At 45.8% G+C, this 57,155-nt stretch carries 57 protein-coding genes and 1 tRNA gene; 31 read left to right on the top strand and 27 right to left on the bottom strand.

The window, feature by feature from the left end; translation table 11 throughout:
* Positions 1-208: 208 nt before the first annotated feature.
* Positions 209-517 (top strand): DUF4179 domain-containing protein, encoded by a 309-nt coding sequence (locus tag H6F56_RS25085; RefSeq protein ID WP_190674604.1) that lies wholly within the window; start codon positions 209-211, stop codon positions 515-517.
* Between the two features lie 169 nt (positions 518-686).
* Here the strand turns inward: H6F56_RS25085 and H6F56_RS25080 are convergent, their stop codons facing one another.
* The gene (locus H6F56_RS25080; protein WP_190674602.1) at positions 687-1,616 is read right to left on the bottom strand and encodes a TIGR01777 family oxidoreductase; all 930 of its coding nucleotides are present in this window, start codon (positions 1,614-1,616) and stop codon (positions 687-689) included.
* Positions 1,617-1,892: 276 nt separating this feature from the next.
* On the opposite strand from H6F56_RS25080, the gene H6F56_RS25075 reads away from it, so the two are divergent.
* Together H6F56_RS25075 and H6F56_RS25070 are read left to right on the top strand one after the other, a co-directional pair.
* Entirely contained in the window at positions 1,893-2,408 is a 516-nt protein-coding gene (locus tag H6F56_RS25075; protein ID WP_190674597.1) for a hypothetical protein, read from the top strand.
* Positions 2,409-2,559: 151 nt separating this feature from the next.
* Positions 2,560-5,388 carry an NACHT and WD repeat domain-containing protein gene (locus tag H6F56_RS25070; RefSeq protein ID WP_190674594.1) on the top strand — a complete coding sequence of 943 codons (2,829 nt, stop codon included), beginning with the start codon at positions 2,560-2,562 and terminating at the stop codon, positions 5,386-5,388.
* Between the two features lie 3 nt (positions 5,389-5,391).
* Here the strand turns inward: H6F56_RS25070 and H6F56_RS25065 are convergent, their stop codons facing one another.
* Positions 5,392-6,078, bottom strand: a complete 687-nt coding sequence (locus H6F56_RS25065) for a C39 family peptidase (protein ID WP_190674590.1) — start codon at positions 6,076-6,078, stop codon at positions 5,392-5,394.
* 237 nt (positions 6,079-6,315) lie between these two features.
* Here H6F56_RS25065 and H6F56_RS25060 point away from each other — a divergent pair, with 237 nt between their 5' ends.
* The 3 genes from H6F56_RS25060 to clpP all read left to right on the top strand — a co-directional run bounded on the left by H6F56_RS25060 (position 6,316) and on the right by clpP (position 9,509).
* Positions 6,316-7,398, top strand: a complete 1,083-nt coding sequence (locus tag H6F56_RS25060) for a class I fructose-bisphosphate aldolase (protein WP_190674587.1) — start codon at positions 6,316-6,318, stop codon at positions 7,396-7,398.
* Between the two features lie 165 nt (positions 7,399-7,563).
* Positions 7,564-8,730, top strand: a complete 1,167-nt coding sequence (locus H6F56_RS25055; protein ID WP_190675056.1) for a pyridoxal phosphate-dependent aminotransferase — start codon at positions 7,564-7,566, stop codon at positions 8,728-8,730.
* A gap of 152 nt (positions 8,731-8,882) precedes the next feature.
* Positions 8,883-9,509: an ATP-dependent Clp endopeptidase proteolytic subunit ClpP gene (clpP, locus tag H6F56_RS25050; RefSeq protein WP_305076156.1), complete on the top strand. Its 627-nt coding sequence runs from the start codon at positions 8,883-8,885 to the stop codon at positions 9,507-9,509.
* Positions 9,510-9,597: 88 nt separating this feature from the next.
* Here the strand turns inward: clpP and H6F56_RS25045 are convergent, their stop codons facing one another.
* Positions 9,598-10,401 carry a hypothetical protein gene (locus H6F56_RS25045; protein ID WP_190674581.1) on the bottom strand — a complete coding sequence of 268 codons (804 nt, stop codon included), beginning with the start codon at positions 10,399-10,401 and terminating at the stop codon, positions 9,598-9,600.
* 1,048 nt (positions 10,402-11,449) lie between these two features.
* On the opposite strand from H6F56_RS25045, the gene H6F56_RS25040 reads away from it, so the two are divergent.
* The 3 genes from H6F56_RS25040 to H6F56_RS25030 all read left to right on the top strand — a co-directional run bounded on the left by H6F56_RS25040 (position 11,450) and on the right by H6F56_RS25030 (position 15,677).
* Positions 11,450-13,801 carry a ribonuclease R family protein gene (locus H6F56_RS25040; protein ID WP_190674578.1) on the top strand — a complete coding sequence of 784 codons (2,352 nt, stop codon included), beginning with the start codon at positions 11,450-11,452 and terminating at the stop codon, positions 13,799-13,801.
* An 82-nt stretch (positions 13,802-13,883) separates the two neighbouring features.
* The gene (locus tag H6F56_RS25035; protein WP_190674575.1) at positions 13,884-14,507 is read left to right on the top strand and encodes a flavin prenyltransferase UbiX; all 624 of its coding nucleotides are present in this window, start codon (positions 13,884-13,886) and stop codon (positions 14,505-14,507) included.
* 324 nt (positions 14,508-14,831) lie between these two features.
* Positions 14,832-15,677, top strand: a complete 846-nt coding sequence (locus H6F56_RS25030) for a hypothetical protein (protein WP_190674572.1) — start codon at positions 14,832-14,834, stop codon at positions 15,675-15,677.
* Between the two features lie 252 nt (positions 15,678-15,929).
* Here the strand turns inward: H6F56_RS25030 and H6F56_RS25025 are convergent, their stop codons facing one another.
* Genes H6F56_RS25025 through ndhC form a run of 3 tightly spaced genes read right to left on the bottom strand, consistent with a single transcriptional unit; the run spans position 15,930 to position 17,519 of the window.
* Positions 15,930-16,433 (bottom strand): NAD(P)H-quinone oxidoreductase subunit J, encoded by a 504-nt coding sequence (locus tag H6F56_RS25025; protein WP_190674569.1) that lies wholly within the window; start codon positions 16,431-16,433, stop codon positions 15,930-15,932.
* A complete protein-coding gene (nuoB, locus tag H6F56_RS25020) occupies positions 16,426-17,160 on the bottom strand; it encodes an NADH-quinone oxidoreductase subunit NuoB (RefSeq protein ID WP_416361010.1) in 735 nt (244 codons plus the stop codon). The genes H6F56_RS25025 and nuoB overlap by 8 nt, the downstream gene beginning before the upstream one ends.
* On the bottom strand, positions 17,157-17,519 hold the full coding sequence (ndhC, locus tag H6F56_RS25015; RefSeq protein ID WP_190674561.1) for a photosynthetic/respiratory NAD(P)H-quinone oxidoreductase subunit C: 363 nt from the start codon (positions 17,517-17,519) through the stop codon (positions 17,157-17,159). Before ndhC ends, nuoB begins: the two co-directional genes overlap by 4 nt.
* 355 nt (positions 17,520-17,874) lie before the next feature.
* Between ndhC and H6F56_RS25010 the strand changes: the two genes are divergently transcribed.
* The 8 genes from H6F56_RS25010 (at position 17,875) to H6F56_RS24975 (ending at position 21,153) form a co-directional block, all read left to right on the top strand.
* Positions 17,875-18,210 carry a rubredoxin gene (locus tag H6F56_RS25010; protein ID WP_190674558.1) on the top strand — a complete coding sequence of 112 codons (336 nt, stop codon included), beginning with the start codon at positions 17,875-17,877 and terminating at the stop codon, positions 18,208-18,210.
* Between the two features lie 103 nt (positions 18,211-18,313).
* On the top strand, positions 18,314-19,360 hold the full coding sequence (locus H6F56_RS25005; protein ID WP_190674556.1) for a photosynthesis system II assembly factor Ycf48: 1,047 nt from the start codon (positions 18,314-18,316) through the stop codon (positions 19,358-19,360).
* 118 nt (positions 19,361-19,478) lie between these two features.
* Positions 19,479-19,727, top strand: coding sequence for a cytochrome b559 subunit alpha (gene psbE, locus H6F56_RS25000; RefSeq protein ID WP_190674553.1), 249 nt, complete (start codon positions 19,479-19,481; stop codon positions 19,725-19,727).
* Between the two features lie 21 nt (positions 19,728-19,748).
* The gene (gene psbF / locus H6F56_RS24995; protein ID WP_190674550.1) at positions 19,749-19,883 is read left to right on the top strand and encodes a cytochrome b559 subunit beta; all 135 of its coding nucleotides are present in this window, start codon (positions 19,749-19,751) and stop codon (positions 19,881-19,883) included.
* A 12-nt stretch (positions 19,884-19,895) separates the two neighbouring features.
* On the top strand, positions 19,896-20,018 hold the full coding sequence (locus H6F56_RS24990; protein WP_190674547.1) for a photosystem II reaction center protein L: 123 nt from the start codon (positions 19,896-19,898) through the stop codon (positions 20,016-20,018).
* A 76-nt stretch (positions 20,019-20,094) separates the two neighbouring features.
* Positions 20,095-20,214: a photosystem II reaction center protein J gene (locus H6F56_RS24985; RefSeq protein ID WP_190674544.1), complete on the top strand. Its 120-nt coding sequence runs from the start codon at positions 20,095-20,097 to the stop codon at positions 20,212-20,214.
* Between the two features lie 398 nt (positions 20,215-20,612).
* Positions 20,613-20,831: a DUF433 domain-containing protein gene (locus tag H6F56_RS24980; RefSeq protein ID WP_190674541.1), complete on the top strand. Its 219-nt coding sequence runs from the start codon at positions 20,613-20,615 to the stop codon at positions 20,829-20,831.
* A gap of 1 nt (position 20,832) precedes the next feature.
* Positions 20,833-21,153: a DUF5615 family PIN-like protein gene (locus H6F56_RS24975; RefSeq protein WP_190674537.1), complete on the top strand. Its 321-nt coding sequence runs from the start codon at positions 20,833-20,835 to the stop codon at positions 21,151-21,153.
* A gap of 309 nt (positions 21,154-21,462) precedes the next feature.
* On the opposite strand, the gene H6F56_RS24970 is transcribed toward H6F56_RS24975, so the two are convergent.
* The 6 genes from H6F56_RS24970 to H6F56_RS24950 all read right to left on the bottom strand — a co-directional run bounded on the left by H6F56_RS24970 (position 21,463) and on the right by H6F56_RS24950 (position 29,155).
* Positions 21,463-23,073 carry an AAA family ATPase gene (locus H6F56_RS24970; RefSeq protein ID WP_190674534.1) on the bottom strand — a complete coding sequence of 537 codons (1,611 nt, stop codon included), beginning with the start codon at positions 23,071-23,073 and terminating at the stop codon, positions 21,463-21,465.
* 142 nt (positions 23,074-23,215) lie between these two features.
* Positions 23,216-23,356 (bottom strand): DUF6753 family protein, encoded by a 141-nt coding sequence (locus H6F56_RS27145; RefSeq protein ID WP_309236633.1) that lies wholly within the window; start codon positions 23,354-23,356, stop codon positions 23,216-23,218.
* A gap of 179 nt (positions 23,357-23,535) precedes the next feature.
* The gene (locus H6F56_RS24965) at positions 23,536-24,714 is read right to left on the bottom strand and encodes a M20 family metallopeptidase (RefSeq protein ID WP_190674531.1); all 1,179 of its coding nucleotides are present in this window, start codon (positions 24,712-24,714) and stop codon (positions 23,536-23,538) included.
* Positions 24,715-24,936: 222 nt separating this feature from the next.
* On the bottom strand, positions 24,937-26,898 hold the full coding sequence (locus H6F56_RS24960; protein ID WP_190674528.1) for a DUF3352 domain-containing protein: 1,962 nt from the start codon (positions 26,896-26,898) through the stop codon (positions 24,937-24,939).
* Positions 26,899-27,038: 140 nt separating this feature from the next.
* On the bottom strand, positions 27,039-27,707 hold the full coding sequence (locus tag H6F56_RS24955) for a hypothetical protein (RefSeq protein WP_190674524.1): 669 nt from the start codon (positions 27,705-27,707) through the stop codon (positions 27,039-27,041).
* A gap of 161 nt (positions 27,708-27,868) precedes the next feature.
* Entirely contained in the window at positions 27,869-29,155 is a 1,287-nt protein-coding gene (locus tag H6F56_RS24950; RefSeq protein ID WP_190674520.1) for an aminopeptidase P N-terminal domain-containing protein, read from the bottom strand.
* 125 nt (positions 29,156-29,280) lie between these two features.
* Here H6F56_RS24950 and H6F56_RS24945 point away from each other — a divergent pair, with 125 nt between their 5' ends.
* Together H6F56_RS24945 and H6F56_RS24940 are read left to right on the top strand one after the other, a co-directional pair.
* Positions 29,281-30,549: an acyltransferase family protein gene (locus H6F56_RS24945; protein WP_190674516.1), complete on the top strand. Its 1,269-nt coding sequence runs from the start codon at positions 29,281-29,283 to the stop codon at positions 30,547-30,549.
* Between the two features lie 7 nt (positions 30,550-30,556).
* A complete protein-coding gene (locus H6F56_RS24940; RefSeq protein ID WP_309236632.1) occupies positions 30,557-31,762 on the top strand; it encodes an acyltransferase in 1,206 nt (401 codons plus the stop codon).
* Between the two features lie 34 nt (positions 31,763-31,796).
* On the opposite strand, the gene H6F56_RS24935 is transcribed toward H6F56_RS24940, so the two are convergent.
* The 5 genes from H6F56_RS24935 to H6F56_RS24915 all read right to left on the bottom strand — a co-directional run bounded on the left by H6F56_RS24935 (position 31,797) and on the right by H6F56_RS24915 (position 34,631).
* The gene (locus tag H6F56_RS24935) at positions 31,797-32,573 is read right to left on the bottom strand and encodes an MBL fold metallo-hydrolase (protein WP_190675051.1); all 777 of its coding nucleotides are present in this window, start codon (positions 32,571-32,573) and stop codon (positions 31,797-31,799) included.
* Between the two features lie 108 nt (positions 32,574-32,681).
* Positions 32,682-33,272: an anthranilate synthase component II gene (locus H6F56_RS24930; RefSeq protein ID WP_190674513.1), complete on the bottom strand. Its 591-nt coding sequence runs from the start codon at positions 33,270-33,272 to the stop codon at positions 32,682-32,684.
* Positions 33,273-33,292: 20 nt separating this feature from the next.
* Positions 33,293-33,832 (bottom strand): diacylglycerol kinase, encoded by a 540-nt coding sequence (locus H6F56_RS24925; protein ID WP_416361009.1) that lies wholly within the window; start codon positions 33,830-33,832, stop codon positions 33,293-33,295.
* Between the two features lie 62 nt (positions 33,833-33,894).
* Positions 33,895-34,422: an rRNA maturation RNase YbeY gene (ybeY, locus tag H6F56_RS24920; protein ID WP_190674510.1), complete on the bottom strand. Its 528-nt coding sequence runs from the start codon at positions 34,420-34,422 to the stop codon at positions 33,895-33,897.
* 17 nt (positions 34,423-34,439) lie between these two features.
* Entirely contained in the window at positions 34,440-34,631 is a 192-nt protein-coding gene (locus H6F56_RS24915; RefSeq protein WP_190674507.1) for a DUF3285 domain-containing protein, read from the bottom strand.
* A gap of 460 nt (positions 34,632-35,091) precedes the next feature.
* Between H6F56_RS24915 and H6F56_RS24910 the strand changes: the two genes are divergently transcribed.
* A complete protein-coding gene (locus H6F56_RS24910; RefSeq protein ID WP_190674504.1) occupies positions 35,092-35,616 on the top strand; it encodes a universal stress protein in 525 nt (174 codons plus the stop codon).
* A 286-nt stretch (positions 35,617-35,902) separates the two neighbouring features.
* Here the strand turns inward: H6F56_RS24910 and psb30 are convergent, their stop codons facing one another.
* A complete protein-coding gene (psb30, locus tag H6F56_RS24905) occupies positions 35,903-36,034 on the bottom strand; it encodes a photosystem II reaction center protein Ycf12/Psb30 (protein WP_190674501.1) in 132 nt (43 codons plus the stop codon).
* 183 nt (positions 36,035-36,217) lie between these two features.
* Here psb30 and H6F56_RS24900 point away from each other — a divergent pair, with 183 nt between their 5' ends.
* The 3 genes from H6F56_RS24900 to H6F56_RS24890 all read left to right on the top strand — a co-directional run bounded on the left by H6F56_RS24900 (position 36,218) and on the right by H6F56_RS24890 (position 37,688).
* A complete protein-coding gene (locus tag H6F56_RS24900; RefSeq protein ID WP_190674499.1) occupies positions 36,218-36,568 on the top strand; it encodes a YkgJ family cysteine cluster protein in 351 nt (116 codons plus the stop codon).
* 260 nt (positions 36,569-36,828) lie between these two features.
* On the top strand, positions 36,829-37,284 hold the full coding sequence (locus tag H6F56_RS24895; RefSeq protein ID WP_190674497.1) for a TMEM165/GDT1 family protein: 456 nt from the start codon (positions 36,829-36,831) through the stop codon (positions 37,282-37,284).
* Positions 37,285-37,379: 95 nt separating this feature from the next.
* Positions 37,380-37,688, top strand: coding sequence for a TMEM165/GDT1 family protein (locus H6F56_RS24890; protein ID WP_190674494.1), 309 nt, complete (start codon positions 37,380-37,382; stop codon positions 37,686-37,688).
* Between the two features lie 85 nt (positions 37,689-37,773).
* Here the strand turns inward: H6F56_RS24890 and H6F56_RS24885 are convergent, their stop codons facing one another.
* Positions 37,774-38,289, bottom strand: a complete 516-nt coding sequence (locus H6F56_RS24885) for a DUF4149 domain-containing protein (protein WP_190674491.1) — start codon at positions 38,287-38,289, stop codon at positions 37,774-37,776.
* 239 nt (positions 38,290-38,528) lie between these two features.
* Between H6F56_RS24885 and H6F56_RS24880 the strand changes: the two genes are divergently transcribed.
* Together H6F56_RS24880 and queC are read left to right on the top strand one after the other, a co-directional pair.
* Entirely contained in the window at positions 38,529-39,089 is a 561-nt protein-coding gene (locus H6F56_RS24880; RefSeq protein WP_190674488.1) for a DUF2808 domain-containing protein, read from the top strand.
* A 152-nt stretch (positions 39,090-39,241) separates the two neighbouring features.
* Entirely contained in the window at positions 39,242-39,943 is a 702-nt protein-coding gene (gene queC, locus H6F56_RS24875; protein WP_190674486.1) for a 7-cyano-7-deazaguanine synthase QueC, read from the top strand.
* A 12-nt stretch (positions 39,944-39,955) separates the two neighbouring features.
* Here the strand turns inward: queC and H6F56_RS24870 are convergent, their stop codons facing one another.
* Entirely contained in the window at positions 39,956-40,552 is a 597-nt protein-coding gene (locus H6F56_RS24870; protein WP_190674483.1) for a pentapeptide repeat-containing protein, read from the bottom strand.
* A gap of 214 nt (positions 40,553-40,766) precedes the next feature.
* On the bottom strand, positions 40,767-41,459 hold the full coding sequence (locus H6F56_RS24865; protein WP_190674480.1) for a response regulator transcription factor: 693 nt from the start codon (positions 41,457-41,459) through the stop codon (positions 40,767-40,769).
* 87 nt (positions 41,460-41,546) lie between these two features.
* Between H6F56_RS24865 and H6F56_RS24860 the strand changes: the two genes are divergently transcribed.
* Positions 41,547-43,559: a CHASE3 domain-containing protein gene (locus H6F56_RS24860; RefSeq protein ID WP_190674477.1), complete on the top strand. Its 2,013-nt coding sequence runs from the start codon at positions 41,547-41,549 to the stop codon at positions 43,557-43,559.
* A gap of 10 nt (positions 43,560-43,569) precedes the next feature.
* Here H6F56_RS24860 and H6F56_RS24855 read toward each other — a convergent pair whose 3' ends face one another.
* The gene (locus H6F56_RS24855) at positions 43,570-45,108 is read right to left on the bottom strand and encodes a hemolysin family protein (RefSeq protein ID WP_190674475.1); all 1,539 of its coding nucleotides are present in this window, start codon (positions 45,106-45,108) and stop codon (positions 43,570-43,572) included.
* Positions 45,109-45,435: 327 nt separating this feature from the next.
* The gene (locus H6F56_RS24850; protein ID WP_242032157.1) at positions 45,436-45,738 is read right to left on the bottom strand and encodes a hypothetical protein; all 303 of its coding nucleotides are present in this window, start codon (positions 45,736-45,738) and stop codon (positions 45,436-45,438) included.
* 277 nt (positions 45,739-46,015) lie between these two features.
* Between H6F56_RS24850 and H6F56_RS24845 the strand changes: the two genes are divergently transcribed.
* A tRNA-Ile gene (locus H6F56_RS24845) sits at positions 46,016-46,088 on the top strand.
* A 184-nt stretch (positions 46,089-46,272) separates the two neighbouring features.
* Here H6F56_RS24845 and H6F56_RS24840 read toward each other — a convergent pair.
* Positions 46,273-46,680 (bottom strand): hypothetical protein, encoded by a 408-nt coding sequence (locus H6F56_RS24840; protein WP_309236631.1) that lies wholly within the window; start codon positions 46,678-46,680, stop codon positions 46,273-46,275.
* 350 nt (positions 46,681-47,030) lie between these two features.
* Here H6F56_RS24840 and H6F56_RS24835 point away from each other — a divergent pair, with 350 nt between their 5' ends.
* The gene (locus H6F56_RS24835) at positions 47,031-47,498 is read left to right on the top strand and encodes a hypothetical protein (RefSeq protein WP_190674472.1); all 468 of its coding nucleotides are present in this window, start codon (positions 47,031-47,033) and stop codon (positions 47,496-47,498) included.
* A gap of 13 nt (positions 47,499-47,511) precedes the next feature.
* On the opposite strand, the gene H6F56_RS24830 is transcribed toward H6F56_RS24835, so the two are convergent.
* Positions 47,512-47,655, bottom strand: a complete 144-nt coding sequence (locus tag H6F56_RS24830; RefSeq protein ID WP_190674469.1) for a hypothetical protein — start codon at positions 47,653-47,655, stop codon at positions 47,512-47,514.
* A 225-nt stretch (positions 47,656-47,880) separates the two neighbouring features.
* Here H6F56_RS24830 and H6F56_RS24825 point away from each other — a divergent pair, with 225 nt between their 5' ends.
* The 3 genes from H6F56_RS24825 to H6F56_RS24815 all read left to right on the top strand — a co-directional run bounded on the left by H6F56_RS24825 (position 47,881) and on the right by H6F56_RS24815 (position 55,512).
* Positions 47,881-53,259, top strand: a complete 5,379-nt coding sequence (locus H6F56_RS24825) for an AAA family ATPase (RefSeq protein WP_190674466.1) — start codon at positions 47,881-47,883, stop codon at positions 53,257-53,259.
* Positions 53,260-53,434: 175 nt separating this feature from the next.
* Positions 53,435-54,946, top strand: a complete 1,512-nt coding sequence (ilvA, locus tag H6F56_RS24820; protein ID WP_190674464.1) for a threonine ammonia-lyase, biosynthetic — start codon at positions 53,435-53,437, stop codon at positions 54,944-54,946.
* A 68-nt stretch (positions 54,947-55,014) separates the two neighbouring features.
* Positions 55,015-55,512: a DUF29 domain-containing protein gene (locus tag H6F56_RS24815; protein WP_190674462.1), complete on the top strand. Its 498-nt coding sequence runs from the start codon at positions 55,015-55,017 to the stop codon at positions 55,510-55,512.
* 181 nt (positions 55,513-55,693) lie between these two features.
* Here H6F56_RS24815 and H6F56_RS24810 read toward each other — a convergent pair whose 3' ends face one another.
* Both H6F56_RS24810 and H6F56_RS27405 read right to left on the bottom strand, forming a co-directional pair.
* Entirely contained in the window at positions 55,694-56,002 is a 309-nt protein-coding gene (locus tag H6F56_RS24810) for an RNA recognition motif domain-containing protein (RefSeq protein ID WP_190674457.1), read from the bottom strand.
* 401 nt (positions 56,003-56,403) lie between these two features.
* Positions 56,404-57,093: an RluA family pseudouridine synthase gene (locus H6F56_RS27405; RefSeq protein WP_416361011.1), complete on the bottom strand. Its 690-nt coding sequence runs from the start codon at positions 57,091-57,093 to the stop codon at positions 56,404-56,406.
* Between the last annotated feature and the right edge of the window lie 62 nt (positions 57,094-57,155).

Genomic DNA, 57,155 nt, shown 5'->3' with positions numbered 1-57,155 from the left:
ACACAATAAATTCATTAAAAAAAGTTTTCTGAATCAATTTAGCTTAGACCATTTTGAAAAATGACAGCGGCTTGTGAAGGCTCGGAAATTTTCAGTCCTAAGAGTTTAAAACTCTTAAAATCTAAAAGAGCATTAATTAGTTTGTGCTTGATTAAAAGAATTTAAATTTTTGTGCTAAGCTTATAGGCAATTGCATGCCCCAAAAACAGTGAAAGAAAAAACAATGTTCCTTGAAAAAGTAAAAAGAAACCGACTGTGGCTGGGTTTAGTTGCAATTGCGACTGTGTTGCTGTTAGCAGTAAGTGGTAGCATTTTTAACTCGCCGGCTACTGCTAGCAAACCCCCCAGCATCTTGGCTAAGGTTTCACCGGCTGACCCCTCTTTTGTAGCAGTGCAAAATTTAGGAGAACGCTACGGTTGCTATTCTTTGGGCAATGCCAGTTTTAATGGCAGCGAACCTGTGACAAAAGCTGAATTTGTCCAAACTCTGAGTGCTTGCCTAGACAGCATCGCTTAATTGGCTAAATAATAAAAAAATTTCAGGGGCTAAAATTCTACCAAAATGGCTGTACTCATTCGAGACAGCCATATTTTTTTGACTTTAAATTTTTCTGTGACAAATCAGAGAATTCTCTAATCCCGGCATCTCTCAAAAAAATTAAAAAGTGGGATGTTTTGAAACCGTTCTAGGCAGAGGTACTGATCACTTGTTCTAAGGCTTGCTTAACGCCAGAATATTGATAGTTAAAACCGGCATCTAAAGTCCGTTTAGGCAAAACCTTTTGGCCCTCTAAAACCACTTGGGCGGCATCGCCTAAAAGCGCTTCTAAAGCAAAATTGGGCACCGGCAGCCAAGAAGGCCGGTTCATGACTTGGCCCAAAGTGTCGCAAAATTCATTCATGCGAACCGGGTTGGGTGCGGTGGCATTGAGAATCCCTTCAATTTCAGGACGGGTTAGCGCTTGCACGATTAGGTTCACCAAGTCCTCTCGGTGAACCCAAGAAAACCACTGCCGGCCCGATCCAATTGGCCCACCGGCATACAATTTAAATGGAAGTAGCATTTTCGCAACTGCGCCACCCATGCCTAAAACAATGCCGGTGCGGAGAATGACGAGGCGAGTGCCGGCATCCTTCACCTTCTGCGCTTCCGCTTCCCAAGCTTGACAGACTTCTGCCAGAAAATCGTTGCCGGCACCACTATTTTCATCAAAGGTTGCCGTTTCGCTAGTTCCGTAATAGCCAATGGCAGACGAATTCACTAAAACCGAGGGTTTCGGGTTTGCCTTAGCGATCGCTTCCACAATTTTTTGTGTGCCTAGCTGCCGGCTATCCAGTATTTCTTGTTTGCGTGCCGGTGTCCAGCGTTCATCTGCAATCGGTGCGCCGGCAAGGTTGACAACGCCATCGCAACCTGAAATCGACTCTTGCCAGTTTCCAGACTGGGTTGGCGTGTAGGCAACGATTTCAACATTCGGATACGCATCAGATGGAAACACGCGCCGCGCCCGATCTTGGCTGCGCGTCAGTACCAGAATTTGATGTTTGTCTGCATGAAGTTTTTCGACAAGACGACTGCCGACAAAGCCGGTTGCGCCGGTGATGGCTACTTTCATAAGTGGAAACGTTAACTTTTGTATGTTCTCTGCTAACCCCACAGTTTACGTCAGCCGGCAACACTTGCAAAATCGGGTTGGCTGTCTCACCGGCTGCTGATGGTTTCAAGATCAGGGTGCTTGACGGGAGCTGTTAATGTTGTTATTACGGATTGGCAAGGGTGCCGGTAAGTCAAACAATCCGGATTTTGTCAAGTTCTCAATGAAATTCCCCAGATTCGAGGGGAATCAAAGTATTTTTTTGTAACAAACTTCTATTTCTGTGGGGTAATCGCAATGCCAAAGTACACTGTAGACGAAGTTCTCGACATTATTAAAAGCTTGACGGCTGAAGAAAAAACTGCCTTGCAATCTCAGCTATCTGTAATTTTGGGTACAGGAGCAACATCTAATCTTCAAGCGCAGACTCAACAATCTCAATCCTTTGGCAACATTACGATGAGAGATGGCAATGAAGTTAAAGCTGAGCAATTTTCTGCTGAAGGCTCGGTGAATATCTCTGAAACAAATGCCAACATTCAAGGCGGAAAAGCAGACATTAAAGAAGCTTTTGAGTTGTTGAGTTTTATGAAACAAGAACTCAGCCAGACTGACAACCTTAACGCCTTGGAAAAGAAAGACGCGCAAAGCAAAATTGAGTTTGTCGAAGAAGAACTCAAAAAATCGAAACCGGATCAAGATTTAATTACTCAAGCGGTTGAGGCGCTTGAAAAAGGTTTGAAAGGCGTTGAAAAATTAATTGAGCCTACCATTAAAGTGGCTAAATTAGTTGGTTCGGCTATTTTCATTTGAAGCAATTTAGCCCTAACGATTAGAAATTACTTTCAACCTTGGGTTTTAAGGTAGCGTTTCGTTCGTCCTTAAAATTCAAGGTTTATCTACATAAAAAATGTATCTGCGGGTTTAAGTGAAAATTTTAGGGTCATTCAAGGAGGTTAGATAAATGCTAGGCAATCAACAGCAAGTGCAAACCTTCGGTGACATTTCAATGGGGGATGGAAATGTCTTTACGATTAATCAGATTATTCAAGTTACTGCCTCAGAAATTCAAACTCGTCCCCTGAACCGAATCTCACCTTATCGAGGATTAAAAAGATTCGAGTCTTCAGATAAAGACTTGTTTTTCGGTCGAGATCAATTAATTGCGAGTTTGATTAAAGCCATAAGTCAAAGCAATCTGATTTTACTCTTGGGTGCATCTGGAAGTGGGAAATCATCCGTTGTGCGTGCCGGCTTGATTCCGCAACTGGCAGAAAGGCTTGGCTCCAATTTTCAAGATTTTACCCTGACACCCGACAGAGATCCCTTTGAATCACTGCGAATTAGCCTCGTTAGTAAAGGTTACAAACAAGCTGAAGCAGAAATTGCAACAAAAAATGACTCAGAAAGCTTGATACAAGTCATTAAAACTTTGAAAAATGATCAGTGTCAGTTGCTTATTTTTGTTGATCAGTTTGAAGAGATTTTTACCCTGTGTCACGATTTAGAAAAACGTCAAAAATTTATTAATAGAATTGTCCAGTTCGCTGAAAGTGATGATCAATCTGTCAAAGTTGTTTTGGCAATGCGGGCGGATTTTCTTAATCGATTCAGTCCTTATCCAGCACTAGGGAAAATTGCCGAGAAAAATATTCACATCGTTACGGATATGCACACCGATGAGTTGCGCCTAGCCATTGAGCAACCGGCAGCTAATCATGGGGTGGTACTTCAGCAGGGATTAGTTGAAGAAATTATCCAAGACGTTCAAGGACAAGCCGGCTCTTTGCCTTTATTACAATACACGCTCGATTTACTTTGGAAAAATGACGAGATTGAAGACCGAACATTGAACACTCAAACCTACCGAAACTTGGGAGGTGTGAGGGGTGCATTGCAGCGTCATGTGGATGAAATTTACAAGAATTTGACGCCAGAAGAACAGGAGACAACGAAGCAAATTTTTCTGAGATTAGTGAATATTACCGGCACAACTGAACAAATCGATGTGAGTGGGAAAGCCGTAAGCCGGCGGGCGAATCTTTCAGAATTTAGCGAGAATTCCCAACAACTGCTGAATCAGTTCATCGACAATAAGCTCTTAGTCAGTAATCGCCAAGAACAATCGACTGTAGAAATTGCCCATGAAACGCTAATTAATTCCTGGGATACGTTAAAAAAATGGATAGAAGACAGCCAAGAAATTATTCTGATTAGAAATCGCTTGTGTGAAGATGCCAAAAATTGGAAAAAAGCGCTGGCTGACTCCAAGGTGAAGGCTGAGGATGAACTCTGGAGTGGCTCGAAATTAGCCCAGGTAGCCGAACTGCGAGAGAAAAAAGAGTTTGATAGACTCGGTAGGTTAAGTGAAGAAGAAAATCAATTTATTGATGCTAGTGTGGAGCTGCGCGAGCGTGAAAGCAGGCAAGAAGAAGAACGCCGGCTACAAGAAATCAGAAGAACTCAGAAAATTGCAGTGGCGCTGGTAGCTGGTTCCTTGTTAGTGGCAGGTTCAGCACTTTTTGCATTGAAGCAAAGCCAGATTGCCACACGCCGGCAGAAAGAAGCAGAAATTATAGCCCTGGCTAAGGAAGCGCAAGCCCGCTTTGCTGCTGAGCCTGCGATTAAACACTTCATAGAAGGTTTGCAAGTTGGAAAACAATTGCAACAGTTAGGCAGTGTTGATGAGGCAACAAAGAGAGAAGTTGCTGCTAGCTTGCAAAACTTAGTCTATGGAGTTAGAGAGCAAAACCGCTTGGAAAAACACACCGCTCAAGTTAGAAGTGCAAGCTTTAGTCCAGATGGTCAATTAATTGCTTCTGCCGGTCGCGATCAAAACATTAATCTTTGGCGTTCTGACGGCACATTTCTCCAAACTCTTAAGGAACATAAATTGCGCGTCAATAGCCTTAGTTTTAGTCCTGACAGCAAAATCTTTGCATCGGCCAGTTCTGACAGAACTATTAAACTTTGGAACCGCGATGGCAAATTTATTAAAACGCTTCAGGGCCATGCAGGAGAAGTCAATAGTGTCACCTTCAGCCCCGATGGTAAAATCATTGCCTCTGCCAGTTCTGACAGGACTATTAAACTTTGGAACCGCGATGGCAAATTTATTAAAACTTTAGGGCAACATAGTAATGCAGTGAACAGCATTGCTTTTAGCCCAGACAATAAAATAATCGCCTCAGCCAGCGGTGATAGCACAGTTAAACTTTGGCATCTAGACGACAAGTCAATAAATACTTTGATAGAGCATAGCGGGCGAGTTTTGAGTGTTAGTTTTAGTGCGGATGGGACGATTATTGCTTCAGCTAGTGATGATGGGACGATGAAATTGTGGGATCGCAAGGGGGGATTGCTAAATAGTTTTGAAGGCGGCAACCGTGTCACTTTCAGCCCAAACAGAGACAGCTACATTTTTGCCTCAGCTAGTAAAGATGGCGAGATTATACTTTGGAAAATTGAGGCTGACAAAACTGAAATACAGAAGGCCATAGGTCTGCGAAACCCTCAGCTTATTGATACTTTTAGAGGGCATAAAGGTCAGATCACAAACCTCAGTTTTAGCCGTGACGGTCAGATGATTGTATCTGCCGGTGATGACAAAACTATAAGGGTTTGGACTAGCCTCCGACCAATTTTTAAGGGAGATACAACTGATGATAATCAAGAAAAAGACCCCTCTCCTTTAATGGTGATGGGGTGTAACTGGCTGAAAGACTATTTCAGCAGCCATCCTGAAACAAGCCAAGATGACCTCCAACTTTGTGGTAGAAGCCGGACTAATTAAAACCTAAGGAGAGATAAAATATGCCCAAAATTCGCCGTCAGGAAATAAAGCAGCATTCATAAAGTCGAGTCTGTAAAATATCCTTTCTCCGCTTTTTTGAGTATTGTATTCACCAGATAAAGTGTCTCCATAGCTGTCATTAACGATCATGTGCGTGGGTGTATAACCAACTATGGGTACGACATGACCCTCTGACGTAAAGAATCCAGCAACAATAACAGGGTATCCATCCCTGAGCGACGTCTTAACTTCCTCCCAAGTAGTTTTTTCGTTAAACTTTACTTGAAATCCGTATGCCTTGATAAGCTTAACCAATTCATCAGGTGCATATCCGATTAAGCCTCGATTTCGCATCCAGCTAGACAGCTCATCTTCTAATTGCTGTTCCTTCTTCTTTGGCTGAACACCATAGTAGGAAAATACCATTGCCACAGCCGTTACCCCAGCGCTACCCGAAGGATTAATCTTATTATCTGACTGAGGAAAGTAGGGAACGTCTAACTCAACGGAAGAGGGGCTGGAAGGTGGCGGCTCTTTTGCTTTCGATGCTAGCTCTTTTGTTTTAGGGGTCGGTGCTACAGCGACAAGAAACTCTTTTGACTCTCCCTGGTTTTGCAGATTTCCCACTGTCGAAATCTGCAAATGTGCCTCTGCGCCCGTACAAGTTGCTAGGGCAAAAATAATCGACATCCACAGCTTCCATCTGTACCTTAATATGTTTCTAATCTTTAGCATTTTTCTACACCCCAAGGGTTAGCCACTAATTGACTGACAAATTTGATGAATTCCATCACCAGCAAGCTTTTATTAAAATTAACAGCAATAAGGATAAGCCGGCTACCCCCAGCAGTGCCAGATAAAAGATAACTGCCTGTGAATAGCTGTTTCTTGAAAAAATTGCTACCGTGAAGTTTTGAGGGAAAATCTATGACCGCAACTCTAGATGCACCCAAAACCATCGAGTCTTATCTCGGTGCTGAAGCAGAAGACCTTCTCACGCACAAAGCCAAGGTTTCTCAAGATTTACTCCACCTTCCCGGCCCAGATTTTATCGACCGCATCTGGGCACACAGTGATCGCTCTCCCCAAGTGCTCCGGAGTCTCCAGCAGCTTTACTCCACCGGCAGGTTGGCAAACACCGGCTATCTTTCTATTCTGCCCGTCGATCAAGGCATCGAACACTCTGCCGGCGCGTCTTTTGCCCCCAACCCCATCTACTTCGACCCGGAAAACATTATTAAACTGGCAATGGCTGCCGGCTGCAATGCTGTGGCAACCACCTTGGGCGTTTTAGGCAGTGTTTCTCGCAAATACGCCCACAAAATCCCGTTCATTGTCAAACTCAACCACAACGAACTACTCACCTATCCCAACCAATACGATCAGGTGATGTTTGCCTCGGTTGAGCAAGCCTGGAATCTAGGGGCAACAGCCGTGGGGGCAACGATTTACTTCGGTTCCGATCAATCAACTCGCCAAATTCAAGAAGTCAGCGAAGCCTTTGCCTTAGCCCACGAATACGGTATGGCAACGATTCTCTGGTGCTATCTCCGCAACAGCGCTTTCAAGCAAGACAAAGACTATCACATTTCCGCTGACCTCACCGGCCAAGCCAACCATCTCGGCGTCACCATTGAGGCAGACATCATTAAGCAAAAGCTGCCAGAATTCAACCACGGCTATAAAGCTGTCACCGACGCTGCCGGCGAGAAATACGGCATGACGCATGATCGGGTTTACTCAGATTTAACCACCGATCACCCGATTGATTTAACCCGCTATCAGTTACTCAACTGCTACTGCGGGCGTGCCGGCTTGATTAACTCCGGTGGCGCATCCGGTAAAAGCGACTTTGCCGAAGTCGTTCGCACTGCCGTGATTAACAAACGTGCTGGGGGTTCTGGCTTGATTTCTGGCCGCAAAACCTTCCAACGCCCCTTTGAGGAAGGCGTCAAGCTGTTTCACACCATCCAAGATGTCTATCTCTCACCCGATGTCACGATTGCATAATTGAGCGCGATGGGGGCGCACCGGCGTATGCGCCCCTACTAAATGTCAGGCGATCAAAACATTGCAACCGTAAAAAAACATAAACCTCGCACGCAATTTCGAGATAGTCTGAGAAACTAGAAGTCTGATAGTTGTAGTGCTTAAGTTAAATTTTTAGGGGTAATGATGAAGCTGGCAGCACGGGTGGGTCAGGTCGCGCCTTCGCTTACATTGGCAATCGCGGCAAAGGCAAAGGCGATGAAGGCTGAAGGCATCGACATTTGCAGTTTTAGTGCTGGCGAACCAGATTTCGACACGCCGGCACATATCAAAGCCGCTGCGAAACAAGCGCTAGATGCCGGTAAAACTAAATATGGCCCTGCTGCCGGTGAACCCAAGTTGCGGGAAGCAATCGCCCGGAAGCTCAAGAAAGATAACGGACTCGACTATGCCCCAGAGAACGTAGTTGTTACCAATGGCGGCAAGCATTCTCTGTATAACCTGATCATGGCGCTGCTTGATCCGGGAGAAGAGGTAATCATCCCGGCTCCCTATTGGCTGAGTTATCCAGAAATGGTGAAACTTGCCGACGGTGTGCCGGTGATTATTCACGCAACCGCCGAAAGTAACTACAAAATTACGCCGGCTCAACTGCGAGAAGCGATCACCCCAAAAACGCGATTATTTATCCTCAATTCGCCTTCTAATCCCACCGGCATGGTTTACACGCCGGATGAAATTCGCGCATTAGCAGAGGTGGTGGTTGAAAAAGATATCTTAGTCGTTTCTGATGAAATCTACGAGAAGATTATCTATGCCGGTGTCGAACATCTCAGCATTGGATCGATTGGCAAAGAAATTTTTGATCGCACAATCATTAGTAGTGGCTTTGCCAAAGCTTACTCAATGACCGGCTGGCGACTCGGTTATTTAGCCGGCCCATTAGATTTAATTAAAGCAGTAACAACACTTCAAAGTCACAGTACATCGAATGTATGCACATTCGCCCAGTATGGGGCAATTGCAGCATTAGAAGAATCGCAAGATTGTGTAGAAGAAATGCGCCAAGCCTTTGCCGAACGCCGGCAGGTTATGTACGAACTTCTCACCGCAATTCCAGGATTAAAATGTCCGAAACCAGACGGCGCTTTTTACCTGTTACCGAATATCAGCAAAACAGGTCTAAAATCTCTAGAATTTTGTGATGGCTTACTAGAATCTCAGCAAGTCGCCGTTATTCCTGGAATTGCGTTTGGTGCAGATGATTGCATTCGTTTATCTTACGCAACCGATATGGCAACCATTGAAAAGGGAATGAGCCGGCTTGAAGCATTTGTCAGAGCGCAAATCTAGGTGAATGCTTCGCAGCAGGGTAAAGGGTACAGCCAAACACCCCTGATCACCGGCTGGCTTCTAGACGCACTCCTTTTAGGGAGGAACCCCTACCTCCCTCTTGCTGCAACCACCGGCAGATTAAACCTACAATTGGTTATAACTAAGATAAATTGCGTCAACAGGCAGGCTCCATGATTCCTATCGTTATCGAACAGTCAGGTCGTGGCGAACGCGCTTTCGACATCTATTCGCGACTCCTGCGTGAGCGCATCATCTTTCTCGGATCGCAAATTGATTCCGACTTGGCAAACTTGATTGTTGCTCAACTGCTTTTTCTAGAAGCTGAAGATCCGGACAAGGATATTTACCTCTACATCAACTCTCCAGGCGGTTCGGTGACAGCCGGCATGGGTATTTTTGACACCATGAACCACATTCGCTCGGATGTGTCTACGATTTGCGTCGGCCTAGCTGCCAGTATGGGAGCCTTCTTGCTCAGTGCCGGCACAAAGGGTAAGCGGATGAGTCTGCCCCATTCTCGGATTATGATTCACCAACCCCTCGGTGGCGCTCAGGGGCAAGCAACGGATATCGAAATTCAAGCCAAGGAAATATTATACCACAAACGGCGACTGAATGAGCATCTAGCCGCCCACACCGGCCAACCCATAGAGAAAATTGCAGAAGATACCGAACGGGATTTCTTCATGTCCCCCGAAGAATCCAGGCAATATGGTCTCATCGATCAAGTGATTGATCGTCGTCCCTCTGCAACTCGTCCAGTTGCAGTCGGCTAAGAAAATTGAAACCCGATTTAGCGGGAATTGAAGGGTGATAGTTAGCGCATGATATGATTCATGTCCTGACTATCACCGTTCACCTTTTTTACTTAGTCGGTGCCGGCAGAGATTCTAAATAGTGCAAGAAATCAAGCAATTCCTCATCAGTTAGCAGTTTGCTAGATAACTTGCCATAAGTTTGAGTTAAATGATTTTTTCCCTGCTCAGGACTCCAGTGCAAACGCTCTAGTTCAACTTTAATTTTGGCAATCTCATTTGATAAATCCTTCTTCTTATCAACACCGGCACTCCCAGTTTCAGGCGCAGCAGGCACCGGCTTCCCAATACCCTCACGGTGAAACTGTGAACCGCTCAATAGAGGCTCACCGGAAGTCGGCTCAACTTCTGGGAAATTAAACGATGACGTCGGTGCCGGCATAACATCCGGCTCTTCCCCATTGCCATTGAAATCAGATAACCACTCATCCGAAGCCGGCGCAGGGGAACTGGGAGAAACAGAAGGACGAGCCGGCGTTGTTAGCGGGGGAGAGGTTCTGGAAAAAGCTGTATCTGAGTGAGCCGGCACCAAAGGATCTGGCGAAAACCCTTTTTGCGATTGAAAATTCGTTGTCAAAGGTGCCGGTAAAGGTGAAGTTGCAGTCGGTTGAGGCGAAACAGAATTCGTCTGTGCCGGCTGTGGCGTTCCCACTTCAATTCCCAAAACATTCAAAGCACGGGTTTTAGCTCGATCTTCCGCCACTTCCACAGTTTCTGCCGCCGCCAACCCGGAAGACAGCGTCACGCCTTCCACAACAACCAAAGCACGGACAACATATTTGCCGTGATCAATCGTCAGTAACTCAGAAATTAAACCGCCGGCTGGATAACGAGCGAAAAATTGAGAAAACATAGCATTCCCATCAATAACATTAGAAGTCCAGAAGATAGCGCTATTTTAAATTTTAGACTTTACTTATTAAATTGGGTATTCACTTTCAAATCAGGGCATCCCAAAATAAACTCACTGAAGCGTTGAAACCTTTTTGCACAATCTTAAAGGAGCCAGGTTGCAGGCAAAATAAAATAATTCCTAAATTAATAAGCATTTAACTTAGAAATCCTCCCCAAGAACGCTATCTATCCGGATGGAAAACATCCCGATTGAGTCAATCAAAAAAATCAAGGGCAGAAATTTCTTCTTTCCCTCTCGCCCTAGCAATGCTCTCGTGCCTTTCTCTAACACCCGCTGATTAAAAACCTGTATACCCCGCCGGCAAACACGACAGCCCTTCCTAAACACACTTTACGGATGATTTGCCCTCAATCCCTAACTTTAGGATAGTGTGCAAAAAAACCGATGTACCAAAAGCACCCGCTAAAACTAAAATAGTTAAAAGACTACATCTGCGCGGCATTGCGCCGCTCCATCCGACCTGTATATACCCTAAAGCTAGAGCGGGGTCGCTGCAAAGCGGTTGCTAAAACAGAAGCGCCGCAGCGTGTAAGAAAACGAGAGTGCAAGAGTACACGGTATTCAAGCACCTCCGACACTCGCTCAAAGCCGGCTCAAGCTCCTGACCCTTGGTTGCATCACTGTGTTCTAAAACATGGCGGGGGCGAGAAAAATGGGTTTATTCAAAGTCGGAGGTGCCTGACGATGTCACCCTGATGCCCAAACAGCTGCGTTAAGCGCAACTGAGAGGTTCCGCCATCGGATTGCTTGCTTCCAGCGTTCTCGGCGCGAACACTTCCTTAAAAGTCGTTCGCGAGGAAAGGGGGAGTGAAGCTTGGAAAAGGTGCGGACAGACGATAGTAGATTTTAGATTGACGTTCGCGTAGCGCATTGAATCTAAAATCCAAATTTCCAAATCCGGGCATCCAAGGCTAATAGCTACCGCCGCGTGGAGTGATAGTGCCGGGGAGAGAATCGAATAGAGACCACAAGGATTGAGCGCTGCATGGAATTTTCAATCGCTACACTACTGGCAAACTTTACGGATGATAAATTGGTCGCGCCTAAAGTCTTGGAGAAGAAACTGGGTTGCCAGGACAAGACAAGTCTGCGTAAATTCCAAATTGTCCTAGACGCTTTAGAGAAAATAGGCATTTTAGTCAAAGATCGCGGCAAGTATCGCCGGGTAGTTGAAGAAGGTGTCGTAGAAGCCAAACTTCGTTGCTCTAGCAAAGGGTTTTGTTTTGCCATTCAAGATGCGGAAGGGTCAGAAGATATTTATATCCGGGAATGCCATCTCAGTTCCGCTTGGAATGGCGATCGAGTGCTGGTCAAAATCATCAAAGAAGGCAGCCGCCGGCGCAGTCCAGAAGGGGAAGTGCGGTTAGTTCTCGAACGAGCAAACCCCAGCGTCTTAGCGCGATTGAAACAAGCCAAGAACCAAACCGGCCTCGCCGCATACAAAGCCGTTCCCTTAGACGACCGGCTATTGTTTGAACTCGAAGTTAACTCAAATGGCATGGAGCTAGAAGAAGCCATTGATTACCTCGTCCATGTCGAAGTTCTGCGCTATCCTCTCGGTTCCTATCCGCCGGTGGGGCGCGTCGCTCAGATTCTCGGGAGCGATGCCGAAGATGCTAACGACCTAGACATTGTTTGCTGCAAGCACGATCTGCCCCGTTCTTTTAGCGAAACTGTGATGAAGGCGGCTAAAGCCTTGCCCAAACAGCTGCGAAAAGCCGACTTGAAAAACCGGCTGGATTTGCGTAAGCTGCTGACTCTCACTTTTAAGGCTGAATCCCCACAACGTGAGCAAGAAGAACCAGAAACTTCAGAAGAAGGCTTAAGCACCGGCGCGTCTCCTGTAGAACACGCCTTCTCCTTGGAAACACTCGAAGATGGGCAGTGGAGGCTGGGCGTTCATATCGCTGATGTGGGTTATCATGTCCCACCAGACTCGCCCCTCGACCGGGAAGCCCGCAAGCGTGGCATCGCCGTGTTTTTGGGAGAAACGGCAATCCCAATGTTGCCCGAAATTTTGGCAGAAAATCGCTGTTCTCTGTTACCCGAAGAAGAACGGCTTGCCATCTCGGTGCTGATCACCGTGAATGCTCAAGGCGAAGTGCTGGAATTTGAAATTCAACCTAGCGTCATTCAAGTTGACTATCAGCTCAGTCCCCAGCAAGCTCAAGAAATTTTGGATCGCAATGAAGACTCGGCGCTCAGTCCAGTCCTCGACCAAATGTTAGCGCTCTCCCGCGCAGTCAAGCAACAGGGGCAGCAACGGGGCGCGATTGAACTAAATCTGCCGGCAACTCAGTACGGTGTAGGTCAATTTCCCTTTGATGATGAAGGGTTGCTAGGGGTAATTGTTGCCTCACCTCGCCTCAGTGCCGGTGCAATGGTGACAGAATTGATACTTCTGGCGAACCAAATCGTAGCCGGCCATTTACAGGCGCTGATGGTGCCGGGAATTTATCGGGTACAGCCAAAGCCCGATTTCGATGATGTTCAAGAGTTAATTAAACTGGCTGACAATCTGGGGATGAACTTGCAGCTGGAAAATGAGGAAGATGTCCGCCCTCAAGATTATCAAGGCTTTACCCGACAGTTTGCCGGCTCCACTGCCGAACGAGTGCTGACTTACCTCCTGCAGGAAACCTTGAAACCGGCTACTTATAGCACCACGCCAGGGTCGCACTTTGGCCTATCCCTAGACAGCGGATACACCCACTGCACTTCGCCGGTGCAGCGTTATGCAGATTTGCTGGTGCAGCGCATCCTCCACGCTGTGTTTGAACACGGGCGCGATCGCCGCACCACTCGTGTCAAAGAAAGCGTGAATTTGCGTCACAGTAGCGCTAAAGGCCAAATTAATTGGAACGTCTTGCCCCCAGAAGTGCAACACGAACTCGAAGAACAGCTGTCTACCATCGTGGGACATCTGGGTGATCGAGAAAAAGTCTCCCAAGAAGCTGAGGAGGATCTGGCAGGGTTAAAGAAAGCCGGTGCAATGAAAGAGCGCACCGGCGAAACATTTCCCGGACTGATCACCGGCGTTCAGTCTTACGGCTTCTTTGTGGAAATTGAAGAATTGCTGGTGGAAGGATTGGTTCATGTCTCTTCTTTGAAAGATGACTGGTATGAATACCGTTCTCGCCAGCAAACCTTGGTGGGACGCAAGAACCGCAAGCAATACCGGCTCGGCGATCGCGTGGAAGTTCAAGTCAAGAGTGTGGATTACTACCGGCAACAAATAGACTTGGTTGCGGTTGGTGGCGGCAGTGAAGCCACAAATGGAGATGACGAGGAGCCTGAGCGTTCCACTTACAACCCTTATCTGGAGGTTGATCGTTAATGAAGAATGAGAGCCGGGATAAGGGGATAAAGAATTCTTTATACTCTATCCCGGCAGCCAATTCTTTATTAGCAATTAACTGATGACACAAGATAAGAAGACACGCCCCCTGATTTTGGGTATTTCAGGGGCATCTGGACTGATTTATGCAGTGCGAGCGATTAAGTTTTTATTAGAAGCAGACTGGGCAATTGAGCTGGTGGCTTCTAAGTCTACTTATATGGTTTGGCAAGCCGAGCAAAATATTCGGATGCCTGCTGAGCCGGCACAACAGGAGCTATTTTGGCGTGAGCAAGCTGGGGATGTGACGGGTGGCAAGCTGAGATGTCATGCTTGGCAAGATGTGGGCGCGAATATTGCCAGCGGCTCGTTTCGGACTTTGGGGATGATCGTGATGCCGTGCAGTATGAGTACCGTGGCGAAGTTGGCTGCCGGTTTGAGTTCGGATCTTTTAGAGCGGGCTGCTGACGTGCAGCTCAAGGAAGGACGTAAACTGGTGATAGTGCCCCGTGAGACGCCTTTGAGTTTGATTCACTTGCGGAATTTGACGGCTTTGGCGGAAGCGGGGGTAAGAATTGTGCCGGCGATTCCTGCTTGGTATCATAACCCGCAAACGATTGAGGATTTGGTTGATTTTGTGGTGGCTCGCGCTTTCGATCAGTTTGAGATTGATTGCATCCCGATTAGCCGGTGGGAGGGACATTAGAAGCGTGAATCGGGCTGGTGTGTTTGTGTGGGCCGGTACAAACGTAAGGTATGAAGTTAGAAATTTCATCCTTCTTCTTTGTCTCTTAGATGCTTGTTTGTTGTAATGAGTAATTTTCAATACTATATAGGCTTCTTGCAATCATTGTTTTTAGGATTTTTTAAACACAGATGATAGCGCAGCGTGCCGCAGCCATACATAGATGAATAAAGATGAGTCTGACTATTTTGTGGGTCATTTAGATAAGGGGGTACATTTTTGCTAGGGGTTTAATATTTTTGACTAAAAACTCTTCGAGATACTCAACACTGTGGAGGATTCATTATGCGTGAATTTCGCGTTTTACTGCTAATGGTTGTATTCGGAGGGCTAGGGATTTTTGCTTGGCAAAATGCGTCGCCTGTTCTGCCGGTGGTATTTTTAGGCACGCAATCATTGGCGCTACCACTTTCTGTGCTGATGTTGGGTGCTGTGGCGGCAGGTGTACTGACATCCTTTGGGATTGCTGCTTTATATCAGCTGTCAAATTATTTGTTTGAGCGAGAATTGTTAACGAGCCGGCACATCCCTTTACCCCAGATCCCGCGTGACTATATGCCTCAAACGCCACGTGAACCTGTGCCACCACCGCCACGCAGGCAACCGGAACCGGCTCCCCAAGCTAATACAGTTTTGCAGAATAACTGGGGCACATCAACGGCTTCACCGGCTGCCGGCACTTCTGAGGAGGTGGTTGATCGCCGTGCCGGTGTTGAGGAGCGAGATGATTATGACGAGCCGGTTAATCGCCGTGCCGGTGTTGAGGAGCGGGATGATTATAGGGAGCCGGCTGAGGATGACGACGAGTTTTATGAGGATTGGGAGGAGAATGAGCGACAAGCAGATCCTCGTAATGATGAGCGCGATTTGGGCAGAGATCCCACAACTTATGAAGTGCCCCAGGAACCGAAAACGGTTTCCCGCTATGGCTCAACTTATTCGATCGGCTATCGCGAGCCGGCTGAGTCTGGGGTGGGAAAAACGGAATCTGTTTATGATGCGGATTACCGGGTGATTAATGCACCTTCAGGTATGCCGGCACCCAGGCAAGATGAAGGAAGCAAGAAACAAAATCAAGAAGATGATTGGGACTGGGATGATGATAAACGCAAACCTTCAAAAGATTGGTAGTTTAGAACGTTGAATTTGCAGGTATAGCGATTCTCACTGCTGTACCCAACAGAGAATCGCAATATCTCTAACACTAACCCTTAACTTATCTGCGCTTAAAAAATCTCAAATCTGCTTCCTCCCGTTAATTGCTCAGCATTAAACAGCCGGCACTCAGTAGATCAATCATAAAATAAGCACCCCCTTCTCAAAAGAAGAGAGTGCCGGCACTTAAATTCAACACAACTAAGTTGCGAGAAATTACCCTAAACCTTAATAGGCATCCTGCAACTCAAAAAAGTCTGGAGAGACATAATCCTTACGCAGCGGCCAACCTACCCAATCTTCCGGCATCAAAATCCGTTTTAAATTCGGATGTCCTTCATAAATGATGCCATACATATCGTAAGCTTCCCGCTCTTGCCAGTCTACCGTCTTCCAGATCCAAAACAGGGAAGGCACTCTCGGATCTTCCCGTGGTAGGAACACCTTCACCCGCACTTCTTCAGGCCGATCAGCATTATCACTTACTTTAATTAAGTGATAGAAACTAACCAAGTCCTCACCAGGACCGGCATCATAACCGCCTTGACATTGCAGGTAATTAAATCCGTAAGCGTAGAGGGCAGTTGCTAGGGGAATTAAAAACTCCCGTTCAACTTTGATAATCTCCACACCCGAATGATCTACCGGCAGCGATTCATGGGCAAACTCATTTTGTGTCAGCCACGTAGAAACCTTGCCGGCTTCAACGATTTGCGTTCCTTCTTCAGCCACGACTTTCCTCCTTCTTAGCAGATTGAAGGGCTGGCGGCACCGGCATCCCCATCGCTTCTGTCAGTTCCTTCGGCGGTGCTTGGCGAGTGGGGGAGTCGAGATAGCTGCCGGTTAAAATTTCGGGCACCGGCTTCATATTGTGTGCCTTGCTGTAGAAACGGTGGCTTTGCTGTAACCGGCCCCGTTCCTGTAGCGAATCATTAGAAACCTTTTTACGCAACTTAATAATTGCATCCATGATCGCTTCCGGACGCGGCGGACACCCAGGGATATACACATCCACCGGCATCAGCTTATCGATTCCACGCACTGCGGTGGGAGAATCGGCACTAAACATCCCGCCGGTAATCGTACAGGCACCCATTGCAATCACGTATTTTGGTTCCGGCATTTGTTCGTACAAGCGAACCAATGCCGGCGCGTATTTCATCGTGATCGTGCCAGCTGTAATAATCAAATCGGCTTGGCGCGGACTAGCACGCGGCACCAGACCAAAACGGTCAAAGTCAAACCGGCTGCCAATCATGCCGGCAAACTCAATAAAGCAGCAAGCCGTCCCATACATCAGGGGCCACAAGCTAGACAGTCGCGCCCAGTTGTAGAGGTCATCAACCGACGTCAGAATCACATTCTCCGAGAGTTCTTTTGTGATCTCTGGCCGGCCTACCGGGTTAATCAGTTGCCCCGATTCCCCTGAAGTGTTGGGCGATGTAACATTAGTGTTCATGACCATTCTAAGGCTCCTTTGCGCCACGCATACACGAGTGCAATCACCAGAATTGCAATAAAGATCAGGGCTTCAATAAAAGCCAACAGCCCCAGCCGGTGGAACGCCACAGCCCACGGATAGAGGAAAACAGTTTCAACATCAAAGATCACGAAGACCAAAGCAAACATATAGTACCGGATGTTGAACTGAATCCAAGCTCCTCCAATGGGTTCCATGCCGGACTCGTAAGTGGTACGCCGTTCTGGGCCAAGACCTTTGGGCCGCAGCAATGCAGAAGCCGTCAACGCCAATAAGGGTACGAGGCTGCTAATTAGCAGAAAGCCCAGGAAATATTCATAGCCGCTGAGGACAAACACGATAAATAATGACCGCTTCGCTGAAGGTACGTTTGTTTCTACTTCTTTACATTACAGTATATAGGGCTAAGGGTTGCGGTGGCAGGATGCGAATCCCCGCACCACGCCCAGCCAAATGCCTTGTGTCTGAGAAGCTTTATTTCTAACCTTTCAGATAGCGGTCGCCGTAAGGCCCGCTGGCTCAGCAATTCAGCCAAAAGCTTAATTTTTTAGCAGATTCGTTGACAATCTTTAACAAAATTATGCGACATTTTAATATTATTACTATCAACGATCGTTATGCTGCGAGGAGACGTGGCGGGGACTGGAGCCTCGGTCACTCTCTCAACCCCCAACCCTCTATTCTTCCTGAGCCATGAGTCCCGAAGCCATTGATTCCCAAACGTTAGACAGATACGAATGCCGAGCCTGTGGCTACGTTTACGAACCGACCAAGGGAGACGATGGGCGTCAGGTTCCGCCCGGAACGCCGTTTACAGAGTTGCCGACGGATTGGCGCTGCCCGGTGTGTGGGGTGCGAACCTCGCAGTTTTACAATATTGGCGCTGCCGGCACCGCCTCTGGATTTAAGGAAAATCTTGGTTACGGGCTAGGCGTCAACACACTCACTCCAACCCAGAAAAATCTGCTGATTTTTGGCGGACTGGCTCTTGGCTTGCTATTCTTTCTCAGCCTCTATGGCTTACAGTGAGACAGCTTCAAGATTCTACTCGAATGATGAAGTCTTGATGCAATAGAGAAAGAGTTGGATCGCATTCGCGTTTGAGCTGAAACTGAAAGACTGCCGGTTCTAAATGCAACAAAAAACGATTAACAGATATATAGATTGGACTGTGATAGACTCGCTCATCAAACCTTTGAAACCCCTTGTTTTATTACTAGCAGCCGTCCTGCTTTGTGTGGGATGTTCTCAAGTCCCCTCTCTCAGTTCCAGCCCCTGGCAAGTGATCAACCTGCCCAGTGAATCGAATTTACAAGACATTGCCTTTACATCTGACCCCAACCACGGTTGGATTGTCGGCAGCAATGCCACCTTACTAGAAACCACAGATGCCGGCCAAACTTGGCAAGAACAACGTTTGGATCTGGATGAGGAAAAAGCTTTATTGACATCGGTGAGCTTTTCTGGGAGAGAAGGATGGATTGTGGGACAGCCTTCCGTCTTGCTGCATACAGACGACGAGGGGAAGTCTTGGAATCGGATTCTCTTAAGTGAGAAGCTACCAGGTGCCCCTAATACAATTTTGGCACTTGGCCCGAAATCCGCTGAGATGACCACGAATGTGGGAGCAATTTACCGAACTTCAGATGCCGGCCAAAACTGGAAAGCGATGGTGCAGGAAGCCGTCGGTGTCGTGCGGAATATCCAGCGTTCCTCGAATGGGGGATATGTTGCCGTGTCTGCGAAGGGGAACTTCTACTCGACTTGGGAACCGGGTCAGAATGCCTGGATACCGCACAATCGCAACAGTTCCCGACGCGTCCAGAATATGGGATTTTCCCAAGATGGCCGGTTGTGGATGTTAGCCAGAGGTGGTCAGGTACAATTTAGCAGTGCCCAAAACTGGGAAGAGTGGGAGGAACCGCTGCATCCAGAGGTGTCCACTAGCTGGGGACTACTGGATTTAGCCTACAGAACACCCGATGAAGTTTGGGTTGCCGGCGGCAGTGGCAATTTGCTGTGCAGTTTTGATGGGGGTAAAACCTGGCAAAAAGACCGTGAGGTGGAGAATGTCCCCTCTAATTTTTACAAGATTGTCTTTTTGTCGCCCCAGCAAGGATTTATTATTGGTCAACAAGGTATTCTCTTGAAGTATCAAGCTAATGCCGCATCTGCCTGATGCTAATAAAAATCGCCGGTAGTCTTGCCGGTGGTTAAAATTACTTGCTTGTGAGTGTTGTGCAAGTTTCGTATCATAGAGATTGAGTTTTTAACAGTAGTCTACAGGAGGAATCTGAATGTCTGGCTCAACAGGAGAACGTCCGTTTTCGGACATTATTACCAGTGTCCGCTATTGGGTGATTCATAGTATCACCATCCCCATGCTGTTTGTCGCCGGCTGGTTGTTTGTGAGTACAGGTTTGGCTTACGACGTATTCGGTACGCCTCGGCCTAATGAGTATTTCACCCAAACTCGCCAGGAATTGCCAATTGTGCAAGACCGCTTTGAGTCGAAGCAACAAATTGATCAATTTATCAATAAGTAGTTCCTAACGGAGTTCTAAATTATGACGACCAATCGAGCAAACGAGCCTGTTTCTTATCCCATTTTTACGGTTCGCTGGCTGGCAGTGCATACCCTAGGAGTGCCCACGATCTTCTTTTTGGGCGCGATCGCCGCCATGCAATTTATTCAACGATAGGAGTAATTTCTCATGCCGACTCGCTCTCCCAACCCGAATAATCAGCCGGTAGAATTAAACCGGACATCCCTGTACTTGGGCCTGTTACTGATTTTTTGCCTGGGTATCTTGTTTTCCAGTTATTTCTTTAACTAACTGGCGATAAATCTCGATTTTTCGATTTAATGATCTAACGATCTTCAGCTGTGTTTTTAATGGAGAGGTAAAAGCTGTGTCTGAAAGTGGCAGAATTCCTTTGTGGGTTGTCGCAACCGTCGCCGGCCTGGGTGTGATTACGATTGTAGGTATTTTCTTCTATGGTGCCTACGCCGGATTAGGTTCCTCTTTGTAGTATTTCGCTTTTGTTTAGTGAATAAGGGCGGGTGTGATCGAGAGAGTTGGTCTGTCTGCGAGGAAAGATTAACCGCTCTCACCGGCCTTAAAATAGTTAGTTTTTTCTGCTACTAATCACTGAGCGATTGTAAAAGAACCGCCTACCTAACTTTAGATAGGCGGCTTTTTCATCCTTAGGCAAATTTAATAGGTGCTGAGGCGTTGCTGAGTCAATGTATTTCTAGCCGGCAAGATGCTGGCATCTTGCCGGCTAGAACAATTACAACCTATTTAGGATTACTATGTACATCCTCACGTCAGGATACTAATAGAGGTAGACCTTTTCGATCTCTAAAGAATTCTATACTTATAGAAATTGATAATCTGTGAAGTACGGAACCCGGAGGTCAAAGACTGATGCTTAAAGACTCCTCAATTATTAGCGCATCTCCTGAAATTATGGGCGGTACCCCAGTTTTTGCTGGTACTAGGGTTCCCATACAGACGCTTTTAGACTATCTTAAAGCCGGAGAATCAATTGACGATTTTTTAGATGGATTTCCAACTGTAACCAGAGAGCAGGTCATTGCTTTGTTGGAAGAAGCAGGGAAACAGCTTGTGGGCATGGGGGCATAGCATGAGGCTCCTTTTGGATGAGTGTATTGACCGCAAACTTGCGAGAGAGTTTGTTGGGTATGAGGTGAAAACGGTTCCACAGATGGGATGGGGCGGAGTCAAAAATGGTCAACTTCTGGCCCTTGCTGAAGCAGAGTTTGATGTTTTCATAACAGTTGATCGCAACTTGTCGTTTCAACAGAATCTGCCACAGTTCAATATTGCGGTAATTGTTCTGCAAGCATCATCCAATCGTTTAGGGGATCTGAAATCTTTAGCACCAAAAGTTTTAGCTATTTTACCTACGGCAGCTAAAGGACAAGCTACGACAGTAAGTGCCTAAACATAAAGGCCGGCACTCAATTGCCTACAGTACACTACGCGAACGGATTCCTGATAAGGTGCGGATAGGTTAAGGTCGTGTGTATGGGAGTGATTTACACATACTGGAGCCGAACAAATGGCTAATGCTTGAGCATAAAAGGTTTTTGAGTCTTTACGCCAATTGTTCACCAATTAAGCTCATAGTCTAACGGCTAGTATCATCGGCGGTGACAAGACTGAAACGAAGCTATGAGTCACTAATCCGTCCGGTGCCTACGTTTGTTAGGCACTACTGTCAGAGTAAGAATACGGTAATGACTGCACGCAATCATACTGCCTCAATATCAGACGCCAGTGTACCGAAGAGAGATTTCACAAACGTTAGAGCCTCTTTGTTGTCCAATAATAGTTTCCGTACAGCCTCCTCATACTGTTCACGGTTTTGGAATCTAAGCTCCTTTGCAATCTTGTCTAGAGCAGGTGTTTCACGAACTGGATATTGTGAAATGATTACTGCCAGATTGGCATCATTAAGTAAATTTTCTAATCGGTCACGTTCTCTTGTGACATACTCAGGCACATTGATGGAAACATTGATGGGTGTCCCAGCACTAATGTCTGTTTTTTTAGGCAGTTGCCGAAAAAACTCCTCACGAATTGCCTTTTCAGCAGTTTGCTCACTCAGGCGTTGAATATGTGGATTGATTGCCTGAATTGCAGCAGTTTTAGCATTATCAAGGTATGTGGAAGAAGCACCTCCGATAACACTTGCATGGCGCTGTGCAATAAGGTCTTGAATATGTGGATGGTAATATATCGACTCAACTGAGAAGACTGAAAGGGCGTATATGCCCTTCTCCTTAAGCCGATTAATGTCAGTTTCTGGCCGCCGATCATTATCAACAATACCAAAAGCATGAACCCAGTGAAGATTAGCAGAGTCCCGGATGCTAGAAACAGTATGTTCAACATCTCGACAGTTTGATTTGGCAACAATGGATACATTTGGAAACACTAGACTGTAAAGCGGCTTATCAAGACTTCGCTCAGTGCCTTCAATAAACAGAATCTTTCTACGCGCACCAAGGATATCCTTCTTGATGTCATCATCAATCTCAGTTTCGGGAAGAACAAGATCTGCGTCCCAACCACTTACAGAAGACCCAGTGTAGGTGCAGCCCCGAATCAGCAATGTACGTGAGCTAGGATTGTCGAGGGGCAGCATCACATCATGTGTAGATACGATGAATGCACAATCATCTCGCTTAAAGAGCAAAAGTGTCAGAAGTGGTGAAATGATGGAGCGTTGAAGGTGACGCTCTGGCTCATCAATTAGCACTAAAGTACCACTTTTAACAGTCAGTACGTTCGCCGCGATTAATAAAGCATTACGTTCACCATCCGAAAGTTCCGCAATGCTGTAAGGAGAACTTCCAGATTTAGTTGCAACTATCTGATTGTTTTCACCTATAGATATCGTAATAGTAATATTTGAAAGACGTAAAACCTCGTTGATAATCTGTATAGGAGTATCTTTGTTTGAAAGAGTTTTTGCCAGTTTAATATCGCTACGGACTGCATCAGCAATTGAGCGAGCACGTACATTTTCAGCATCAATGATATCATAAATTGCAATAGTTGCACGGTGTTCCGAGTAATGATCTTTCCAGCGCGACTCTGGAGTGGTATCTATGCTTCGGATATTGGATTCAAAGCTTCGCTTTTGCTGGGGCGATAAATCTATTTCACTAGAAGAAAACCAAGTTTGGCGATGTGCCGATATTCGTCGCGCATTGGCATGATGAGGGTTATATAACTGTTGCATTATGCTGGACTTACCAGTACCGTTGGCACCCAGAACGAACAGGGTTTCCCCCATGTTGATAGTGAGATTGAGTAGCTCACCAGTAGAGCGAGGTATAGCCAAATTGAAGGACATGATTGCTTGACCGTTTAGAGTTTTGTCATTTTAGACCAAATAAAGTCGAAAGAGGATGGCAGTGCTTTACTAACTACCTAACTATTAGTTGTGTCGCCATTGCAACAGAACATCCCATTACAGCCTATAAAATAACAAACATTTAATCTGTAAACTTACGCTTTTCCATCGGCTCCACCCAAAATGTACAAAAACCTGATAAAGCTGACCTTCCGGCTACTTCCAGAGTTACTCTCAAACGCTTGACATCCTTTTTACATTTTTTTCGGGGAAACTTCCCCAAAAGCGCTATTCGCCCTTTGCAAAGCGTGTGCCGGCACCTGAATCAAATCTGCTGCAACCCAAAGTCAGCAACAGAATACCCCCAGCTAAACTCTGTCTGACTAAGGGGCTTTTTATCTAAAACTATTAAAATTCAACACTTTTGTACCAAAACTAATGCCCAATGCCCCATGCCCAATTTTAATGCTGCTGCCAATATTTATAAACAGCATAGGCTAAAGTAACAACGCCGGTAACAATTGCCGATTCATCTACTTCAAATAGGGGATGATGTAAAGGGTAATTATGTTTATCTGGATAACCAACACCTAACCGAAACATCGTGCCTGGGGCGTGTTCCAAATACATCGAAAAATCTTCGGCACCGAGGGAAGGTTCGGGTAGAATTTGGACGTGAGTGCAACCCCAGGCTTCTAGGGCGGCTGACTCTACGATTTGAGTGAGAATCGGATCGTTTTGCACCGAAGGCACTCCCCGCCTATAGTTGAGCTGGTAGCGTGCCCCAAAAGCGCTACAAACATTGGCGACAATCCGCTCGATCCAAGCCGGCAAATCAGCGCGAGTTTCTGGATGAAGCGAGCGCACGGTTCCCAGCAATTTCACCTGATCGGCAATGACATTCGGTGCTCTGCCGCCGGAAATTTGGCCAATGGTTAACACGAGGGGGCGCAAAGGATTTTGGGTGCGGCTAATGGCTTGTTGCAAGGTGGTAATCACTTGGGAGGCAATCCAAATCGCGTCAACCGCCTCATGGGGACGCGCCCCGTGCCCAGATTCGCCGATAATGATTAGCTCAATATCATCGGCGGCGGCTGTCAATGCACCATGCCGAATTCCTACTGAACCGGCAGGAATTGAGGGAAAAACGTGCAGGCTGAAAATACTGGTGACGTTTTCCATCACCCCATCTTTCACCATCCACTCGGCACCTTGGGCGATTTCTTCCGCCGGCTGAAATAAAAAGCGCACGGTTCCTGGCAGATGAATTCCGAGTTGAGATAGCACCATTGCGGTTCCTAAACCAACGGTTGTATGCACATCGTGACCACAGGCGTGCATAATTCCCGACTGGCGAGAGGCATAATCTAAGCCGGTGCGTTCGATAATCGGCAATGCGTCCATATCTGTCCGAATCGCTAGCAGCCGGTTATCTGTGCCCTCACCTTGCAGTTCCCCAACCACGCCGGTTTTTCCGACGGCTTCTCGCACATGGATGCCGCAGGAGGAGAGCACGCCGGCAACATAAGCCGCTGTTTGGTATTCTTGACCACTTAGTTCTGGATGAGAGTGGATGTGCCGCCGAATTTCAATGAGGCGAGGTGCTAAGGTTTTTGCTAAGTCTTTAATTTGTGAGAGCATTTTTATTTAACTGTGGAGTTTTGAGTTATGAGTTTAACGGTTTAACTCATAATTCGGCTACCAATCGGGCTTGCCGGATGGGATCAAGCCGCAGAAATTTGGCCGGCATTTATAAGTGTGGCAGGATGCCGGTTCTACTGATGAATAGATTTATATTGATTTATTAACCGCAGATAAACGCAGATTCAGCACTATTTCCCTCTCCCACTGAGCACTAAGCACTTACTGCGCCGGCGCTATGACGAATAAAATATCTGACTGTTCTTTTTCTGGAGTGGCGGAATTGCTACCACTGAAGCTGCGGATCATTCCTAAACCTTGTTTGATAAAACGGGATGACTCGCTGTCGTCGAGCGGAAAGAACGTGTAAATAAATGAAAGTGTAGCGCCCCAGTTGAGATAAAAGTAGCCTTCATTCGGGCGTGGGAAAGATTCTGTAGCAGTTTGGAAGATGTAGGAGTTGGCGAGAGGCTGACTCGGTTCGGGGGTTAGCAAGCTCATCGGGCCGCTGCCGCTGGTGAGGATGAGGGTGTTGTCATCTGCCCAGCGGTAAGCAAAAAAGCTTTGAGGCGCTTTTCCTGGCATGGGAGCTTCCCAACTGGTAAGGGGGGACGATCCCTCCCGACGGGTAATGCTGACGGTGCTACCCGATGATGTTGTTACAGATTCTTCCAGCTGGTTTAACATTCTCTCGGCGGCGGGGCGATCACTGGTTTGGATCATCAATCCCATTCCGAGCTTGAACGCTGGAGCGGCTTGGGGAAATAATCCTTGAGCGCTAGGGAAGAAAAATAAGGAGAATTCGCCATCCATCCAAGAGATAATATCTTCTTCGAGATCCAGCCCAGTCACGCTGCGGATGCCGTCTCTGAATATATCTAGAAATGATTGTCCTTCTTCACCATATAGCTTTACCATTCTGCTCCACTGCTTTTGGAAATTGCGGCTGCTGCTTGACATATAAGTGGAGGCGGGTAATTTTGCCAGAATTCCATCGCCATTGGGTGTGAGTTCTGTGGCGTTTTCTGGGTTGGGAGTGGTGTAATAAGCAGCAGATTGAGCGCGAATTCCTTCGGGTTGCACCCAAACAAAGCCTTCTAAAGTGTCGTAAGTTTCTGCTAGGTTTTTTAGCAAAGCTGTGTAGAATTCGCCTGAAGGTAGAGGCAAAGGGAGGCTTCCCTCTGGGGGTGTGGGAAGGCTGACGGTGGGGACAATCTGGGCGGCGGAAGCAATATTGCTATATCCCACCATTAATGAGGTTGAAAACTGCGGGTGCTTGAGGGTGCGCTGAAACTTTGCGGCTTCGGCGAGGGGTTTGATACCGGCTTGAGAATCGATAAATTGTTCGATGGCTTTGCCGGTGGTGGATGTTGCGAAATATCCGGGTAAGACGGCTATTGCTAAACCGGCTCTCCCAAGGGGTACGGGTTCTGGGACTTCCTCCGGTTCACTCGGCTCACTTCCGACTGCGATTTGCTGGCTTTGCGCCGGCAGAAATCGCGCTAAAGGCAGGGGTAAAGTACTGCTGGGTAAAAATCGACTGAAGAACGATAAGGATTGGGGTGGATTCGTTGCCGGTGGCGACTGTTCTCCCTCCGGCGATGGGGTTGGTGCCGGCAACTCTTCTTCCGGAAGTGTTTCCGGTGATTCTGTCGGGAGAGGTGCTTCTACCGGCTCCTCTAAAACCGGGGGTTCTTGTGCCGGCCACTCTAAAATTGTAACCCCATTGTACTCACGCTCAATCGGGGGTTCCGCCTGAGTTTCTCTAACTTTGGCGACATAGGCATTAACACCTTCCACATCTGTCACCGACGCAACCGTTAGAGTGCTGTCGGCAAAATTGGGCAATTCTCCCTCTGTCGGTGGTTGGGGGATCATCAGTGCGACGGCGGCCCATTCGCCCACCCAAGGTTGGACATCTGCGGAAAAGTTAGTCCCTGCCGGCAATAGAGGTAGAAAACCTGGCCCAGAAAGCTCGAAGGGCAGGGGATTAAATCGATTTAAGGTGCCCCAGTTGTCTTTGGTGGTATTGAGTAGCAGTACACCGACGATATCCGCCGGCAAGACTTTTGTTACGGCAGGCGCAGGGATGGCGGGTTCTTCGAGGGCTGCCGGTTGAGCGAGGGCTGCGGTTGGGCCAATTACCAGAACTGAAAGCAGAGGTAATGCAATGCGCTGTAACAAAGTCTGTACTCTCCCGATGAATGACAACTAGGGATGGGTTTTAGGGGGAAGCATTCGGGGAATCATGAGCCGGTTAAGCCTAAAAAGTGATCACCGAATGCTTTATTAAACCAAAAGTATAGATTTTGTGTCTACGACAATTAATCGCAAACGCTGGTTCTTTCTAGTTTGCCATTCACAAAATAAAAAAGATCCGAACAATACGCAAGGGTGCTGACTTCTAAATTTGTTGGCAACCCGTTTTCAGCGGTGTCTAGCGCCCGCCACAATTCTATTGCTGGTTGCGCTTCAAAGTTTTTTCGTTCGGGTGTTCCAGCTTTAAGGGGAAAGCTATCTCGCTGGGCTGGGCCACTTTCTCCTGCCGGCTTGAAGTTCATGGAGGTGTAAACAAGGCCATCTTCTGATTTGGTTGTCGGTTGGAAGGTTTTGACGACTGCGGTGCCTAACTTGCCGGTGCCGCGATTTACTAGCAGCTCAAACCGAAAGTTTGATGTTTTGGGATCGACTAGCAACAGGGCGTATTCCTTAGCTCCATCGTTGTTAAAGTCAGCTGTGAAGATGCTACAAGTGAAATTCCCTTCAGTTTGCCCGTCATACTCGCGAATAGACGTGACAAAGTCGGCTTCTTGCGCCAGTCGGTAATTTTCTAGCTTCTCTTTGAGGGCTTCGGGGAGTTGTCCTTGACACTGGATATCAGGCAGTTGGGGTGGCGCTGCTGCCGGTCCAACGTCTTTAGTGCGGTAAGGGGGTTGGCGACAAGCTACTAGCAGCAGCAACATCAGTGCCGACAGGGAAATCTTTTTGAGCATCTTTGCAGGGTGAAATCAACCAAAAATAAACTATCAAACTGGCATGAAGCCCAGACGCAAAGAAAATGGCGGCTGTGGCAGGACAGGCACCCATCAAACTTAACTTTAGCTCAACAAGTGAGGTGGGCAATACCCAACGACTCTCTGAGAAAATCGGATTTCTACTTTGGCACGCCGGCAGTCAAAATTTCCTGCCCATTTGATGTTACTAAAACATCATCTTCTATGCGAATGCCAATACCACGCCACCGGCTCTCAACTTCAGGTTGTCCTTCTGCCGGTTTAATATTGGGGTTAATATAAATTCCCGGTTCAACTGTTAGCACTTGTCCGGGTTGCAATGTTTGCGCTTGCTCCCCATGTTGATAAACACCGGCATCATGGACATCTAACCCTAACCAGTGTCCTGTGCGGTGCATATAGAATGGTTTGTATTTCTCCTCTTTGATAATTTCCTCTATATCACCATCTAGCAATCCTAATTCCAGCAATCCTTCTACGATCACTCGCACGGCTGCATCGTGCATTTGATTCCAAGGATTTCCTGGTTTAACTTGTTCCATCGCTTGCGATTGTGCTTCTAATACAATCTCATAAATTGCCCGTTGTTCGGAGGTAAATTTGCCGCTAACTGGAAATGTGCGGGTAATATCGGCGTTGTAGTAACCGTAAGCGCAGCCGGCATCTATGAGGAGTAAATCATTCTCTTGTAGCTGCCGGTTATTTTCGATATAATGCAGAACACACGCATTTTCGCCTGAGGCAACAATTGAGGGATAAGCCGGCCCGTTGCCACCCCGCAAACGAAAAATGTGTTCCATTTCTGCCTGAATTTCGTATTCATAGCGTCCTGGTTTCGCAATTTCTCGTGCATAGTTATGCGCTTCAATCGAAATCACCGCAGCTTTTCGCATCAAATCTAATTCGGCAGGGCTTTTAATCTGCCGCATTGCGTGTAAAATAGGGCTTGGATCTTCAATCGCAATTGGCCCTTTTCCGCGCTTGGGATACATCCCCATGAAGCGCTGCCAGTGTTTAAGAATTGTTTCATTAAAACCGCGATCTCGCCCTAAACGATAATAAATTCTGTCTGAATCTTGTATATACTTAGGCAGTTTTTCTTCTAATTCGGCGATGGGATATGCCTCATCCGCGCCATAAAGTTCTTTTGCGCCTTCGACGCCGGCACGATATCCCGTCCATATTTCTTTCTCCGGATCTTTCGCTTGTACGAATAACACAAACTTGTGTTCTTCGTGATGGGGGGCTAAAACTAGAACGGCTTCCGGTTCATTAAACCCTGTTAAATAGAAAAAATCACTTTCCTGCCGGTAAACATATTCCACATCATTGTGCATCACGGCTGTTGGTGCACTGCGAAAGATTGCAGTGCCGGTGCCTATCTTCGCCATCAACTGCTCACGACGCTGCCGGTATTCTGCTTGCATAACGACTCATATTTTTCAACTTCTTGTGATATCTTAACCTTTGTATCGCCCTAAATAAGACAGGCAATTAAAAAATTGCCAAGGCTTGATAAAATTTTCTTTTCCCTTTCTTTACCAATTTCCTAATGGCTCAACCCGTAGCAGCACCCTCTACTGCACAATTCCAAAATAACTCTAATCACTTAGATGCACTTCAAGCGCTTCGAGGATTTGCTTGTTTAGCGATTGTGATTTTTCATTGTGCTGCGCCTAGAAATGCGATCATTTATAAAAATTATGATTTTAGTTGGCTGTTATTCAGCCACGGAATTGTAGCTGTTTGGATTTTTTTTGGGATTTCTGGGTACTTGATGGGGAAAGTTTTTTATACAGAGCGTTACACCACAGATGTTTCTGGGGTGCTGAGTTTTTGGCGCAATCGACTGTTAAGAATTTGTCCGCTTTATTATTTTGCCCTTTTAATTTCATGTATATTTGTTTACCCAGTCATTCTCAAGTTAGAAAATTGGGGTTCTTTGGTAAGAATTCTAACATTTACTTACAACCAAGTTTTACCGCCGGCAGACTTTAATATTACTTTTTGGGCAATTTCATCAGAAGTGCAGTTTTACGTAATTGTGCCGTTTATTTATAATTTATTTAGATACCGCTTGTTAAACAAAAAGCAAATTTTACTGGCTGCTGGCGCAATTATTGCTTTATCCTTCTTTTTGAGGCTGGGAGTTTGGATTGCGTTAAAAGATTCCTTGCAAACAAAAAGTTTTTATTATTATAAGTATACTTACAACCCGCTTTTCACAAATTTAGATATTTTTTTGTTAGGGTTTTTAGTCAATCCCTGGATTCACTGTCAAAAACAAGCCAGTTCCAATTTATTAATTTTACCTAAATTAAGAAAAAAACTGAGATTGCATCGATTACCTTTAAAAACGATAGCCATTGGGTTAATAATTTTCCTGTATTTATTTACCGCTCATCATATTTACTTTCAAGAACTTTGGAGACTGCCAGGGCGAGGTGGCGGGATCAGAACTTCTACCTTCTTTTTTGTGTTGCCGGTTTTAACGGCTGTTATCACCTCTTTTTTCATTTATGCCTTTGAGTATGGGAATTCTTACTGGACATTTCAAAATAACGAAAAACTTTCATTTTATGCTTGCTTGAAAAATCCTTTAAGAATTTTAGAAATTTTCGGTCATTTATCCTATGGTGTTTATATCTGGCACACACCCATTAATAAAAATATCGCCCCAATTTTTACCTCAGAGATTCCCATTGAAGCATTTTATTCAAGATTAACGGCAACGCTGATTTTATCCACCGTACTTGCAGCAGTTACCTACTCTCTCGTAGAAATTCCTGCCGGCAGACTGAAAACTTATAAAAAACCCTAAAAAAATAGTGAGTTTCTCTGATCAGAACAAAAAAACATCCAACCGCTTAGATGCACTGCTTTCGCTGCGAGGGTTTGCCTGCTTAATGGTTGTCATCGCCCACTGCGATCCACCCAGAGCCTCAATATATTATCAAAATTATGATTTTAGTTGGTTACTTTTCAGCGCCGGCGGCGTCGCAGTTCGGATTTTCTTTTGTCTATCTGGCTATTTGATGGGGAAAGCTTTTTACACGGATCGTTACTCAACAGATGTGCCGGGATTAATTAAATTTTGCCGTAACAGAGCGCTGAGAATTTTTCCACTTTACTATTTTATCGTATTCATTTTAATTTTATTTGTTTACCCTGAACTTTTAAAACATGAAAATTGGGGTTATTTAGTTAGAATTTGCACCTTTACTTACAATCAAGCTTTACCCGTAACCTTTAACGGTGCGTTTTGGTCGTTGTCAACAGAAGTTCAATTTTATTTACTTATCCCGTTTATATTTACTTATTTCAAGCCTCGCTTAATCAGTCAAAATAAAATCTTAGGGAGTATTTTTATAACGCTCATTTTCTCTTTTGCTTTAAGATATACAATCTGGATCATTATCGTTGCTCAATCTCAAGCGCCAGAAGCTCAATCTGCTGATTTTGTTAGATATATTTACACACCATTAGTAACGAACTTAGATTCGTTCTTGTGTGGATTTTTCATTAATGCTTTAATTTATAGTGAAAAAAATGCTCAAAATTTTTCAGAAAAAGTGGATTTCAGAAGTTATTTAAAAACCATCAAAATCCCAATCGCAGTTATTTTGATGATTCTCTTGTATTTATTAACTGCTTATTGCAAATATTATAATCAAAAACTTTTATTATTTATTGCGCCGGCTCTAAGTGCATCACTCACATCTTTTTTTATCTTTACCTTTGAATCTGGCAGAAATTATCAAGAATTTTATATCAATGAAAAGCTTTCATTCAAAGCTTGCTTAAGAAATCCCTTGAGAGTATTTGAAGTTTTTGGAAACTTATCTTATGGGGTTTATCTGTGGCATCTTCCCATTATTGCCAATTTCAACCCGATTTTTACGTCTGAAATTCCCCTAGAAGCCTATTTTAAAAGATTGGGAGCAACCCTAATCGCTTCAGGATTGCTCGCCACCGTCACTTATTACTTTGTGGAAACACCGGCAGTTAAATTTAAAACTTATAAAAAGTCTTAAATCTCACAGATGCCGGCGATTCTTTTAGACTTGCCTAAAAGTTATAACTTAAAACTGAAATAACTGAACCCGTTGCCGGTAAATCTGCCGAACTGATTGTCATCGTATCGCTGCTAATCCTGCGAATTGAAGCTTCAGTCATCAAGCCTAAAAATTCTTCTATGGCCACAAGATCGCAACTATTCGCATCAGCCGCTTGGGTGCGATAATGGGTCGGAATTACCATTTTGGGATTAAGCGCGAGCATCGCCTGCTTGGCTTCTTGAGGCGTGTAAGCTTTAGGCCCACCCCCCACCGGCAGCAACAGTAAATCGGGGCGTGCTAAGAGGATTTTTTGCTCTACACTGATGGGTGATGCTGCACCTCCCAAGTGTAAAATATTAATTCCTCCTTGAGTCCAGCGCCAAGCTGTATTCGTACCAAATCGCCGGCCACCCTCACGATCATGAGGGGTTTGAATGCCTTGAACTTGGTTGCCATTGAGCTGATAAACCCCCGATTCATACAGCAAGCGAGGGTCGCCGGGTAATTGCTCGGTTGCTCCTTCATCTAATAGCTGAGAGCTAATTAATACTAGATCAGAGCCAACATTAGGCGGACGATATCCTGCCGTGCAACCTTGAGTGCGGAAGGGATTTACTAAAACCTTTTGACCGGCACTCGTAAACAAAAAGCAAGTATGACCTAGCCATTGGACAGAAAGCGTGTCGTTGGTTTGAGCCTGATAGGTTTGCAATCCAGACGCTAAACCAGTTGCTAACGTCGCCAAAAAAACTGTCCGCGCATAGCGCATTAACTGTCGCCGCTTCATCATTAATTGCTAATTGTCGTGGGTGAGTTTGTAGTTTCTTAATTTGTCGTTGTCGTTTGTCAGTTGAAAATCATAGATAACAAATGACCAATGACAAATCATCGATGATTATGACAGCTGTTCGAGGAAATTTCGCAACAACTGTTTACCGGCATTCGTGAGAATACTTTCTGGATGAAATTGGACACCTTCGATGTGCGGATAGTTCCGGTGTCGCACACCCATAATCGTGCCATCATCGACCCAGGCGGTAATTTCCAGCACATCTGGACAACTCTGCCGGTCAATCACCAAACTATGATACCGGGTTGCGGTCATGGGTGTTTCCAATCCCCGGAAAACTCCGACGCCGGTGTGTGTCACCTGGGAAGTTTTGCCGTGCATTAACTCTGGGGCAGAGACAATGTTGCCCCCAAACACTTGACCGATGCTTTGATGGCCCAGACAAACGCCCAAAATTGGCATTGTCGGGCCAAGCTGTTCGATGGTTTCTACAGAAATACCGGCATCTTCCGGGCGACCTGGGCCAGGGGAAATCACGACTCCAGCCGCACCAGAGTTGCGAATTTCCTCTACAGAAATTTGGTCGTTGCGATAAACCTGAATTTCCGCAGCCACCGGCAATTCTATGCCGATTTCTCCAAGATACTGCACCAGGTTGTAGGTAAAGCTATCGTAGTTATCAATGACAATAATCAAAACTTGCACTCCTCTCGCAATTAGCTCATTGCTAATTCTTGAACCAAGGCTATGAGTGGCGGCAGCAAAATTGAGCCGGCCACGAGTATAGCGGCAAATGCTGCAACCAGCACTGCCCCAGCCGCACAGTCTTTGGCTATTTTAGCGAGGTCGTGGTAAGCCTGCTGAACCGTTAAGTCAACGACCGATTCAATTGCAGTATTTAACAATTCCATTGCCAATACTGCCCCAACTGTTAGACCGATAACGGCCATTTCCACTGCATTTCGATCTAAAAAAATACCCAAAGCAATGGCCAAACTGCCAATAATCACATGGATGCGAAAGTTGCGTTGAGTGCGGAAGGCGTAGTAAAGGCCGGCCCAAGCGTATTTAAAACTAATGAGTAAGTTTGGCGCAACCCGCCAGGCAAATTCCCGCTTGATTTTTCCCACCTGATTCGATTTGTTGACAGGCGGAGTGGAAATATCTTGGGGCATAGGCAGGGGAGTTGGAGGTAAAGGTTGGTCGCAAATAGAGTGGGCCGTTGCGGATGAGATGGGCCGTTCATTTAATTGCATAACGATTAAGCTTAACGCGCCTCCGACGGATTACTCATTGAAAGTTTGGTACGCCTGCACTCTTAGGACTGAACGTCTTTTGCGCTTTCAGTGATAAGACCTATTTTCTGCAGTAAAGTTGCTTGCTGGTTTAACATTTCAGTTAAACTTTCTTCGTCTGGGTGATCCCAGCCCAAAAGATGCAGAAGACCGTGGGCAGCCAGCCATGCAAGCTCGGTTTTTAAGCTGTGCCCCTGCTGTTGGGCTTGCCGGCTTGCGGTATCGACAGAAATGACGATATCACCCAAATATAAGGGCAGCTCCTCGATTACCATAGCTGCTGGAGGACATTCTACCTCTAAAGCCGCAAACGCCAAAACATCTGTCGCTTGATCTCGATGCCGGTACTGAGCGTTGAGGCTTTGGATTTCAGCATCGTCACTCAGACGCAAGCTCAGTTCATAAGTCGGTGCCGTCGGCATATCCGGGTGCAAGATTTCTAGCCAATCACAGAACCAATCCTGCCAGGTTTCCTCGCTAATTGGGCTGGCTGACGGGTCATCACCATAGAAATAATCCTGCACACTGACTTCAAATTCTACGCTTCCCATGCCGCCTCGCTTTGTTATTAACGAGTCAGATAAGCCAAACCAACCAGGACAGCCAACAGGCCGGCACTGGTCATCACAAAATGCTTCACAGAGGTGCCACGCTTACGCACCATGTTTCGCATCGCCAGCTTGACATAACTATCTTTTTTTGATTCTGAGCCTGGGGCCGGCTGCTCAGAAGTTGGGGACGGTGAAGAGGGTTGGCTCATAGGGATGGGTCGTTAGGGTTTAAATTCAGCTGATCTAGCTGAAAATCGCTTTAATTGTAAAGATAAACTGACAAAACTACCTTATTAATCTAACAAGTTATCTGGCAAAGAGTTGCCAATTTGCTCAATTCTCAAGGGGGGTGCCGGCAACACTTGCGGTCCCTCCTCGAATACTACAGGTCGGCGGCTTGATGCTGCCGGTTGGGATCGTTCTCTTAAGCCTTGTTGCAGTGCTCGCCCGACTCAAACTCGCCTTCAATCGCATAGTTGAGCAACTGATCTAGCGGAGCAACAACCGTGCTGTTTTAATTTGGGATATTTATAAAAATCTATTAAAAGCAACAAAGTTAATACAGCTCAATATAACAACAGTGTAAAGTTTTATAAAAACAGGCGTTAAACTTCTAGCGAACGCAACGCCTTTACTAAACTTAAGCCTAACTCTAAGGACAAACAAACCATGAGCTTTAAAAAAATGCTGGTTGCCATTGATCGCTTAACCCTAAGTGAAACAGTGTTTGAGGAAGCCCTAGAGCTTGCCCAAAAACAAGGTGCTAGCCTGATGGTGTTTCACTGCATCAACTGGCAAAACGAGGGACAGATCACGCCGCTAACGGGGTCTTCTATCGGGTTTGATGTTGGGAGTGGTATGGGTCTCGATCCAACCGGCGGAGTCATGGAACAAACGTTGCAGCAGGAGCGTTTGCAACAGGAACTCCAGCAAGTGCAAGGATGGATAGACACCTATGGACAAAGAGCGGCAAAGTTGGGAATTGCCACCGAATCTTATTACAAAGTCGGCGATGCCGGTCAGAGCATTTGTGAAGTCGCTCGAAACTGGGGTGCAGACTTAATTGTGCTCGGGCGTCAAGGCCATACAGTGTTGACGGAGATGTTGATGGGAAGTGTGAGCAATCATGTTTTGCATCACGCTCCCTGTTCCGTTCTCGTGGTGCAAGGAACGAAGCTGGCAGCACAGGCGTAAAGGCGAAAGCATTGGTGTCAACTGTAAGCATCTGGGCGAAGCGCAATATTCTCTTCGCTACGCGACCGGGGAGACGATGCCCACGCCGGCTGACGCCCCTACAGCCAGAAGATCACACATCGCTCGCGCAACTTGGCAGGAGAAAGCATCAAGGGTTTTTCACCCTACGCTGCGAGGGTTTGGGCTGTATGAGTGCGGTTGAAACCGCCAAGCTTAAATTGACACCAATGCCAGAATTCGCCCCTACAGCCGGTAAATCTCGTATTTGCTGGTGCTGGGTAGCTACCTACATATCGCCGCCGCGAGCAGCCAGCAAAAAGATGACGATCGGCCCAGAAAGCATGATCAGAGCAACAAACGTTAGCTGAAAAATTGCTTCCCAATTGACGTTGCTGACAAAACTCGTTAAAAAGTCCATTCTTCCTCCCGACTTGACCCAACAGATTTGGATGGCTAAGCTTAAAAATCCGCTTTTGATTTTACCTGTTGGGTGCTCATTTTTTTTAATTAAGTTTACAAAAATCAATAAAATGCAAAATATGGAAGTCCGCAGTCCCACCTGCTAAGCTCAAATGACAAGGCGTAAAAGTGAGTTTTGACAATGGCCACTTGGCGATGTGTGAAGCAATGTGGGGCGTGCTGCTACCTCGAACCCTCAGAGCGTCCCGATTTGGATGAGTATTTATCGCCAGAAGAGCTAGAGCGTTACCTCAGCATGGTGGGCGTGGATGGGTGGTGCGTTAATTTTGATCGCGCGACGCGAGAATGTCGCATTTACGAAGAGCGGCCTCGCTTCTGCCGCGTGCAAGTTAATGTTTTTCAAGATTTATACGGCATTGAGGCAGAAGAATTAAACGAGTTTGCGATTGATTGCTGCCGGGAGCATATTGAAGATATGTACGGCGAGCGCAGCTTGGAAATGCACCGATTTGACGAGGCAGTGGGGATTTAAAGCGATTTTCTGGCGTTGCCGGCTTTTTTACTCTTACCGTCAAATGCTTACTACCCTATACCTGACGAGGGTAAGTTTTTCGTTTGGTCTATCGGCAAGACAGAAGTGCCTGAATAAAACTCCGATATTTTCACTCTCTATGCCCTATGCCCCATCCCCCATCCCTCACACCAGCAATCTCTGCCGGCAGGCTTGATATTTGATCCCCTTTTCTGAGAAAATGAAAGGAATATGAAAAATAGCGGTGAGCAAAATTGTTTGTGAAACCTTTGTCTGCGCCTTCAACCTTGCCGGCACCTGAGTTCCCGGTTTCTGGAGTAGATAGCCCCCAACACTTAAGCAAGCGAAAATTGAACGATAGTGGTGAGGCATTGTCGGCTGAACGTAGCGAAATTAAAAGTTTTCAGACAGCAGAACGGGCGGCAAAACCGAAGACGCGCAAGGGATTATCCGTTTTTTGGTCTACGTTTATAACTATTTTCCTAGCTGAACTCGGGGACAAAACCCAAGTGACAACACTGCTAATGAGTGCAGAATCTCACTCGCCTTGGCTAGTTTTTGCGGGTGCCGGTACAGCACTGGTTGCTACCAGCTTAGTCGGCGTTCTATTAGGTCAATGGCTAGCAAAGCGGCTTTCTCCGAAAACTTTGGAAACCTCAGCCGGTGTAAGTATGCTGCTGATTTCCGTACTGCTGCTTTGGGATGTATTGCGTTAAAAAGCTCAATCCATTAATACTTTATAACTCAGCACTGATTAGTTACTACTTTCTACCACTCAACACCAAGCACTAAGCACTCAGGACTGGCAATTATGGACTGGCAACTGATCGGATTAAGTTTTATAACGGTATTTTTGTCTGAATTAGGAGACAAAAGCCAATTAGCAGCGATCGCACTCAGTGGCAGTTCTAAATCGCCTTGGACAGTATTTTGGGGAAGCGTTGCCGCCTTGTTATTAGCTAGTTTTCTGGGTGTGATTGTTGGAGAAGGCGCAGCTCAACTTTTACCGGCTCGTTTGGTTAAGACAGTTGCCGCAGTTGGCTTTGCACTTATGGCTTTGCGTCTACTTTGGCCCAAGGAAGATTCGCCTGAAAATTTGGAAGAAGGCGTTGGGGATTAGGCAAGAGTGCGTGATTCCTCTTTGACCCCACAAAAAGCAAAAGCCCCTGCGATCACAGGAGCTTTAAAAATTATCAAAAACACAATTAACTGATGGCTTCAGCCGGTGATTGCCGGTAGCACAAGCTCAAAAGCATCGCTGCAGATGCTATTTTGAGCGCTTCTAAGGCCCAATAACTGCCGTGCATCTGATTCATTGCGGTGGGAACTTCGGATGCCGGCTCAAACAAATTTAGCTGCATTCCCAAAGCACTCATGTGAGGGGTTAGGCCATAAGTATCCACCAAAGCAACCGCCAACAGGAGCAGAGATAAAATAATTGCTGTGCGCCCCCGTGAGATCGGTAGATAGTGGGTGTTGAGAAGAACTAATGACCCCGTCAGCGCTAAAGCTGCACCGACTAACTCTAGGCGATTAAACACCCAGAAAATAGAATAGCCTGCCGAAGCAAACCCCGGTTGAGTGAGCATCCCTGCCGTGTAAAGACCGGGCATCATTACGAAATCAACAAGCAAGCTGGCACCGAGCCAGAATGCTAGCGTAAAAATGACAACGGTTTGCCAGGAGGGTCGCTTGAATTCATCTTGAGAAATAGCCGCCATAGAACTTCCTCTTGCTGCCTTATCTTTAGCTTAGCCAAGATTCGACCGAACAAATATGAAGTATTTTTACGAATAAAGCTGCAATCAATTTAGAAAAAATTGTGTTAATTTCTGCTGATTTATTCTAGGAATTCTTAAGACATTTTTGCAGCACCGGCTTGCCGAAAACTATAATTGATAAAAATCCGGTTTAACCCTATCAGAGCGGATCGCATTGAAACCCAATGGGGAATTGAAATATGCGTGTTGCATCGGTATTTGGAGCAAGCTTAGCAATTTCCGCAGCAAGTTGGGCAATAATCGGCCCACCAGCACCGGCAGTGCAGCTGGCAGATGGCACCGTCTATTTTGTTCAGCCACCCCGCTTGGTTGAAGCAACCACAACCCAAAAAGATACCTATGTTTGGGGCGCAACCTACTATTTCACCCTGAGTGTCCCAGAAAATGCCGGCGAACCGCTTCAGCAGGTAACATTCAACCAAGCTGAAGGCACAGACAGGGTGCGATTTGAGCTGGAAGACACCCGCTCATTTGAAGGAACGCGCTGGGACAAAGGCACAAAATTAGCCCTAGGGCCGGTTGCGAAAGATCCGCAAACGGAAAGTATTTCAGTCAGGTTTGACCCGCCCATACCTCCTGGCAAAACCGTCACAATTGGCCTGCGTCCGTACCAAAACCCACGTTATAGCGGCATCTATCTTTTTGGCGTCACCGCTTTTCCTGCCGGCGAAAAAGCTCATGCTCAATTTCTTGGATATGGCCGGCTTCATTTCTACAGCAGCAGTGATGGAGGATTTTGAAATTGCCGAGAAGGGCGGGATTAGGAAACTCTGGGATTTGAGGATTTGGGTGTCTGTGAGGCTTAGCCAGGAAAAATTTACTCGATAAAATAACTCTAAATTGGCCGGCACTCGGTATACTCAGAAGTCAAAACTCAAAAGCTCAGAACTGAATGAAAGCAGTTATTTTATTATCTGGAGGATTGGATTCCTCCACCGTTTTGTATCAAGCCAAAGCGGATCGTTGTGAGTGTTATGCCCTTTCTTTTGATTACCGACAGCGACACTGGCGAGAGTTAGAATCCGCTGCAGAAATCGCCCACTCTGCCGGTGTTGTAGAACATCAAATTGTCAGCTTTGACTTGCGTCAGTGGGGCGGTTCTGCCTTGACGGATGACCGGCTAGATTTGCCTTCTGAACGCAGTTTGGCAGAAATGGCTGTAAATATCCCCATCACTTATGTCCCCGCCCGCAATACAATCTTTTTAAGTTTTGCCGTCGCCTATGCTGAGGCAATCGGTGCGGAGCGGGTTTATATTGGCGTGAATGCTTTAGACTATTCCGGCTATCCGGACTGCCGGCCTGACTATATCCAAGCTATGCAGGAAGTGTACCGCTTGGGAACTAAACAGGGGCGAGAAGGACAGGCAATTACCATTGTCACACCCCTACTAGACCTTAAGAAAACTGAAATTATCCAACTGGGCAATCGATTGGGAGTTCCTTGGCAGCAAACTTGGTCTTGCTACGCCGGCACAGAAGAAGCTTGTGGCGTGTGTGACTCGTGTCGGTTGCGTCTGGCAGCCTTTGCAGAATTAGGCTTAACAGATCCCTTGCCCTATACACCACCAGAGGGAACCGACCGTTTTGTTTGAGACAGTGCCAAGTTAGTGATAAATACTGCCATTCGGCATCACCAACCCCTTCAGTTTTGCCACAGTTAAATCTGTATCTGTCAAATCGACCTCTAGCAAATTTGCGCCTCTGAGATCCGCTTCTGTCAGGTTAACCCTCACTAGGATCGATGCCACCAGAATTGCCTCAACCAAAATTGCCCCTATCAGGATCGCTTTGGTCAAGTTTGCCCCAGCTAGTATTGCTTCAGTCAAATTTGCCATAAACAAATCTGCCTCAAACAGCAGTGCCGCACTCAAGTTTGCCTGAACCATGTTGGTTTCAACCAACTTTGCGCTAGATAAATCTGCATTTGTCAAGTCTGCCCCAGCCAAGTTGGCCCTCGTTAAAGTTGCCCCTCTCAGGTTGGCCCCCCGCAGATCTGCCCGCCCTAAATCTGCCCCAGTCAAATTGGCCTTTCGCAAATCCGCCCCAGCTAGGTTGGCCCGTCGCATATCCGCCTCAACTAGCTTCGCCCCGCGCAAGTCCGCTTTCTCTAGCTTTAGGTTGTAAAAACTTCTTTCTCCTGCTTCATACCGCTTCAGAAGTTCTTCAGCCTTCATGTTATCTAGCTTAGCCTTCATCATCATTTAATTTTCTATCTTGTTTGTGCATGGCGTTAGTCAACTGATTGAAAAAGGCATCTCAACAGTTAAGCATTTAGGAACTTTCAATTCAGTTCGCCCGCCATATTTCAAAGATAGAAGGTGCAGGTAAAAAAATCGGCAGGAAATCGGGAAGATATCAGGTAAAAAATCGGGAAGATATCGGGAAGATTCTCAGCCGCTAAAAATCAAGTTTTCCTCAAATAGAAGGGCCAGATTCAGGAACTTGTTTGAGCCGATAGCCCACGCTGTGAACGGTTTCTATCAAATCATTCGGCGCTCCTACAGCCTTGAGTTTCTGTCGTAGGCTTTTAATATGGGCTTTGACCGTTTCTTCCTCAGGAAAATCGCGATCATCCCAAACCTGTTCCAGCAGCACCCGCCGGCTCAGTACCCGCCGGCCATTACGAATAAAAGTTTCTAGGAGAGAATATTCTTTAGGGGTCAAGTGCAGAGGTTGGCCGGCGTAGGTGACTTCATAGGTACTTGGCTCGAGCCGCAAGTCGCCCCATATCAAAATTGCTGGGATTGAAGGCCCCCGGCGCAGCAAAGCGCGTATCCGCGCTAGCAACTCTGCCAGATCGATTGGTTTAACGACATAATCATCGGCACCGGCATCCAAGCCTCTAACTTTATCAGTGCTGGTGTCGCGAGCCGTAATCAGGAGGATAGGGAGGTCATATCCATGAGAGCGCAGGCGCTGGCAAAGAGCGATTCCATCTAACTTAGGAAGCATGACATCTAGCAAAATCAAGTCATAATCCACCCCTGTGACTTGCTGCCAACCGGCTTCCCCATCCGTTACAACATCCACTGTATACCGCTGATCTCCGATGGCTTCAGCTAAAGCCTCAGCAAGACGCACATCATCTTCTACCAGAAGAATTTTCATCGTTAAATTTGTGTTGAAATTTGAAAGCGCTCATACTTTCTCCTGCTACAGGATGGAAGAATATTAGTTTTAAAGAGGATAACTTTCATGAAAAAGTTGATTTCAAAAAACATTATTCCAAGCGGGTTTAGTTTAGCGTTGCTCATTTTGAGTGGCGTTAGTGCGATTTCATATCAAAGTATGGCTCGACTGATTGACACTTTTAAATGGGTGCAGCACACCTACGAGGTTCAGGTAACCCTAGAAGGTTTGCTTTCTACTATCAAAGATGCAGAGACGGGGCGGCGGGGCTACATTATCACAAGTGATAAGAATCTGCTCAAACCCTACAATGCAGCAATTGAAACAATTAACCCACGAATCCAAAATCTGCGAGAGTTAACTGCGGATAACCCCAACCAGCAGCGCCGGCTCGATATCCTTGAACCCTTAATTGCCGAGAAAGTGGCTGGTTTGAAGGAGTCGATCGCCTTGTCGCAAAGCCAACGCAATAGCGCTTCGTTGCAGATTGCCCTAACAGAAGAGGGTACAAGGATCATGGATGAGATCCGCCAGAAGATCCGGCAGATGCAAAACGAGGAGCAACAGTTGTTAAAACAACGCTCAGCCGCCGCTGCGGCTAGCCTCAGACAGGCAATGCTCACCGACTCCATTGGCACCGGCCTTAGTTTTGCGCTGCTGTTATTAGTTTACTCTCTCCTCTATAGCGAGAACAAAAAACGCCGGCAGGCAGAAGAGGCGCTTCGCATAGCGAATGAAAAATTAGAAATTAGAGTGGAACAACGAACCGCAGAGTTAGCGACAACCAATCAATCACTCCAAGCTGAAATTATCGAGCGCCAACGAGCCGAGGCGGCTGTGCGAGAGAGCGAAGAACGCTTTCGTTCCTTGATCGAAAATGCCTTGGATATTATTACTGTTTTGGATGAGCGCGGCACTGTGCGCTATGAAAGTCCATCGGTTGAAAAAGTTTTAGGATACAAACCAGAAAACTTGCTAAATCAAGACTTTTTTGGCTATATTCACCCGGATGATGCGGCAACTGCCCTTGAGACTTTCACTCATGCCATCAAAAATTCAGGGAGTGCTTTATCTATCGAGTTTCGCTTTCAGCATCAAGACGGTTCCTGGCTTATTTTTGAAGCCATCGGTCAGAAGTTTTTGGATGTTTCGGGAGCGATTAATTTTGTTATCAATTCTCGCGATATCACAGGACGTAAGCGAGCTGAAGAAGTTCGCATGGCGTTAGAAAAAGAACAAGAACTTAGTGAACTCAAACTACGCTTTTTTTCGATGACTTCTCACGAGTTTCGCACGCCTCTGAGCACAATTCTAATTTCAGCTCAAATTCTTGAAGGTTGTAATGACCAATGGCTGGATGAGAAAAAACTTAGAAACATTCTGCGAATTCAATCAGCCGCCAAAAGTTTAACGCAACTTTTAGCTGATATTATGACAATTACTAGGGCAGAAGCTGGAAAACTTGAGTTCAACCCTAGGCCGCTAAATTTAGAAAATTTTTGTACTAATTTAGTGGAAGAAATGCAGTTAGCGGATAACAATCAGCACCGGCTCGTTTTTGTGAGTCATGGTAGAGAGACTTTGAAGGCTGGGGATGTTTCTTTGCCACGTACCCTCGCCCCCTCAACCGTGCAAGACAAATCACGTCTTGAAGGGGACAAAGGATTTGGAATGCCTCGCATGGATGAAAAGTTACTGCATTCTATTTTGACAAATTTGCTGTCAAATGCGATTAAGTATTCTCCTGCCGGCAGTACCGTTTGGTTTACACTGTCTTATCAACTGCCAGAAACAAAAAGAGATTTTGAGGAAAATCTAGAAGCTGCCGGTGAAGATTACCCACCTTCAGACCTTGCTGTTTTTCGCATTCAAGATGAAGGCATCGGCATTCCTTTAAAAGACCAGCAACGGCTATTTGAGTTGTTTCATCGAGGAGAAAATGTTGGCAAAGTTTCAGGTTCAGGCTTGGGACTAGCGGTTATGAAAAAGTGTGTGGAATTACACGGCGGCAACATCACAATAAGTAGTGAAGTGGGAGCCGGCACTACATTCACAGTGACGATTCCTTTAAATTATTGAAACAAAATTTTTAAGGATTGGGTGGATCGTCAAATTCTGAGTGTTCCGGCTGCACTTCTACAATGTCTTCGATTGCATATTGATTGAGCTGTTCGCTGTCTGGTGAAGACTCCAGACGATGAATTTGAATTTTATTCAAGCGCGGGCCTTCGGCTGAGATGACCGTGAGTTCCAAATATTCATATTTTAATATCTCGCCAACCGTGGGAATTTTCTGCATTTCGTAAAGCAGGAAACCTCCCAAAGTTTGGTACTCATCGGTCAAGGGCAAATTTAAATTGAGCAGATCGTTGACTTCTTCTAAGTCTAGTTGGGCCTGTACGATGAATGTCTGCTCGTCTAAAATTTCCACGTTCAACTCTTCTGTGTCTGCCGGCTCAACGCTATCACCAATAATTTCAGCAATCACATCTTTAATCGTGACTAAACCGGCAGTCCCGCCAAATTCATCGACGATCATCACCATATAAGTGTTGGATCGCTGCATCAGTTGTAGTAGTTCGCGCAGAGGGGTGTATTCTGGCACAAATCGAGCCGGTCGCACCCAAGGCTGCACCTGCGTTTCTGGGGTGAGAATGCCTTGAGATAAAGGCTCAGCCAGCTCCTTGAAGTCAATAATGCCGCGAATATCGTCTAAGGATTCCTCCATGACGGGATAGCGGGAATAGTCGGTGGCTACCACTTCAGCAAGTAGCATTTGGAAGGTGGCTGTCGTGGGAAGAGCGGTAATGCTGGTGCGGGGAACCATGATTTCTCCGGCTGATACGTCCCCAAACTCAAAGACATTGTTGAGCAGTTCTCGCTCCTCTGCTTGCAAGCCGGTGGACTCGCTGGAGGTGGCGATAATTAGCTGTAACTCTTCTGGGGTGACTTGATGATACCAACCTTGGCCGGTGTAGCGAATTCCCACGAGCCGCAGCAGCCAGCGAGTCGATTGATTGAGAATCCAGATAAAGGGGTTGAAAATACGGGCGATAGCCAAACTGGGCGAACCTAAGAACCGGGCGAGCTGCTCTGAGTACAGCAAGGCAACAGATTTGGGACACAACTCGCCTAAAACAATTTGCAGGTAAGCAACCAGGAAAAAGGCGATGGGGATGGAGAAAGAATGGGCCATCACCTGCTTCATGGCCATTGGCAGGGGCAGGTGAACAATGGTGCCGGCAACAAGTCCAGACATTGTATTCTCACCGATCCAGCCCAAGGCGAGACTAGAGAGGGTGATTCCTAACTGGGTGGTGGACAGCAGCCGGTCTATACTGCGCTGTAAGTCTTGAACGGTTTTTGCTTGGATATCGCCGGCATCGACTAACTGGTTAATTCGTGATCGCCGAACCGACACCATCGAAAACTCAGCGGTTACAAAAAAAGCATTGATTGCAATCAGCAGAAACACTGCTAGCAATCGCAGCGTGACATCTGACGGCGTTAAGTCAGAAGCGATAGAGGCTCGATTCACTAAACTGCTGTTAGCTGCCTCCAAGACAGCGACAGCGGAAGTGTTCGTCCACCAAACAGAGAAAGGGTTTAAAGCAGGCACCGGCGTCATTAATGATTGGGGACTGAAACGTGAAAAGAGAAAATTAAAAAACGAGAAGCTGCACGGGAGTTTCCCCAGGATAATTCTCGCTTCTCCCTAGTCTATTCCGCTTCATTCCTATTGCTTAGCTCACCCCTAGGATGCCAGACATTTGCAAATGCCAGGGTCGATGAAAACCGACTGTCAGCTTGAGTCAAAGCTGTGATGCCTGGTTTACTAGGGCTGTTGGAATCTTCAACTTACCAGAAAAGCACTCACCATTTGGAGCGATTGTTCTGGCAAACCCTGGAGGTTGACGCTCAGCAGTCGCCCCTGGGCATCTGTCGGTTTAGCAGGCTACTGAGTTTTTTCATCTTCGCTTTCAGCCTGATTTTTTTGTGTGTTCGCCCCTTTGCCTTCCATGTGGGCTTTGACGTTTTTCAAGATATCTGGCTCTTTGAGAATGAGCATCTGATCCCGATTGGCCGGAGTTCCCTTGCGGTTTCCGACATTACTATTATTAGGGCGGACATCCGGCTGCGTAATTCCTTTGAGTGCTTCACGACCTAAGGCAAACCCCCAGGTTCCGCTCACCATGCCGGCTGTAAACATCAGGGCTAGGAGAGTGAACGTGAGCGCCACAGTTGGATTCAATTTCATGGTGTTGGTGAGGAAGTAACCAAATGGCTATGCTAAGGGCAACAATAAACTTTATTGTAGTTTCAAAGTTTTAGCACGACCTTCGGGAAATTTAAACGGTAGGACGCGCAGTCAACGATTGCGGTCTGCCCAAATAAGTGGACACCGGCAGCCGATTTAGGTTATAATTTTTTTTACGTTTGGTAAGATTAGAGGATTGGACTAGGAAAGTCGGCAAAAAACTGCCTACTCATCCTGAAGTCCGATAGCAATCCGCTATAGTAATACCAATACTTTCCGGCAGTTGGCCGAGCGGTTCAGGCAGCGAACTCATAATTCGCCCTAGGCAGGTTCAACTCCTGCACTGCCGATTTACTTTATGTTGAGATGTGCGGCATTGTCCCTATCAGGCCGATTCTGGATCTGTGAAGAATGCCAGATACGGCATGATAAAGATGTAAATCCAGCCATGCAAATCCGAAATTTTAGCGCCAGCCGAGTTGATTTTATCCGGTGGCGGTGCAAGTGTGGCGCGAGAACAAATCAGTGATAGTGCTAGGGGTTCTGGATTGGCCCATTGTAGTCTACGGTTGCTTGAAACGTGTTTTGATCAACAGTAACGACACTTTCCACTGTTGGAGTCATCGATCCAGGACTGCCGCCTTTAAATGTGAACGTCCAAGTGCCATCGCCGTTATCAACGAAGGGAGAGTCGATGGAGGGGCCATGCATGGAACTTTCGGCACGATACTCGTTTAATCCGCCGTTTGCCATCTCAGCCGCTTGACGAGCGATGTTTTTAGCGCGATTTAGTTGAATCGGATTAATCGCCGGCACAGAAGTGTTGTCTATTGCTTGAGCGAAAGAAGCGTTAAGGGGAATGGCCATTTCAGCTAAAGTTCGGGTTGCCGGTGCGATAGCGGCCACAGCTACAGCAGAGAGAACGAGGATGACTGTTTTCACGTTTGATACACTCCTGAGATAGGACAGTTTTTTTCTCAGCCAACTCATTTTAAAAGGATCTAAACCAGAGTCGGTAAAGAAAGTCGTAGAATTAATTAATACATCAACCCAGAAAATCTCTTGACTATCAGACTCATCCAGGAAGTATTTTATAATCATATATCAGACGCTGAGGCACTTCACTTTTGAGCTGCCGCTTCTTAAATTTATTCATCGATTGCTTGCACGCTCTTTTCTCTCGTCTAGGCCGGCAGTTAGCAAACCCAGCATCTGTACTGGCGTGAGATGTGAGATGTTTGTTGTCTCCAATTTACCCCTTATTCAGCCCCCGCACATGGAGGGAAGGCATTATGACTGAACCGTTAAATGAAATGCTTTCGAGAGAAATTGCAAAGCGTATTAAGAGCAAAGCTAAAACCTGCTTTGACAATGCTTGCAAGGCAGCACTAGGAACTGAGGGAGCCATCTATGTTCAAGGCTTTTTAGCGATATCTGGAGGGCCGTACAAACCGATTGAATATAGCTGGATAGAGATAGACGGGCAGATTGTCGATCCCACCTTTCCTCACCTTGGCCAAAGTGCTGAAAATGTCTATTACTTTCCCGCGCAGCGTTTGAAAGTCAAGCAACTCAAAGCAATTTTAGAAGAATCAAAAGAAGATTATCCAGAGGACGATCCACTGCCGATTCATGGAGATCCCCCTTACGAATATTATGGCGATGTCATGCTAGGGGGAAATGACTACCAAACTGCTTATAATTTAGCAGCCGCGAAGTGCACAGAATTAAATAAACCAAGAAAGCCGGAAGCGAACTGATTCAGCCGTTTAATTACAGTTCACCGTGTACTTCCCCCTCAACTTTTTGTGAATCAGCCGGTTGGGGTGGGAGTGGGGGACTGGGAAGGCTTACAACAAGAATAGGCTTTTTATAAAGGCTGCCGGCAGCGCCGAAGCAACACGCTAAAACTTTCATATTTTTGTTCTCTGTTTCCTTCTCCTTCTATCCCCCTCACCCTCTAAATTTTAATAACCGACCCTTATAACCTCATCTCCCGCTTAATCTCGATAGAAAAATTAAATAGATAGCAGATGAGAGGGTGCCGCCTTACGGAGACGTTATGCTAAAAGTAAAAGTTTTAGGGTAATTGCATCTATCTTGAGATAGCTTTGTGATTCTTGACGGCAAAAAATTATTAATATGCTGACTACCCCTGGCATTTTTGTTAAAGAGCAAATCTATGAAAGCGCCAACTCCCTTCTATATCGAGGAATTCGAGAGTCAGATAATCAACGCCTGATCCTCAAAGTTCTTAAACAAGATTACCCGACGCCGGCTCAACTCAGTCGCTATCGCACAGAGTATCACATTACTCAATCTCTGGATCTGGCCGGGGTGGTTAAGGTTTATGACTTACGGAAATATCAAAATACCCTTGTGATGTTGCTCGAAGATTTTGGCGGAAAATCTTTGAAGCATTGGCTGCAGAAATGCCGATTTCCTTTAGCAGAATTTCTCAAAGTTGCGATTACTACAGCAGACGCATTAGGTCATATTCATGCAGCGAATATTATTCATAAAGATATTAACCCTTCTAATATCGTTTTTAACAAAGAAACCAATCAATTAAAAATTATAGATTTTGGGATTTCCACCCAGTTAACGCGGGAAACACCGGCTTTAAAAAATCCTAACGTTTTAGAAGGCACTCTGGCTTATATGTCGCCGGAACAAACCGGCAGGATGAACCGCGCTTTAGATTACCGCACGGATTTTTACTCGCTCGGCATGACCTTTTACGAATTGCTGACGAATCAATTGCCTTTTGAAACGGATGATGCGATGGAATTAGTTCACTGTCATATTGCTAAAGTGCCGATGTCTCTGTCTGAGTTAAATCCAGAAATTCCCCCCATCCTCTCAGAGATCGTCATGAAACTTTTAGCAAAAACTGCTGAGGAAAGATATCAAAGTGCTTGGGGACTTAAAGCGGATTTAGAAGAATGTTTAAATCAGTTAAATTTAACGGGTAAAATAGCAAATTTTGACTTAGCCAGTGAAGACATTTCTGATAAATTTCAACTCCCGCAAAAACTTTATGGCAGAGAACGAGAAATTGCCAGCTTATTAACCGCTTTTGAGCGTGTCAGTTTAAAGCAGAGCGAACTAATGTTAATTGCCGGCTATTCTGGAATCGGTAAATCAGCCTTAGTGCAGGAACTTTATAAACCCATTACTCAAAAACGCGGCTATTTTATTTCCGGTAAATTCGATCAATATCAGCAAAATATTCCCTATAGCGCCCTTGTCAGCGCTTTCCAAGAATTAATCAAACATCTGTTAACTGAAAGTGAAGCGCAACTGAATCAATGGCGAGAGAAGTTATTAAAAAATTTGGGGATCAATGGTCAAGTTATTGCTGATGTAATCCCAGAAATAGAATTAATTATTGGAAAGCAACCTTCTGTTCCAGAACTCGGCCCTAATGAATCTCTAAATCGTTTTAATTTAGTGTTTCAAAATTTTATAAAAACTTTTACACAATCGGCGCATCCTCTAGTATTATTTATTGATGATTTGCAGTGGGCAGATGGCGCTTCATTAAAATTAATGCAGCTTTTAATGAGTGCCGGCACCCCGGGACTATTTTTAATTGGTGCCTATCGGGATAACGAAGTTTCCGCCGCACATCCCTTAATGCTCACCATCGATAAAATTGCCAAAACTGGGGCAATTGTCAATCGAATTTCCCTATCACCCTTGGACTTACCCACTATCATTCAACTAATTGCTGATCCACTCAATTGTGAAGCAAAAAGGGTCAAGCCTCTGGCTGAATTAGTGCGACTTAAAACAGGCGGCAATCCCTTCTTTATGAATGAGTTTTTGAAATCACTCTATACAGAAGGGCTGTTAGAGTTTGATGTTCAGGCACGTCAATGGCAGTGGAATTTAGAGCAAATTCAATCGCGGGGCTTTACAGATAACGTCGTCGAACTCATGTCTGACAAGATTCAAAAGCTGTCAGAGAGTACGCAAGAAATGTTAAAGCTAGCTGCCTGTATTGGTAATCAGTTTAGCTTAAAAACTCTTGCCTTGATTGGCACTAAGTCTTTGCGAGAAACTGTTGATAATTTATACCCTGCTGTTGCTGAGAATTTAGTCGTTCCTATTAGCAATATGGGAGAAATAGACTTATTCATTGATTCAACTGAATTAACCACTGAGTCATTAGCAACACTCCCATTCCACTCTCTCGAGTATAAATTTGTACACGATAGAATTCAGCAAGCTGCTTATTCGTTAATTGCCGAGCAAGATAAGCCGATTACTCATCGTCAAATCGGAGAAATTTTGCTGCAAAAAACTCCTAAAAGTCAACAAGAAGAAAAAATATTTGACATTGTTAATCAATTAAATCTTGGCGTTAAATTAATAATTCATAAGACCAAAAGAGAGGAGCTGGCAAAATTAAACTTGATTGCCGGCAAGAAAGCGAAACTATCAGCAGCGTATCAGCCGGCTTTAAATTATCTAGAAATGGGCATAAAACTATTAGCAACCAATAGCTGGCAAAAACAGTACACACTCACCCTCGCACTCCACGAAGAAGCTGCTGAAATTTACTATTTAAATTCAGACTTTTGTTTAATGGAAGAATTTGTTGAATTGGTGTTATCACAAGCCAAAACAGTGTTAGATAAAGTGAAAGTGTATGAAGTAAAAATTCTAGCAGAGACTGCTCAGAGCAAGTTTAATGAAGCTATCAATAGTGGATTAGAAGTCTTAAATTTACTGAAATTCAGGTTGCCCAAACAGCCCAAAAAGGTTGATGTTTTAAGGGGACTGCTACAGACAAAGTTAAGGATCGGGTTTAAATCGATTGCCGGCTTAGTTGACTTGCCGGTGATGACTGCTCCTTATCCAAAAGCAGCAATGCGTATCCTAACAAGAATGGCTCCCCCTAGCTTCTTTGCTGCACCGCTTTTATTTCCGATCATTATCTTTCAACAAATAAACTTATCTATCAACTGGGGAAACACGACTGATTCGGCTGTTGCTTATAGTGGCTATGGGTTAATTCTCTGTGGAGTTGTTGGAGATATTGAGTTGGGTTCTCAATTTGGTAAACTCGCCCTTAACCTGCTCTCCCGACTCGATGCAAGAGCTTTTCAACCTATGACAGAGTGTATAGTATATACCTTCATCAGACACTGGGTAGAACCGGCAAAGGAAGTATTAAATCCACTGCGAGAAGTTTACGCTCTTGCACTGCAAACAGGAGATTTACAATACGCTAGCTATACAGCTTACATCTACTGCTACTTTGGCTTTCTGAGTGGCTCGGAATTAGTGAAATTAAAGTCAGAGATGGAGATATATGCTCAGATCATCCGTCAAATCGGACAAGAAAAAAGCATTAATATGCAAGAGCTATACCATCAGGTAGTTTTAAATTTGCTAGGCGAAGCCAAAAATCCCTGTAATTTGATTGGTAAAGTATTCGACGAGCAGGTGATGCTGCCAAGACTACAAAACAGAAATGATCGTGATACAACTTGCATTTTATATTTCAGTAAATTGATGCTTTGCTTCCTGTTTGGCGAGGTAGAGCAGGCGGTAGAAAATGCTGAATTAGCTGAACAGTATCTTGATGGAATTACAGCTCTTGTCACAGTTCCTCACTTTTATTTTTATGATTCTCTGGCGCGTCTGACACTCGCAAGAAATTCTCAGCAACCAGAGCGAAATCGTCAAAGACAGAAGGTCGTTAGCAACCAGAAAAAGATGAAAAAATGGGCGCATCATGCCCCCGCTAATAACTTACACAAATATTATCTGGTAGAGGCTGAACTTTGCCGGCTTCTAGGCAAAGATGCAGTGGCTATGGATTATTACTCTCGTGCCATTGCGGGGGCAAAAAAGAATGAATATATCCATGAAGCTGCTATCGGTTACGAACTTGCTGCCAAATTTTATCTTTCCAGGGAGAAAGAATTAACTGCTAGGGCTTATATGGAGGAGGCTCGTTATTCCTACCAGCTATGGGGGGCAACCGCTAAAGTTAAGGATTTAGAAGTGCGATATGGCAAGTTCTTCACGGCAACTCAAGGGAGAAGTCAAAATACTAAAACGAACACAAAAGTAACCACAACTGGATCGAGATATAACCTAGATATCGCCACGATGATGAAAGCTTCTCAGGCAATTTCTGGAGAAATTGTCCTAGATAAGCTCCTGTCTAGTTTGATGAAAGTTTTGATAGAAAATGCGGGGGCGCAACAAGGCTATCTTATTTTAGAGGAGCAGGGAGAGCTACTGATTGAAGCAGAAGGGGCAATCGATTCTGAGCAGGTGACTGTACTTCAGTCAATGCCGATTGAGAACTTTCAGAGCGCTTCTAAAGCAATTATTAATTATGTCTGTCGGACTCAAGAAAGTGTGGTTTTGAACAATGCGGCTCGTGAGGGACAATTTACCAATGAGCCGTATATCCAGAAAAATCAGCCTAAATCGGTTTTGTGCGTGCCGCTGATTAATCAAGGAAAACTAATTAGTATTGTTTACTTAGAAAATAATCTCATAGCCGGTGCATTTACTGCCGAACGAGTAGAAGTGATAAAATTATTATCTTCTCAAGCTGCGGTTTCTCTAGAAAATGCCAAACTTTATACGAAAGTTAGGAAAAATGAGAGCCGGCTTGCTCAACTTAACTTTGATTTAGAGCAAGCTTTAGAAGCAGAATTAGAACTGTCTAGAGCAGCGAGTCGCTTTGTTCCCAATCAATTCTTATCTTTTCTTGGTTATCAAAAGTTGACGGAAGCAAAGTTAGGAGATTGTGTCCAATTAGAAATGTCGATCTTGTTTTCCGATATCCGCGATTTTACAACGATTTCGGAAGGAATCACTCCGGAGCAGAATTTTAAGTTTATTAATTCTTATCTATCTCGGATGGAACCTGCAATTGTTGAAAATAATGGGTTTATCGATAAATATATCGGGGATGCAATTATGGCATTATTTAGCGGCGAGGCAGATAATGCGGTAAAAGCCGGCATTTCGATGCTCCACCGGCTGGCTGAATACAACCAACATCGCACCAATTCTGGCTATCATCCCATTCAAATTGGCATCGGCATCAACACCGGCACCTTAATGTTAGGAACCGTTGGTGGAGAAAATCGCATGGATGGCACCGTGATTAGCGATGCGGTAAATTTAGCCTCTCGTGTAGAAGGTTTAACCAAAAATTATGGCCTGCCATTATTAATAACCCAACAAACTTATGAGCGATTGACGAAGCCGGCAGATTATGCACTTCGCACCATTGACACCGTAAATGTTAAAGGCAAATCCCAAGCCATCACAGTTTATGAAATCTTTGAAGCTGACCCACCGGCACTTAAAGCTGGTAAATTAAATACCCTACGATTATTTACAGAAGCCCTATCGCTCTACAATCTAAAACAGTTCAACAAAGCGGCGCAACTATTTGAACAGTGTCTGCGGCTCAATCCAGGCGATAAAGTCGTCTGGATTTATCGGCAACGCTGCTATGAAAATCACCGCGACAGATAGCGGTAGTTGGTAACAAATATCTTTTAGGGATTGTAAATGGTTGCTACCAACATAATTAACCAGTTGATTGTAACGTACAACGATTAGGCGATAGAAACTGTCGTAGTGAACGGAATGGGAACGCAAGTAAAGTAGAATTTTCTTTACATCCGCCCTTCGCTCACCTATTGACCCCATGTATTGCGACTACCTGGTACAAATCCTCACTGCCCGTGTCTATGATGTTGCCCAGGAATCGCCCCTGGAGTATGCCCCAAATTTATCTACACGGCTGAATAACAAACTCCTGCTGAAGCGGGAGGATATGCAGTCTGTGTTTTCCTTCAAGTTGCGGGGGGCGTATAACAAAATGGTGAATTTGTCACCGGCACAACTCGCACAGGGAGTCATTGCCGCATCCGCCGGCAACCATGCCCAAGGTGTTGCCCTCGGTGCAAACCGGCTGGGAACCCGCGCGATCATCGTCATGCCCGTAACCACACCCCAGGTGAAAGTAGATGCGGTTAAAGCCCGTGGGGGAGAGGTGGTATTGCATGGGGATACTTACGATGATGCTTACACGTTTGCACGTCAACTGGAAGCCGAAAAAGGCTTAACTTTTATTCATCCCTTTGACGATCCCCACGTTATTGCCGGCCAGGGTACAATCGGCATGGAAATTTTGCGGCAATGTCAGCAGCCGGTTCATGCGATTTTTGTGGCGATTGGCGGGGGCGGATTAATTTCTGGGATTGCAGCCTACGTCAAGCGAATCCGCCCCGACATCAAAATTATTGGCGTGGAACCTGTCGATGCCGATGCCATGTATCGATCCCTCAAAGCCGGCAAACGAGTGAGATTACCCCAGGTTGGCTTATTTGCCGATGGAGTAGCGGTACGGGAAGTTGGAGAAGAAACCTTTTGGCTGTGTCAACAGTATGTTGATGAAATCATTTTGGTCGATACGGATGCCACCTGCGCCGCGATCAAAGACGTATTTGAAGATACGCGCTCAATTTTAGAGCCGGCAGGTGCTTTAGCGATCGCCGGTGCCAAAGCATACGTTGAACGGGAGCAAATTGAAGGGCAAACTTTAATTGCTATTGCCTGCGGTGCCAACATGAACTTTGATCGCCTCCGCTTCGTAGCAGAAAGAGCAGAATTTGGCGAACGCCGCGAAGCCATTTATGCCGTCACAATTCCCGAAGAACCGGGCAGTCTTCGCAAGTTTTGTGAATGTCTTGGCAGACGCAATTTAACTGAATTTAGCTATCGCATTGCGGATGAAACAGAAGCTCATATTTTTGTCGGCGTGCAAATTCAAAACCGTGCCGATGCTGCAAAAATGGCAGAAAGTTTTGAAGCTTGCGGATTCAAAACGCTTGACTTAACGGATGACGAACTAACGAAATTGCACCTGCGTCACATGGTTGGCGGACGTTCTCGCCTTGCTCATCATGAATTACTCTACCGTTTCGAGTTCCCCGAACGTCCCGGTGCATTAATGAAATTTGTTAGTTCCATGAGTCCCGATTGGAATATTAGTATGTTCCACTATCGCAACAACGGTGCAGACTACGGGCGAATTGTTGTTGGGATGCAAGTTCCTCCTCATGAGATGCAAGAGTGGCAGGCATTTCTTGACACCCTCGGCTATCGTTATTGGGATGAAAGTCAAAATCCTGCTTACAAATTGTTTTTGGGCTAGAGTGATTTTACCGACAGCGAATCTAATTTTTTAGAATTAAGGAAGGAAAGCTAGGTTTTCACCTTTTTATGCAAACACCCCAAACCGAACAAACAGCGAAAACCTCAATGCAAAGTCTCTATGAAACTGACTTTTATGCCTGGACGCAGGAACAAGCAAAACTCCTTAAAGATCAGCAATGGAGCCGGCTCGATCTGTCTAATTTAATCGAGGAAATTGAGTCGTTGGGAAAACAACAACGCGCGGAATTGAGAAATCGCTTGAGTATTTTGATTGGGCATTTGCTTAAATGGGAATACCAAATCTCAAAACGAAGCCGCAGCTGGTTGAATACAATTCGCATCCAGCGTATGGACGTATTAGAGCTGCTTAAAGAAAATCCAAGGCTTAAACCTTATCTACAAGAAGCTCTCCAAACAGCTTACGTCAAAGGACTGGCATTAGCTTCGGGAGAAACAAACCTGCCTCTAAAAACCTTCCCGACAAATTGCCCTTATCCGTTAGAAGAAATTTTGAGTGATTGCTTTTATCCAGGCGAACCGGCGACGGATGACGTGATGGAATAATCGCTAATCCGGCTTTATGAGATTATTTCTGGCAACTGTAAGAATATAGAAAAGGCCCAAGCATCGCTGCTTGAGCCTTTCTAGATAACTATTCAGTGAATAAGATTAACAAAGCTCACACAGCGACAAGTGATTTATGATCAGCTAGGACTGAGGAGCTAAATGTGATTAATCTTAGAGCTTAGTACCGGCGAGAAAAGCTGTCGTTACGACGACCACCGCCGCCGCCACCACCTGAACCGCGATCTTCACGGGGCTTAGCCTTGTTCACTTTCATGTCACGGCCCATCCACTCAGCACCGTCAAGTGCTTCAATAGCTGCCGTTTCTTCAGCATCGCTACTCATTTCTACAAAACCAAAGCCACGGAGTCTGCCAGTTTCCCGGTCAGTAGGTAGCTGAACGCGCTTCACAGAACCGTATTCTGCAAAAACGGCGCTCAAGTCTTCTTGAGTAACTTCGTATGAAAGATTGCCTACATAAATAGACATATGTTGTCTCCAAAATCTAAGAGGTGTAGAGGGTGAGATTTCGGAGAGGAGCCTGCCAATACCAAAAGGAAAATGCCTGTCAATACTAAAAACAAACGCTGCCACCGAATTTCATTCCTATCCATTACTTTAACACAGGCTTTGAATTTTAGGAAAACACGGAGATAATCATCATATAACTTAACATGGGAGCAAGACGCTCTCAGCAATTGTTGCTGTGGCTGGTGAATATCGCAAAGCGGTTTGTGAGTTTCGTTATTTTCTCCGCAAAAAATAATTAGGGAGTTTTGAGAGCGAAAGGCAGAATGACCCTATCTAGGTTGAGGAGGGTTGCCCCAGTTTTGGGAGATTTCCAGATGTGGGGAATCTGTAGGCTTATTGGGGACTCCTTTTAATGGTTGTCAAAACGGCGTATCGGCTTGTAGATGCAGAGTTTGCCCAGATTGGGGATGTCCAAAGTTGATTTCTCTGGCGTGCAAATGTAGCCGGCTGGCAACCGCATCGCATCCATAGAGACGATCACCCAAGATAGGCATTCCCAGTCCTCGCGCATCAACCGCGTGAACCCTTAGCTGATGGGTGCGTCCCGTCACCGGCACAAACTCTACACGAGTGTAGCCACCTTCCCTCGCCATCACCTGAAACCGAGTCAGGCTAGGTTTACCATGCTCTTGATCCACTTTCTGATAGGGGCGATTTTCAGGATCTCCCCACAGTGGCAAATCAATTAAACCTTGTTCAACCGGCACCACACCCGAAAGGATTGCTTCATAAACTTTATCAACCTGCCAGTGTTGAAACTGCCGGCTTAGTTGACGATAAGTTTCTAGATCGCGTGCTAACAGAAGAATTCCAGAGGTTTCTTGATCTAGACGATGTACAGCCGCCAGTGTCATGCCATCCGGCAACAGATGACGCAGCCGACTGAGGACACTATCTTGGTTATCACGATAACGCCCAGGCACCGATAGTAATCCTGCCGGCTTGTTTACCGCAATCAGCCATTCATCTTCATAAATAATCGGGATCTCAGCAGAGGAAGCCGTGAGCCGATGAGCCGGTGATAGAGTGAATTTCTCCCTCTCTCCCACTTTCCCTAATCCCGACAACAAAAACCCCATCAATGGCTGACAGCGTTCCGCACAGGCGCCAT

Origin of the sequence: Microcoleus sp. FACHB-672, assembly GCF_014695725.1 — a bacterium.
Classification (GTDB): Bacteria; Cyanobacteriota; Cyanobacteriia; order Cyanobacteriales; family Oscillatoriaceae; genus FACHB-68.
The sequence above is the reverse complement of the archived record's forward strand: the minus strand, read 5'-3'. Positions and strand labels throughout refer to the sequence as shown.

Bases quoted from the DNA above. Each gene is read 5' to 3' on its own strand.
- H6F56_RS25080 (WP_190674602.1), bottom strand. From the start codon at position 1,616: ATGAAAGTAGCCATCACCGGCGCAACCGGCTTTGTCGGCAGTCGTCTT.
- H6F56_RS25075 (WP_190674597.1), top strand. From the start codon at position 1,893: ATGCCAAAGTACACTGTAGACGAAGTTCTCGACATTATTAAAAGCTTG.
- H6F56_RS25070 (WP_190674594.1), top strand. From the start codon at position 2,560: ATGCTAGGCAATCAACAGCAAGTGCAAACCTTCGGTGACATTTCAATG.
- H6F56_RS25065 (WP_190674590.1), bottom strand. From the start codon at position 6,078: ATGTCGATTATTTTTGCCCTAGCAACTTGTACGGGCGCAGAGGCACAT.
- H6F56_RS25060 (WP_190674587.1), top strand. From the start codon at position 6,316: ATGACCGCAACTCTAGATGCACCCAAAACCATCGAGTCTTATCTCGGT.
- H6F56_RS25055 (WP_190675056.1), top strand. From the start codon at position 7,564: ATGAAGCTGGCAGCACGGGTGGGTCAGGTCGCGCCTTCGCTTACATTG.
- H6F56_RS25045 (WP_190674581.1), bottom strand. From the start codon at position 10,401: ATGTTTTCTCAATTTTTCGCTCGTTATCCAGCCGGCGGTTTAATTTCT.
- H6F56_RS25040 (WP_190674578.1), top strand. From the start codon at position 11,450: ATGGAATTTTCAATCGCTACACTACTGGCAAACTTTACGGATGATAAA.
- H6F56_RS25035 (WP_190674575.1), top strand. From the start codon at position 13,884: ATGACACAAGATAAGAAGACACGCCCCCTGATTTTGGGTATTTCAGGG.
- H6F56_RS25030 (WP_190674572.1), top strand. From the start codon at position 14,832: ATGCGTGAATTTCGCGTTTTACTGCTAATGGTTGTATTCGGAGGGCTA.
- nuoB (WP_416361010.1), bottom strand. From the start codon at position 17,160: ATGAACACTAATGTTACATCGCCCAACACTTCAGGGGAATCGGGGCAA.
- H6F56_RS25010 (WP_190674558.1), top strand. From the start codon at position 17,875: ATGAGTCCCGAAGCCATTGATTCCCAAACGTTAGACAGATACGAATGC.
- H6F56_RS25005 (WP_190674556.1), top strand. From the start codon at position 18,314: ATGCAACAAAAAACGATTAACAGATATATAGATTGGACTGTGATAGAC.
- psbE (WP_190674553.1), top strand. From the start codon at position 19,479: ATGTCTGGCTCAACAGGAGAACGTCCGTTTTCGGACATTATTACCAGT.
- psbF (WP_190674550.1), top strand. From the start codon at position 19,749: ATGACGACCAATCGAGCAAACGAGCCTGTTTCTTATCCCATTTTTACG.
- H6F56_RS24990 (WP_190674547.1), top strand. From the start codon at position 19,896: ATGCCGACTCGCTCTCCCAACCCGAATAATCAGCCGGTAGAATTAAAC.
- H6F56_RS24980 (WP_190674541.1), top strand. From the start codon at position 20,613: ATGCTTAAAGACTCCTCAATTATTAGCGCATCTCCTGAAATTATGGGC.
- H6F56_RS24975 (WP_190674537.1), top strand. From the start codon at position 20,833: ATGAGGCTCCTTTTGGATGAGTGTATTGACCGCAAACTTGCGAGAGAG.
- H6F56_RS24970 (WP_190674534.1), bottom strand. From the start codon at position 23,073: ATGTCCTTCAATTTGGCTATACCTCGCTCTACTGGTGAGCTACTCAAT.
- H6F56_RS24965 (WP_190674531.1), bottom strand. From the start codon at position 24,714: ATGCTCTCACAAATTAAAGACTTAGCAAAAACCTTAGCACCTCGCCTC.
- H6F56_RS24955 (WP_190674524.1), bottom strand. From the start codon at position 27,707: ATGCTCAAAAAGATTTCCCTGTCGGCACTGATGTTGCTGCTGCTAGTA.
- H6F56_RS24950 (WP_190674520.1), bottom strand. From the start codon at position 29,155: ATGCAAGCAGAATACCGGCAGCGTCGTGAGCAGTTGATGGCGAAGATA.
- H6F56_RS24945 (WP_190674516.1), top strand. From the start codon at position 29,281: ATGGCTCAACCCGTAGCAGCACCCTCTACTGCACAATTCCAAAATAAC.
- H6F56_RS24935 (WP_190675051.1), bottom strand. From the start codon at position 32,573: ATGAAGCGGCGACAGTTAATGCGCTATGCGCGGACAGTTTTTTTGGCG.
- H6F56_RS24925 (WP_416361009.1), bottom strand. From the start codon at position 33,832: ATGCAATTAAATGAACGGCCCATCTCATCCGCAACGGCCCACTCTATT.
- ybeY (WP_190674510.1), bottom strand. From the start codon at position 34,422: ATGGGAAGCGTAGAATTTGAAGTCAGTGTGCAGGATTATTTCTATGGT.
- H6F56_RS24915 (WP_190674507.1), bottom strand. From the start codon at position 34,631: ATGAGCCAACCCTCTTCACCGTCCCCAACTTCTGAGCAGCCGGCCCCA.
- H6F56_RS24910 (WP_190674504.1), top strand. From the start codon at position 35,092: ATGAGCTTTAAAAAAATGCTGGTTGCCATTGATCGCTTAACCCTAAGT.
- psb30 (WP_190674501.1), bottom strand. From the start codon at position 36,034: ATGGACTTTTTAACGAGTTTTGTCAGCAACGTCAATTGGGAAGCAATT.
- H6F56_RS24900 (WP_190674499.1), top strand. From the start codon at position 36,218: ATGGCCACTTGGCGATGTGTGAAGCAATGTGGGGCGTGCTGCTACCTC.
- H6F56_RS24890 (WP_190674494.1), top strand. From the start codon at position 37,380: ATGGACTGGCAACTGATCGGATTAAGTTTTATAACGGTATTTTTGTCT.
- H6F56_RS24885 (WP_190674491.1), bottom strand. From the start codon at position 38,289: ATGGCGGCTATTTCTCAAGATGAATTCAAGCGACCCTCCTGGCAAACC.
- H6F56_RS24880 (WP_190674488.1), top strand. From the start codon at position 38,529: ATGCGTGTTGCATCGGTATTTGGAGCAAGCTTAGCAATTTCCGCAGCA.
- queC (WP_190674486.1), top strand. From the start codon at position 39,242: ATGAAAGCAGTTATTTTATTATCTGGAGGATTGGATTCCTCCACCGTT.
- H6F56_RS24870 (WP_190674483.1), bottom strand. From the start codon at position 40,552: ATGATGATGAAGGCTAAGCTAGATAACATGAAGGCTGAAGAACTTCTG.
- H6F56_RS24865 (WP_190674480.1), bottom strand. From the start codon at position 41,459: ATGAAAATTCTTCTGGTAGAAGATGATGTGCGTCTTGCTGAGGCTTTA.
- H6F56_RS24860 (WP_190674477.1), top strand. From the start codon at position 41,547: ATGAAAAAGTTGATTTCAAAAAACATTATTCCAAGCGGGTTTAGTTTA.
- H6F56_RS24855 (WP_190674475.1), bottom strand. From the start codon at position 45,108: ATGACGCCGGTGCCTGCTTTAAACCCTTTCTCTGTTTGGTGGACGAAC.
- H6F56_RS24850 (WP_242032157.1), bottom strand. From the start codon at position 45,738: ATGAAATTGAATCCAACTGTGGCGCTCACGTTCACTCTCCTAGCCCTG.
- H6F56_RS24835 (WP_190674472.1), top strand. From the start codon at position 47,031: ATGACTGAACCGTTAAATGAAATGCTTTCGAGAGAAATTGCAAAGCGT.
- H6F56_RS24830 (WP_190674469.1), bottom strand. From the start codon at position 47,655: ATGAAAGTTTTAGCGTGTTGCTTCGGCGCTGCCGGCAGCCTTTATAAA.
- H6F56_RS24825 (WP_190674466.1), top strand. From the start codon at position 47,881: ATGCTGACTACCCCTGGCATTTTTGTTAAAGAGCAAATCTATGAAAGC.
- ilvA (WP_190674464.1), top strand. From the start codon at position 53,435: ATGTATTGCGACTACCTGGTACAAATCCTCACTGCCCGTGTCTATGAT.
- H6F56_RS24815 (WP_190674462.1), top strand. From the start codon at position 55,015: ATGCAAACACCCCAAACCGAACAAACAGCGAAAACCTCAATGCAAAGT.
- H6F56_RS24810 (WP_190674457.1), bottom strand. From the start codon at position 56,002: ATGTCTATTTATGTAGGCAATCTTTCATACGAAGTTACTCAAGAAGAC.